The 57671-nt window shown below is 57.0% G+C and carries 48 protein-coding genes (1 of these 48 cut by a window edge); 16 read left to right on the forward strand and 32 right to left on the reverse strand.

The annotated features are described in order from the left end of the window. Positions 1-1187, reverse strand: the 5' portion of a protein-coding gene (locus L2D14_16950) for a 3-hydroxyacyl-CoA dehydrogenase NAD-binding domain-containing protein (GenBank protein ID WNJ99544.1). Its footprint begins 916 nt before the window's first position; only the first 1187 of its 2103 coding nucleotides appear in the window; it begins with the start codon at positions 1185-1187; the stop codon falls past the left edge of the window. A gap of 285 nt (positions 1188-1472) precedes the next feature. Between L2D14_16950 and L2D14_16955 the strand changes: the two genes are divergently transcribed. Beyond that, on the forward strand, positions 1473-2696 hold the full coding sequence (locus tag L2D14_16955) for an acyl-CoA dehydrogenase (protein ID WNJ99545.1): 1224 nt from the start codon (positions 1473-1475) through the stop codon (positions 2694-2696). A 16-nt stretch (positions 2697-2712) separates the two neighbouring features. Here L2D14_16955 and L2D14_16960 read toward each other — a convergent pair whose 3' ends face one another. After that, on the reverse strand, positions 2713-3657 hold the full coding sequence (locus tag L2D14_16960) for a GlxA family transcriptional regulator (protein ID WNJ99546.1): 945 nt from the start codon (positions 3655-3657) through the stop codon (positions 2713-2715). Between the two features lie 119 nt (positions 3658-3776). Here L2D14_16960 and L2D14_16965 point away from each other — a divergent pair, with 119 nt between their 5' ends. The 4 genes from L2D14_16965 to L2D14_16980 are packed head-to-tail and all read left to right on the forward strand — an operon-like array spanning position 3777 to position 8858. Further along, a complete protein-coding gene (locus tag L2D14_16965; protein WNJ99547.1) occupies positions 3777-5027 on the forward strand; it encodes a sarcosine oxidase subunit beta family protein in 1251 nt (416 codons plus the stop codon). A 9-nt stretch (positions 5028-5036) separates the two neighbouring features. Further along, positions 5037-5309, forward strand: coding sequence for a sarcosine oxidase subunit delta (locus L2D14_16970; protein WNJ99548.1), 273 nt, complete (start codon positions 5037-5039; stop codon positions 5307-5309). After that, positions 5306-8284: a sarcosine oxidase subunit alpha family protein gene (locus tag L2D14_16975; protein WNJ99549.1), complete on the forward strand. Its 2979-nt coding sequence runs from the start codon at positions 5306-5308 to the stop codon at positions 8282-8284. The genes L2D14_16970 and L2D14_16975 overlap by 4 nt, the downstream gene beginning before the upstream one ends. After that, positions 8277-8858 carry a sarcosine oxidase subunit gamma family protein gene (locus L2D14_16980; GenBank protein WNJ99550.1) on the forward strand — a complete coding sequence of 194 codons (582 nt, stop codon included), beginning with the start codon at positions 8277-8279 and terminating at the stop codon, positions 8856-8858. Before L2D14_16975 ends, L2D14_16980 begins: the two co-directional genes overlap by 8 nt. A 95-nt stretch (positions 8859-8953) precedes the next feature. Here the strand turns inward: L2D14_16980 and L2D14_16985 are convergent, their stop codons facing one another. After that, positions 8954-9868, reverse strand: a complete 915-nt coding sequence (locus tag L2D14_16985; GenBank protein WNJ99551.1) for an MBL fold metallo-hydrolase — start codon at positions 9866-9868, stop codon at positions 8954-8956. 53 nt (positions 9869-9921) lie between these two features. Beyond that, positions 9922-10821 carry a LysR substrate-binding domain-containing protein gene (locus L2D14_16990; GenBank protein WNJ99552.1) on the reverse strand — a complete coding sequence of 300 codons (900 nt, stop codon included), beginning with the start codon at positions 10819-10821 and terminating at the stop codon, positions 9922-9924. A 177-nt stretch (positions 10822-10998) separates the two neighbouring features. Between L2D14_16990 and L2D14_16995 the strand changes: the two genes are divergently transcribed. Together L2D14_16995 and L2D14_17000 are read left to right on the forward strand one after the other, a co-directional pair. Then, positions 10999-12195, forward strand: a complete 1197-nt coding sequence (locus L2D14_16995) for an aromatic ring-hydroxylating dioxygenase subunit alpha (protein WNJ99553.1) — start codon at positions 10999-11001, stop codon at positions 12193-12195. Positions 12196-12197: 2 nt separating this feature from the next. After that, the gene (locus L2D14_17000; GenBank protein WNJ99554.1) at positions 12198-13535 is read left to right on the forward strand and encodes an FAD-binding oxidoreductase; all 1338 of its coding nucleotides are present in this window, start codon (positions 12198-12200) and stop codon (positions 13533-13535) included. Positions 13536-13579: 44 nt separating this feature from the next. Here the strand turns inward: L2D14_17000 and L2D14_17005 are convergent, their stop codons facing one another. Further along, complete coding sequence (locus L2D14_17005; GenBank protein ID WNJ99555.1) at positions 13580-14737, reverse strand: putative sulfate/molybdate transporter; 1158 nt, start codon at positions 14735-14737, stop codon at positions 13580-13582. 281 nt (positions 14738-15018) lie between these two features. Here L2D14_17005 and L2D14_17010 point away from each other — a divergent pair, with 281 nt between their 5' ends. After that, entirely contained in the window at positions 15019-16038 is a 1020-nt protein-coding gene (locus tag L2D14_17010; GenBank protein WNJ99556.1) for a glycosyl transferase family protein, read from the forward strand. On the opposite strand, the gene L2D14_17015 is transcribed toward L2D14_17010, so the two are convergent. The 9 genes from L2D14_17015 to L2D14_17055 all read right to left on the reverse strand — a co-directional run bounded on the left by L2D14_17015 (position 16010) and on the right by L2D14_17055 (position 24814). After that, entirely contained in the window at positions 16010-17581 is a 1572-nt protein-coding gene (locus tag L2D14_17015; GenBank protein ID WNJ99557.1) for a cytochrome D1 domain-containing protein, read from the reverse strand. The two genes, L2D14_17010 and L2D14_17015, sit on opposite strands and share 29 nt — an antisense overlap. Beyond that, positions 17568-18773, reverse strand: coding sequence for a heme d1 biosynthesis radical SAM protein NirJ (gene nirJ / locus L2D14_17020; protein ID WNJ99558.1), 1206 nt, complete (start codon positions 18771-18773; stop codon positions 17568-17570). The genes L2D14_17015 and nirJ overlap by 14 nt, the downstream gene beginning before the upstream one ends. Positions 18774-18782: 9 nt before the next feature. Then, on the reverse strand, positions 18783-19283 hold the full coding sequence (locus L2D14_17025; GenBank protein ID WNJ99559.1) for an AsnC family transcriptional regulator: 501 nt from the start codon (positions 19281-19283) through the stop codon (positions 18783-18785). Continuing rightward, positions 19280-20230 carry an AsnC family transcriptional regulator gene (locus L2D14_17030; protein ID WNJ99560.1) on the reverse strand — a complete coding sequence of 317 codons (951 nt, stop codon included), beginning with the start codon at positions 20228-20230 and terminating at the stop codon, positions 19280-19282. Before L2D14_17030 ends, L2D14_17025 begins: the two co-directional genes overlap by 4 nt. Further along, positions 20227-20574: an Lrp/AsnC family transcriptional regulator gene (locus tag L2D14_17035; protein WNJ99561.1), complete on the reverse strand. Its 348-nt coding sequence runs from the start codon at positions 20572-20574 to the stop codon at positions 20227-20229. The genes L2D14_17030 and L2D14_17035 overlap by 4 nt, the downstream gene beginning before the upstream one ends. A 100-nt stretch (positions 20575-20674) precedes the next feature. Then, on the reverse strand, positions 20675-21871 hold the full coding sequence (locus tag L2D14_17040) for a cytochrome D1 domain-containing protein (GenBank protein WNJ99562.1): 1197 nt from the start codon (positions 21869-21871) through the stop codon (positions 20675-20677). Next, positions 21871-22212, reverse strand: coding sequence for a cytochrome c (locus tag L2D14_17045; protein ID WNJ99563.1), 342 nt, complete (start codon positions 22210-22212; stop codon positions 21871-21873). The genes L2D14_17040 and L2D14_17045 overlap by 1 nt, the downstream gene beginning before the upstream one ends. Next, on the reverse strand, positions 22193-23005 hold the full coding sequence (gene cobA / locus L2D14_17050) for a uroporphyrinogen-III C-methyltransferase (protein ID WNJ99564.1): 813 nt from the start codon (positions 23003-23005) through the stop codon (positions 22193-22195). The genes L2D14_17045 and cobA overlap by 20 nt, the downstream gene beginning before the upstream one ends. A gap of 78 nt (positions 23006-23083) precedes the next feature. After that, positions 23084-24814 (reverse strand): cytochrome D1 domain-containing protein, encoded by a 1731-nt coding sequence (locus L2D14_17055; protein WNJ99565.1) that lies wholly within the window; start codon positions 24812-24814, stop codon positions 23084-23086. A 245-nt stretch (positions 24815-25059) separates the two neighbouring features. Here L2D14_17055 and L2D14_17060 point away from each other — a divergent pair, with 245 nt between their 5' ends. From L2D14_17060 to L2D14_17070, 3 genes are read left to right on the forward strand one after another with little or no spacing between them, the layout of a single operon-like run. Further along, positions 25060-27063, forward strand: coding sequence for a 4Fe-4S binding protein (locus L2D14_17060; GenBank protein ID WNJ99566.1), 2004 nt, complete (start codon positions 25060-25062; stop codon positions 27061-27063). After that, positions 27056-28000, forward strand: coding sequence for an FAD:protein FMN transferase (locus L2D14_17065; protein WNJ99567.1), 945 nt, complete (start codon positions 27056-27058; stop codon positions 27998-28000). The genes L2D14_17060 and L2D14_17065 overlap by 8 nt, the downstream gene beginning before the upstream one ends. Before the next feature lies 1 nt (position 28001). Further along, positions 28002-29201 carry an NnrS family protein gene (locus L2D14_17070; protein ID WNJ99568.1) on the forward strand — a complete coding sequence of 400 codons (1200 nt, stop codon included), beginning with the start codon at positions 28002-28004 and terminating at the stop codon, positions 29199-29201. Between the two features lie 6 nt (positions 29202-29207). Here the strand turns inward: L2D14_17070 and L2D14_17075 are convergent, their stop codons facing one another. From L2D14_17075 to L2D14_17115, 9 genes are all read right to left on the reverse strand, one after another. Next, on the reverse strand, positions 29208-29912 hold the full coding sequence (locus tag L2D14_17075; GenBank protein ID WNJ99569.1) for a Crp/Fnr family transcriptional regulator: 705 nt from the start codon (positions 29910-29912) through the stop codon (positions 29208-29210). Positions 29913-30004: 92 nt separating this feature from the next. Continuing rightward, positions 30005-30400 (reverse strand): bacteriohemerythrin, encoded by a 396-nt coding sequence (locus L2D14_17080; protein ID WNJ99570.1) that lies wholly within the window; start codon positions 30398-30400, stop codon positions 30005-30007. Between the two features lie 4 nt (positions 30401-30404). Continuing rightward, complete coding sequence (locus L2D14_17085; protein WNJ99571.1) at positions 30405-30932, reverse strand: hypothetical protein; 528 nt, start codon at positions 30930-30932, stop codon at positions 30405-30407. Beyond that, positions 30929-32524: a cytochrome b N-terminal domain-containing protein gene (locus L2D14_17090; GenBank protein ID WNJ99572.1), complete on the reverse strand. Its 1596-nt coding sequence runs from the start codon at positions 32522-32524 to the stop codon at positions 30929-30931. The genes L2D14_17085 and L2D14_17090 overlap by 4 nt, the downstream gene beginning before the upstream one ends. Before the next feature lie 23 nt (positions 32525-32547). Continuing rightward, positions 32548-33366 carry an SCO family protein gene (locus L2D14_17095; GenBank protein WNJ99573.1) on the reverse strand — a complete coding sequence of 273 codons (819 nt, stop codon included), beginning with the start codon at positions 33364-33366 and terminating at the stop codon, positions 32548-32550. After that, a complete protein-coding gene (gene cyoE / locus L2D14_17100) occupies positions 33353-34225 on the reverse strand; it encodes a heme o synthase (protein ID WNJ99574.1) in 873 nt (290 codons plus the stop codon). The genes L2D14_17095 and cyoE overlap by 14 nt, the downstream gene beginning before the upstream one ends. A 27-nt stretch (positions 34226-34252) precedes the next feature. Next, positions 34253-35950, reverse strand: a complete 1698-nt coding sequence (locus tag L2D14_17105) for a cbb3-type cytochrome c oxidase subunit I (protein ID WNJ99575.1) — start codon at positions 35948-35950, stop codon at positions 34253-34255. A 12-nt stretch (positions 35951-35962) separates the two neighbouring features. Next, positions 35963-36502 (reverse strand): cytochrome C oxidase subunit II, encoded by a 540-nt coding sequence (locus L2D14_17110; GenBank protein WNJ99576.1) that lies wholly within the window; start codon positions 36500-36502, stop codon positions 35963-35965. Positions 36503-36516: 14 nt separating this feature from the next. Next, complete coding sequence (locus L2D14_17115) at positions 36517-36702, reverse strand: hypothetical protein (GenBank protein ID WNJ99577.1); 186 nt, start codon at positions 36700-36702, stop codon at positions 36517-36519. Positions 36703-36882: 180 nt separating this feature from the next. Between L2D14_17115 and L2D14_17120 the strand changes: the two genes are divergently transcribed. Together L2D14_17120 and L2D14_17125 are read left to right on the forward strand one after the other, a co-directional pair. Next, entirely contained in the window at positions 36883-37266 is a 384-nt protein-coding gene (locus tag L2D14_17120; protein WNJ99578.1) for a c-type cytochrome, read from the forward strand. Between the two features lie 446 nt (positions 37267-37712). Then, positions 37713-40649: a transporter substrate-binding domain-containing protein gene (locus tag L2D14_17125; protein ID WNJ99579.1), complete on the forward strand. Its 2937-nt coding sequence runs from the start codon at positions 37713-37715 to the stop codon at positions 40647-40649. A 242-nt stretch (positions 40650-40891) separates the two neighbouring features. On the opposite strand, the gene accC is transcribed toward L2D14_17125, so the two are convergent. Further along, a complete protein-coding gene (gene accC, locus L2D14_17130; protein WNJ99580.1) occupies positions 40892-42883 on the reverse strand; it encodes an acetyl-CoA carboxylase biotin carboxylase subunit in 1992 nt (663 codons plus the stop codon). A gap of 12 nt (positions 42884-42895) precedes the next feature. Then, entirely contained in the window at positions 42896-44428 is a 1533-nt protein-coding gene (locus L2D14_17135; GenBank protein ID WNJ99581.1) for an acyl-CoA carboxylase subunit beta, read from the reverse strand. Positions 44429-44580: 152 nt separating this feature from the next. Between L2D14_17135 and L2D14_17140 the strand changes: the two genes are divergently transcribed. Next, positions 44581-45501: a bifunctional enoyl-CoA hydratase/phosphate acetyltransferase gene (locus L2D14_17140; protein WNJ99582.1), complete on the forward strand. Its 921-nt coding sequence runs from the start codon at positions 44581-44583 to the stop codon at positions 45499-45501. A 216-nt stretch (positions 45502-45717) separates the two neighbouring features. On the opposite strand, the gene xsc is transcribed toward L2D14_17140, so the two are convergent. Continuing rightward, positions 45718-47427, reverse strand: a complete 1710-nt coding sequence (gene xsc, locus L2D14_17145) for a sulfoacetaldehyde acetyltransferase (GenBank protein ID WNJ99583.1) — start codon at positions 47425-47427, stop codon at positions 45718-45720. A gap of 101 nt (positions 47428-47528) precedes the next feature. Between xsc and L2D14_17150 the strand changes: the two genes are divergently transcribed. After that, positions 47529-49148, forward strand: coding sequence for a GMC family oxidoreductase N-terminal domain-containing protein (locus L2D14_17150; protein WNJ99584.1), 1620 nt, complete (start codon positions 47529-47531; stop codon positions 49146-49148). Between the two features lie 10 nt (positions 49149-49158). On the opposite strand, the gene L2D14_17155 is transcribed toward L2D14_17150, so the two are convergent. Together L2D14_17155 and L2D14_17160 are read right to left on the reverse strand one after the other, a co-directional pair. After that, positions 49159-50154 carry a PDR/VanB family oxidoreductase gene (locus L2D14_17155; protein WNJ99585.1) on the reverse strand — a complete coding sequence of 332 codons (996 nt, stop codon included), beginning with the start codon at positions 50152-50154 and terminating at the stop codon, positions 49159-49161. 65 nt (positions 50155-50219) lie between these two features. Then, positions 50220-51647, reverse strand: coding sequence for a Rieske 2Fe-2S domain-containing protein (locus tag L2D14_17160; GenBank protein ID WNJ99586.1), 1428 nt, complete (start codon positions 51645-51647; stop codon positions 50220-50222). 262 nt (positions 51648-51909) lie between these two features. Between L2D14_17160 and L2D14_17165 the strand changes: the two genes are divergently transcribed. Then, positions 51910-52767, forward strand: coding sequence for an IclR family transcriptional regulator (locus tag L2D14_17165; protein ID WNJ99587.1), 858 nt, complete (start codon positions 51910-51912; stop codon positions 52765-52767). A 4-nt stretch (positions 52768-52771) separates the two neighbouring features. Here the strand turns inward: L2D14_17165 and L2D14_17170 are convergent, their stop codons facing one another. From L2D14_17170 to L2D14_17185, 4 genes are all read right to left on the reverse strand, one after another. Continuing rightward, positions 52772-53497: a sulfite exporter TauE/SafE family protein gene (locus L2D14_17170; GenBank protein ID WNJ99588.1), complete on the reverse strand. Its 726-nt coding sequence runs from the start codon at positions 53495-53497 to the stop codon at positions 52772-52774. A 56-nt stretch (positions 53498-53553) separates the two neighbouring features. Next, a complete protein-coding gene (locus L2D14_17175) occupies positions 53554-54837 on the reverse strand; it encodes a TRAP transporter large permease (protein ID WNJ99589.1) in 1284 nt (427 codons plus the stop codon). Positions 54838-54857: 20 nt separating this feature from the next. Beyond that, on the reverse strand, positions 54858-55388 hold the full coding sequence (locus L2D14_17180; protein ID WNJ99590.1) for a TRAP transporter small permease: 531 nt from the start codon (positions 55386-55388) through the stop codon (positions 54858-54860). 134 nt (positions 55389-55522) lie between these two features. Continuing rightward, positions 55523-56782 (reverse strand): TRAP transporter substrate-binding protein, encoded by a 1260-nt coding sequence (locus L2D14_17185; protein ID WNJ99591.1) that lies wholly within the window; start codon positions 56780-56782, stop codon positions 55523-55525. Positions 56783-57671 lie beyond the last annotated feature (889 nt).

The following is a 57671-nucleotide window of genomic DNA, read 5'->3' on the forward strand; positions in this document are numbered from 1 at the left end:
AGTTTTCTAAAGACCTTTTTCTTCAGGTCCATGTCTTCGAACACCGCTTCGATGACGATATCCGCATCGGCGATGTCGGCATGATCGACGGTCCCCGACAGGCGCCCGAACGCCGCGTCCATTTCGTCCTCGGTGATACGCCCGCGCGCGACGCTGCCGGTATAGGTCTTCTTTGCCGCACTCATCCCGGCATCGAGTGCGTCCTGGCTCTGCTCAAGGATGGTGACGGGAATCCCCGCGTTGGCAAAGCTCATCGCGATACCCCGGCCCATGGTGCCGCAGCCGATGACGGCAGCCTTCTTGACCGGACGCAGCGGCGTATCCCTGGGGACGTCGGGAATCTTGTGCGCCTGGCGCTCGGCAAAGAACAGGTGCCGCGCCGCCTTTGACTGATCGGACAGCACCAGTTCGTCGAAGTGCTTGCGTTCCAGCTTCATGCCTTCGGCAACGCTGACGTACATGGCCGCCTCGACCGCATCGATGCAGCGTTGCGGCGCGATCAGGCCGCGCGCGCGTTTGGCGATCCTGTCGCGATACGCGGCAATCGTTTCAGCGGCGCCTTCGTCGGCGACGGTCATATCGCTGATGCGCCGGGGGCCTTTGCCCGATGCAATCAATTCATCGGCGAACGCGACGGCACCGCCGATCAAATCCCCTTCAGCCGGAACGATCGCGTCGAGATACCCCATAGCCAGCGCTTTTTCGGCATCGACATATTCGCCGCCGAGGATGATATCCAGCGCCGGCGCGATACCGATCAGACGCGGCAGGCGCTGCGTCCCCCCGGCGCCCGGTAACAGGCCCAGATTGATCTCCGGCAGTCCGAAGCGCGCCGATGCGTCGCCGACCCGGTAATGGCAGCCCAGCGAGATTTCGCAGCCGCCGCCGACGGCGGTGCCGTGAATGGCGGCGACGACCGGCTTTTCGCTGGCTTCGATATTATTGATGAGCACCGAAAGTGACGGTTCCTGGCGCGGCTTGCCGAATTCCGTAATATCGGCGCCGCCGCAAAAACAGCGATTGCGCCCGGCAAGCACAATGGCCTGAACCGTATCGTCCGCCGCTGCCTTGGCAAACGCGGCGTCAATTCCCTGGCGTACAGCAACGCCGAGTGCATTGACGGGCGGATTATCGAGGACGATAACGGCAACATGGCCACGCTTTTCATAGTCGACAGGGGACGTCATCGGATGATCCTTTTTTGAAACTTGCTTTTGCAGTGCGAAACTGCAGTATGGGATGGAGCCTCGGAGTTGTCCAGCCCATGCGCCTTGCCGAAACAAAGTTTTGCCCATTTATGCGATGATCGCCAGCCTCGGAAATTCTGCTGGATATTCTCTTCGGTTTTCTGGCGGTTTCTGGGGGATTCTGGCTGCGGCGGATGCGAAACTCCGGCAAACTACCGGCAAACGAACAGGCAGACCGGGCAATCCGGTTTCACCGCCGCGTCGTCAAACAAAGGCAGAAAGAGCATGAATTTCGATTTTTCAGAACGCACCGAAGAACTCCGCGCACGGCTGATGGCGTTCATGGACGAACATGTCTATCCGAACGAAAAAGTCTACCACGAGCAGTTGGAGGCCGGTGAGCACTGGGCAACGCCGCCTGTCATGGAAGAGCTGAAGAGCAAAGCCAAAAAGGCCGGACTGTGGAACCTGTTCCTGCCCGAAGCCGAATATGGCGCCGGGCTGAGCAACCTCGAATATGCACCGTTGTGCGAGATCATGGGCCGCTCGCCGATCGGTCCCGAGGTCTTCAATTGCGCGGCCCCCGATACCGGCAACATGGAAGTGCTGGTGCGCTACGGCTCGGATGAACAGAAGGAACGCTGGCTGAAACCGTTGCTGGACGGTGAAATCCGTTCCGCGTTTGCGATGACCGAACCCGACGTCGCGTCTTCCGATGCCACCAACATCCAATCCAGCATTGTCCGTGACGGCGACGACTATATCCTGAACGGCCGCAAGTGGTGGACGTCGGGCGCCGGCGATGCACGCTGCGAGATTCTCATCTTTATGGGCAAGTCCGACCCGAGTGCGGAAAAATACCGCCAGCAGTCGATGGTCCTGGTGCCCAGGGACACGCCCGGCGTGACCCTGATCCGCCCGCTGACGGTGTTCGGTTACGACCACGCGCCGCACGGTCACTTCGAGATCGATTTCAAGGACGTACGCGTGCCGGTATCGAACATGATCCTCGGTGAAGGGCGCGGGTTCGAGATCGCGCAGGGGCGTCTCGGCCCCGGCCGCATTCATCATTGCATGCGCCTGATCGGTGTCGCCGAACGCTCCCTCGAAGCGATGTGCGCGCGCGCCAAGAAACGGGTCGCCTTCGGCAAGCCGCTCGCCGAACAGGGCGTCGTCATGGATGTCATTTCACGTTCGCGCATCGAAATCGAACAGGCCCGGCTGCTGACGCTCAAAGCCGCCTATATGATGGATACCGTCGGCAACAAGATCGCCCGCTCGGAAATCGCCATGATCAAGGTCATCGCCCCGCAGATGGCCTGCGACGTCATCGACCGCGCGATACAGGTTCATGGCGGCGGCGGCGTGTCCGAGGATTTCGGCCTCGCCTATGCCTGGGCCAAGACGCGCAGCCTCAGGCTCGCCGACGGCCCCGACGAAGTCCACCGCACATCGCTGGCGAAGATGGAATTGAAAAAGCAGAGCCCACGCTGGATTTACAGCGACTGACCGGGCGCGGTTCCCCTCAACGCGGCTGGCGTGTGCGCTCGGCGCTCGGCGGATAGCCCTTCAGCGCGCGATAGGCCTTGGTGAAATGACTGGGGCTGTAAAATCCGGTGGCCATCGCCACTTCGCTGATGGTCAGCGCGCTCTGGCGCAGCAAGCGCCCGGCGTATTCGATCCGAACCGTCAGATACACATGCTGAAACGTCGCCCCGAGGTGGGCCTTGAACAGCCGGCTCAGGTGACGTTCGCTGACACCGGCGAAGCGCGCCATCGTCGCGCGGTCGAGCGGCGTTTCCGGTGTGCTTTCCATCTTTTCCAGCACCGAAAGCAGCACCGGGTGATGGATACCGTAGGTTTCGATCAGGGACGCTTTCTGAGACTCCGTCCCGGCACCGACATGCGTGTGCAGAAACCAGTCGCTGACCCGGCGCGCGAAATCCTCGCCCATCTGCTCGGCAATCAGCGCATGCATCATGTCCAGCGGCGCGACGCCGCCGCCACAGGTGATCCGGTTGCCGTCGATCACGTAGCGTGATTTTTCGGGAACCAGGTCCGGAAACGCTTCCATGAAGGCCGGGGCATGCTCCCAGTGTATCGTGAAGCGGCGGTTTTCGAGCAAGCCCGCGGCAGCGACCAGATAAGGCCCGCCGGAAATGCCGCCGATCCGCACCCCGCCCCGGGCCAGCGTCCTGAGACGGTCGAGAACGCCGGGATGATTCCAGTGCGACGGGTCGCCACCGGCACACACCAGCACGATATCCAGATCGGTGCCGGCCGCTGCAAGCGGCTGCACGGGGATTTGTGCGCCCGATGAGGTGCGCGCGACATCGGGGTGCAGGGCGTATGCGCTGAGCCGGTAGTGTTCCTGTCCGGCCAGCAGGTTTGCAGCCCTGAGCGGCTCGCTCGCCGAGGCGAAGGACATCAGGGCAAATCCGGGGATCAGGATAAAACCGACCTTTTGCACAGACGCCCCCGGATCAATCGAAAATACGTCCTTTATTTACATGTATATGTCCCTTTACGGCAAGCGGAGCGCTGACGTCCGTGCAATTATGATGGCTGTGATCATCCGTGGGGTTCTTCATGCGTTATTCCGCACTGTCGATTATTCGCAACGCGCTCGGCGGCAACCGCGGCTGGAAGCCTGTCTGGCGGACCCCCGAGCCGAAGCCGCATTACGATGTCATCATTGCCGGCGGTGGCGGTCACGGGCTGGCGACGGCGTATTATCTGGCGCGTGAATTCGGCATCCGCAATATCGGCGTGCTGGAAAAGAGCTACATCGGCTCCGGCAACGTCGGCCGGAACACGACGATCATCCGGTCCAATTACCTGCTCGAAGGCAACAATCCGTTTTACGAGCTTTCGCTGAAGCTCTGGGAAGGGCTGGAACAGCAGTTCAATTTCAACGCCATGGTTTCACAGCGCGGCGTCATCAATCTGTTCCACAGCGATGCCCAGCGCGACGCCGCGGCACGGCGCGGCAACGCCATGCGCCTGCACGGTGTCGATGCGGAACTTGTCGAGCGCGAAGGCGTCCGCGACATGCTGCCGTTCCTGGATTACAACAACGCCCGCTTTCCCATCATGGGCGGCCTTTTGCAGCGGCGCGGCGGCACGGTGCGCCACGATGCCGTTGCCTGGGGCTTTGCCCGCGGTGCCGACAGTTATGGCGTCGACATCATACAGGACTGCGAAATGACCGGCGTGCGCCGCGACGGCAACCGCGTCGTCGGCGTCGAGACATCGAAAGGCTATATCGCCTGTGACAAGCTGGCGCTTTCGGCCGCCGGGCATTCCAGTGTCGTCGCCGAGATGGCGGGCCTGAAACTGCCGATCGAAAGCCATGTGCTGCAGGCTTTCGTCAGCGAAGGGCTGAAGCCGTTTATCGACATGGTCGTGACCTTCGGCGTCGGGCATTTCTATGTCTCGCAATCGGACAAAGGCGGCCTTGTCTTCGGCGGCGATATCGACGGCTACAATTCCTATGCCCGGCGCGGCAACCTGGCGACGGTCGAGCATGTGATCGAGGCCGGCGTTTCCATGATCCCGGCACTGTCGCGCGTCAAGGTGCTCAGAAGCTGGGGCGGCATCATGGACATGAGCATGGACGGCTCGCCGATCATCGACAAGGCGCCGCTCGACAACCTGTATATCAACGCCGGGTGGTGTTACGGCGGCTTCAAGGCGACGCCAGCGTCGGGGTGGTGCTATGCCCACCTGATCGCCACCGACACGCCGCATCCCGTGGCCACGCAGATGCGGCTCGACCGCTTCGAGCGCGGCTATCTGATCGACGAGCGCGGCGCCGGCGCGCAGCCGAACCTGCATTAGGATGATGTCATGGCGAGCCTGATCGATTGTCCGCACTGTGGCGCCCGGCCCAAGGAAGAATTCACCATCAAGGGCAGCGCCGAGGCCGAACGCCCGCAAGCCGAGGCCGGAAACGAGGCGTGGTTCGGCTATGTCTATCTGCGCGACAACCCCATCGGCCGTGTCCGCGAATACTGGCACCACACATCGGGCTGCCGCCGCTGGCTGATCGTCGAACGCGACAATACCGATCATACCGTCCACCAGGTGCTGGACGCCGCAGCCGAAAAGCGCACGCCATGACCTCGTATCGCCTGAAAAGCGGTGGCCGCATCGATCGCGGCAAGACGGTCGGCTTCTCCTTCGACGGGACGCCGATGCAGGGCTTCGACGGCGACACCCTTGCCTCGGCGCTTCTCGCCAACGGCCGCCGGCTGATGGGCCGGAGCTTCAAGTATCACCGGCCGCGCGGCGTCCTGACGGCCGGCTCGTCGGAGCCGAATGCCCTGGTGACGCTCGGTGAAGACGGCCGCACCGAGCCCAACTGCCGCGCCACGACGGTTGAGCTTTACGAGGGATTAAGCGCACGCAGCCAGAACCGCTGGCCGTCGCTCTCGTTCGATATCGGCGAGATCAATTCGCTGCTGTCGCCGTTCCTGAGCGCCGGGTTCTACTACAAAACCTTCATGTGGCCGGCCGCGCTGTGGGAAAAACTCTATGAGCCCGTGATCCGCCGCGCCGCCGGTCTCGGGCGCGCGACCTATGACGCCGATCCCGACGTATACGAAAAACGTTGGGCGCACTGCGACCTGCTGATCGTCGGCACCGGACCGACGGGGCTCGCGGCGGCGCTGACGGCGGCACGGGCCGGCGCGCGGGTGATCGTCGCCGACGAGCAGGCGGCACCGGGCGGCTCCCTGCTTTCGGAAACGCGCGAGATCGACGCCATCCCGGCGGCGGATTACGCGCAGCGGCTGATCGGCGAACTGGCAACCATGACGAACGTCACGATGCTGCCCCGGACCACGGTCTTCGGCTGTTACGACGACCGGGTCTACGGCGCCGTTGAGCGGGTGCAGAAGCATGTCCTTGTCCCCGATCCCGACAAGCCGGTCGAGCGGCTCTGGCGGATTGCCGCCCGGCGCTGCATTCTCGCCGCAGGGGCCGAGGAACGCCCGCTGGTTTTCGGCGGCAACGACCGGCCCGGCGTCATGACCGCTGAGGCGGTTCGCACCTATGCCAACCAATACGGTGTGGCTGCCGGAAAAAGCGTCGCGCTGTTCACCAACAATGCCTCGGCCTATCGCACCGCCCGCGATCTGGAAGCGCACGGCATCGAGGTTGCGGCGATCATCGATTCACGCCCCGATGCCCCGGACGATCATGACTATCACGGCCATGCCCGGGTCTTTCGCGGCGCCGTCGTCACCGCAACGCGCGGCTGGCGCGGCCTCACTGCCGTCACGGTCACGCGCGGCGGCGTGGCAGAGGAAATCAAGGCCGATGCGCTGGGCATGTCCGGCGGCTGGAATCCGGTCGTCAGCCTGGCCTGTCAGCGCGGCGACAAACCGGTTTGGTCGGATGCCCACGCGGCATTCCTGCCGCCGCCGCCCAGAGACGGCCTGAGCACCGGTGGCAGCGCGGCCGGGATCGGCACCTTGTCCGGGTGTCTGAGAAACGGTGCCGAACTGGCGGCCGACGCCGTCTCGGCGCTCGGCTTCAAGGCCCCGGCGTTCGATGCGCTCACGATCGAGGACGACCCGGACATCGCCGTCACGCCGCTGTGGTATGTCGGCGAAAGCAAAGGCCAGAGCAAGGGCAAGGCCTTCGTCGATTTCCAGAACGATGTGCACGCGGCCGATCTGGGCCTTGCGGTGCGCGAAGGCTACGGCCATGTCGAGCACACAAAACGCTACACCACCACCGGCATGGCGACCGATCAGGGCAAGCTGTCGAACGTCAATGCGATCGGCATCCTTGCCGAGGCGCGCGGCCTCACGCCCCCCGAAGTCGGCACCACGACCTACCGTCCGTTCTATACGCCGGTCTCGTTCGGCGCCCTGGCCGGGACGCATCGTGGCCGCCATTTCCAGCCGGTGCGGCTGTCGCCACTGCATGACTGGGCAGCGAAGCGGGGCGCAGAGTTCGTCGAGGTCGGTCAGTGGTACCGGTCGTCCTGGTTCCTGAAAAAAGGCGAAACCCATTGGCGCGAAAGCGTCGACCGCGAGGTCCTCGCCGTTCGCCGCAGTGTCGGCATCTGCGATGTGTCTACGCTCGGCAAGATCGAGGTCACCGGCAGCGACGCCGCCGAATTCCTCAACCGTGTCTACTGCAACGGCTTTGCCAAACTGCCGCTCGGCAAGGCCCGCTATGGCCTGATGTTGCGCGAGGACGGCTTCATCTATGACGACGGCACGACCAGCCGTCTCGGTGAAAATCATTTCTTCATGACCACGACGACGGCGTTGGCGGCCGGCGTGCTGGCACACCTTGAATTCTGCGCGCAGGCGCACTGGCCCGAACTCGATGTCCGCTTCATTACCGCCACCGACCAGTGGGCGCAGATCGCCGTCGCCGGCCCGAATGCCCGCAACGTGCTGCAGAAAATCGTCGACGAGGATATTTCCGACGCGGCGTTCCCGTTCCTCGCGGCCCGGACCGTGGGGCTGCTGGGCGGGCAGCTACAGGCGCGGCTGTTCAGGATTTCGTTTTCCGGAGAGCTTGCCTATGAGCTTGCCGTGCCGGCGGCGTATGGCGAGGCCGTCGCCGATCTGATCATGCAGCGCGGCGAGGAATTCGCCATCACGCCCTACGGCACCGAAGCCATGGGCGTCATGCGCATCGAAAAGGGCCACGTCACGCACGCCGAGATCAACGGCACCGTGGTGCCCGACGATATCGGCATGGGACGCATGGTGTCACAGAAGAAAGCGGACTTCATCGGCTGCGCCATGCTGCAGCGGGAAGGCCTTGGCGCCCCCGACCGGCTCAAGCTCGTCGGCCTCATACCCGTCGACAGGGCCGACAGCTTCAAAACCGGTGCGCATATCGCGAATGCGACCGGTGCGCCCTCGCTCGCCACCGATCAGGGCTATGTCACGTCGAGCTGCTTCTCGCCGAACCTGGGACATCACATCGGCCTGGCGCTGGTCAAGCGCGGCCACGAGCGGCATGGCGAGGATATCATCGTCTGGGATGCGCTGCGCGAACAGAACATCGTCGCCACCATCTGCGCGCCGGTATTCGTCGATCCTGAAAACGAGAAGCTGCATGTCTGAGATCAAACTGACCCCCGTGCGCGCCCTTGCCGACGCCCCGGTCGGCCATTTCGGCAGCTATGACAACGCTCCGCCGCTTGTCATGACCGCATGTGCGGAAGGCGCGTTGCTGCACATCCTCGCGTCCGGCGCATCGTCGATCGCGCAGGCGGACCTGCAAGCCGCCATCGGCGCATTTGCGGATTTGGATATTCGCCCCGCCGGTCCCGGCCAGTGGTTCGCCGCCGGCGACGCCCCGCTCGGCGCCGGGGACATCGGCAAGATAAGCAGCGCCCTTGCCGGAAAGGGCGACGTCCACGATCAGAGCGCCGGGCGCGTCCGCATCGAGATCGCGGGGACACATGTCCGCGATGCCCTCGCCAAGGGGATCGCGATTGACCTGCACTCCGATGTCTTTGTGCCGGGGGCCGGCACGATCACGCTTTGCGGGCAACTGGGCGTGCATATCAGCCGCACCGGCACTGAGCGTTATGAGATGATCATCCTGCGCTCATACGCCCGTTCGCTGTGGGACAGCCTGATCGAGATGGGCATGGAATTCGGGATCGATTGCCGTCAGGCCGCCAATACCTGACAGCGATGCCCGGCAATCTGACGCTTGAATTCACCCCGGAAAAAACGACGTTCTTCCGGCTCAGCTTTTAAGCCCGTGACGACTGAAGCCGTCGTTTATTCCCATTCCATCTGCTGAAATGCCGCCTGCGCATTGCGCCGGGCAAGGCTGTCGAACTGATCGAGATAGGCAAAAGCCGACTGGTCGACCTCGACCGAACCGATAATGTCGCCGCCGGCGTCGATATGCGCCGCCATCCGTGTGCGCAGATTGACGAGGTAGTCATACGTATCGGCCCGGGCTTTGCTTATCGTGGTGGCATGACCATGCCCGGGTACGACATGCACCGGTTCCAGCGCCGCCACGGCCTCAAAGGCCTTTGGCCAGCCGGCGATGGAACTGTAATCGAGAACGCCGAGCAGTCTTTCCGTATAGACGATATCGCCGGTGAAGACGGTCTTTCTGTCGGCGAGCCAGACGTAGCTGTCGCCCGGCGTATGCGCGGGTCCTGGGTGTGCGATCCGGAAATGTACGCCACCGAGATCAAAACCGTAGGTGTCCTTGAACGTGACATCGGCATAGCGCGCTTCGGTGCCGTCGAGCGCATCGCCCAGCAATATCTTCAGACCCGCCATCTGCATATCGACACGGTCATGGTGATCCGCAACCGCCTTTTCCGACGCGATTACCGTCGCGCCCAGTGCCTGCCAGTAAGCGTTTCCCAGCCATCGGTGATCCTGACCGCCGGTATTGATCACGTACTTCACCGGCTGGTCGGTGATTTTGCGGATCGCGTCATGGATCTGCTCGGCACCCTTACGGCTGCCGCCGGAATCGACAAGTACGGTCCCCGCTGCGGTGACGACGACGCCGAACGTCGCATTGTTGGCCAGGTTTTCGGGGCTGCGCTGCTGCATTTCCCCGACCAGGGCCCAGACGCCGTCCGTCACCGGCTGTATTTCCAGCGCCGAAGCCGGCGCGGACAGAAGCAGAAACGACAAGACGGCGAGCATTCGGCGGGACGGGCTCATGTGAAGCGGCTTTCCTGTTGCGGTCGGGGACTCATATGCATGATCGCTCAAGCCTAGACAACAGCCGCCGCCTCGGCAATCAGCCAGTCCGCGAACAATTGTATGTCTGCCGACATCGGCCTGCCGGCAGGCGTCGTCAGATAAAAAGCACCGGGCGAGCGGATTTCCACATCCAGCGGCCTGACCAGCCGTCCTTCGCGGACCAGATCGCCGACGAATTGATGCCACCCCAGAACATAGCCCCGGCCTTCCAGCGCCATCTGCACACTGATCAGGTAATTCAGAAACTTGCCGCGCGCACCGCCGATCGAATGACCGGCTTCGCGAAACCAGGTTGCCCAGTCCAGCCACTGATCCCCTTCGATGCCGCGGGAATCGAACAACGGATGGCCGGCCAGTTCCTCAAGTGATTTCGGCGCACCGACCCGTTCCAGAAAATCCGGACTGCAAACCGGGTAAACCACATCATCGAACAGGAAACGGCTATCCAGATGCGGCCAGCGGCCGGCCCCGTAACGCACCGCGCAATCGGCTTCGCCGTGCTGCATGTCGATCGGCTCGTCCGCGACAACCTGGTTTATGGTGATCTCCGGCCACGCCGCCGAGAACGCGCCGAGCTTCGGCATCAGCCAGTAAAAAGCGAAACCGCCCGTGGTCCCGACCGTCACCTGACGTTCCTGATCGTCGGCACGAAGCATGGCCAGCATCGCCGCCATTTCACTGAAGCCGCGGTTCACCGGCTGAAACAAACGTTCGCCCGCGTTGCTCAGTTCGACGCGCCGGTGCAGCCGGTGAAACAGACGTTGCCCGGTATAAGCCTCGAGATTCTGAATTTGCCGGCTGACGGCGGCGGGTGACACGCCCAGTTCCTCGGCGGCGCGCGTAAAGCTCAACAACCGGGCGCAGGCCTCGAACGTCAGCAAAGCCGTCAGAGAGGGCAGATATCGGCGCATTTTTCAGATAACCTGAAGTTAATCGTTAAGTGAATTATAGTGCCGTTGACCGGATTTTCAATCAACTCTAATCATGGTCGTACTCTCTGCGATACAGAGAGGTGTTGGTTTTCCTGCACTTTTGAGCAAGGCCATACCATGAGCATCTTTGCCCTTAATCCAGATCAACCCGGATACATGTTCGAGTCATTTCAGCGGGTCCTCAATCCAATCGAGACGGCGCGCGGCCTGCCCAACCGGATTTACACGGACAACGGTGCGCATGACTACGAATGCGCCCATGTCCTGACGCGGAGCTGGGCCTGCATCGGTTTTCAAAAGGATATCCCCAATCCGGGCGATGCCTTCCCGGTCGATTTTGCCGGCCACCCGCTGTTGATGGTTCACGGGCGCGATGGGGAAATCCGGGTTTTTCACAATGTCTGCCGGCACCGCGGCCGCATCCTCGTCGATGAGCCTGCGCATCTGAAATCGGCGATCGTCTGCGGCTATCACTGCTGGACCTATGCCCTAGACGGTCAACTGATCGGCGCGCCGCATGTCGGCGGCGTCGGCAAGCATGATTGCGCCGGCTTCGACAAGGCGAACATTCGCCTGCAGACCGTCCCGAACGCCATATGGATGGGCATGGTGTTTGCCGATCTTTCCGGCCGCGCACCGCCGTTCCACGACTTCATTGCGCCGCTTCGCGAACGCTGGCGCGACTTCGACGGCGTGCCCCTGATCCACACCGGCGACGACAGCACGATCACCTTCGATCTGGCGTGCAACTGGAAGCTGGCGGTGGAAAATTACTGCGAGGCCTATCACCTGCCCTGGGTGCACCCGGAACTGAACCGTTACTCGCCGCTCGACAAGCACACACCAATCGTCGAGCCGATGTATTCAGGCCAGATCAGCGAATGCTACAACCCTGAATTTCCCGAAGGCGCCCCGGCATTCCCGAGCCTGCCCGGGTTACCCGCCTACTGGGATAGCGGGGCGGAATACGTGGCGCTTTTCCCGAACGTCTTGCTGGGCGCTCACCGCGATCATTTTTTCGCCGGGCTGATCCTGCCCGACGGACCTGCGGGCACGCATGAACGCTTCGAGCTGTTTTATTTCGACGACGCGGTGCGTGGTAATGAATACGCACCGTCGCGTGCCGCCAACCGGACGCTCTGGGAATCGGTGTTCGCCGAGGACCGGGACGCCGTCGAAGCGATGCAACGCGGCCGCCGCTCATCGGGTTTCGACGGCGGCGTGTTCTCCCCGGTCATGGATCCGCCGACCCATGTCTTCAACATGTGGATCGCCCGGGCATGGATGGATGCGGGGCGAAACGCCGCATCGGCAACCGACACAACCCTCCGGATGGAAAGAGATCGAGCGTAACCATGGCATTTCCGACACACAGCAAGTACGTCATCATCGGCGCCGGCATTCACGGCCTGAGCACCGCCTATCATCTGGCCCTGGAACTGAAAGCCAAGGGGCTGGGATCGGGCGAAGATATTCTGTTGATCGACAAGACCGCGATCGCCGCCGGGGCATCCGGCATTGCCTGCGGTGTCGTGCGCAACAACTATTTCCAGCCCGCCATGCGCGAGTTGATGGCGCACTCGGTCTCGGTCTGGGAAAGCGACATGGCGGCCTTCAGCTATCACCCGGTCGGGTATATGCAGATCAGTCATGATGGCATGCTCGAAGATGTCGGGTCGATCTATGAACAGCAGAAAGCCATCGGCTATCCCTCCACGTTCGTCACCGGCAGCGAAAATTGCAGCACCTACATGCAGGGCATTTTTTCCGACTGGCAGGCGCAGGGTATCACCTCGGTACTGCACGAACAGAAAGGCGGTTACGCCAACAACACCAAGGCCATGTACGGCCTGGCCGGAAAAGCGGAAGCGGCGGGCGTCAGAATCCTGACCGGCGCCGCCGTGCAGGAACTGCGCATGGACGCAGGCGCGGTGACGGCCGTCGTCACCGACCGGGGCGTTGTCGAAACGGACTATGTCGTCGTCGCCGTCGGCCCGTGGGTGAAGTCCATCTGGGACATGCTCGAACTGCCGAAAACCGTCAGCATCAAGGGCGCCGACGGCGTCATGCACGACGGCGTTGAGATGTGGACCTACTGGTCGCTGCAGGAAGGCACGCTCGGCGTCGCCCCCGATTATCAGAAAACCAATGACGGCGCGATGCCGCCGGTGATCCATGTCGACACCGATGCGCCCTTGCTGTCGGATGTCGACGGCTCTCTGATCACCGACCGGCCGTGGGGCATCTATTACAAACCGGATACGCACTTTGACGGCGTACAGGGCGGCGCCATGCCGTACATCGTTAAAACGCCGGCCGAGCAGGTCGCCGTCGATCCGTACGGCGTCGATTCACCGGATTTCATCGTCGGTGACGACTTCGCACACATGTGGTGTTCGGCACTCGCGCATTGCCAGAAACGCTTCGAAGGTCAGATCGGCAAGTACCGTAAAACCCCCTCGGGCGGCATCGGCTGCTTCACGCCGGACAGCTTTCCGGTTTGCGATGTGTTCCGGGAAAACTGCTACATCATCGCCGATTCAAATCACGGCTTCAAAATGCTTGGCGTCGGCAAACTCGTCGCCGGGGAAATAACCGGCACCGAGTCGAAACTGCTGGCGCCGTTCCGCCATGCCCGTTACGCCGCCGGGGAACTGCATCCGGTATCGAACAGCCCGTATCCCTGGAGCTAGGGACCGCTTTAAATCCGGGCGCGCGCCGCCGACAGCGCAGCCGCTCAGCCGTTCGCGCCGTTTTGATTTCGGGACCGGATATACGCCGCGCGGGCGGCTTCGAGGACGAAGCCGATGAGCAGACCGGCGGCGACATTGAGCACGACGCAGGCCACCCCGGTGGCGACGATGACGGCGCGGCAACTGGGCATGGCGTCGAACACGCGTCTGCCCAGGGCCATCTCGGTCCCGGCAATGCACAGCATGGCGCCCAGCGCGCCCAGCGGCAGCACGCCCAGTATCGCCGCGGCGCCCGGCCCGAAAGCAAGCCCCAGTGTCAGGCACAGCGTGCCGAAGATCGCCGGCGCGATCCATGTCCGCGCGCCGAACCCGTATTGCGCCACCAGCCCGCCCGAGCCGTGACACATCGGTATCGCACCCAGCGGCGCCAGCACGATGTTGAGGATGCCGGTACTCGCCGCGAGCCGGTTCGGCGTCAGGCGAGCGCGGTCTTCGGGAAAGTAATCGCCGGCAATCGCCGACGTCGCGATGACCGCGTTCGAGAACGTCAGTGCCAGTTGCGGCAGCACGGCGATCAGCAGCGCGCCTTCGAAATCGCCGGGCGACGGCAAGGCGACCGCGGGCAGCGACCATGAAATCCCGACGCCCGCCAGTTGCCCCGGCTCGGCGATCAACGACAGTCCGGCGGCGGCAATGAAAACGCCGATACATGAAAATGCCCGGTAGCGGGTAAAGATCAGTGCCGCCAGCACGACCAGCGCGCCGACGCCGAACACCGGCTCGCTCAGCAGATGTTTGAACCCCATGATGGCGAGTTGCGCACCGACGCCCAGTTGCACCCCGGCGATGACGGTGCCCGGCAGCATCCGCGCAATCCTGTCGACGACACCGCCGGCGGCGAGGATCGCCAGCACGGCACCGATGATGACCCCGCTCGCCATCATCTCCGCCGGCGTCAGCGCCCCGACGATCGCCAGCGCGGTGATCGCCTTCATCGGCTGCACGGGGATCGGGCGGCGGTAGAACGCGGCGACGGCCAGGGCAAATATGCCGAAGCCGGTAAGCACGCCGGACGCATCGAAGCTGCCGAGCGCCAGCACACCGAGCACGAGCGGCAGGAAGGTGCCGAAGTCGGCAACCGAGCCGGAAATCTCACCGGCGAGGCCGGGTGGCGGGGGGGTCTGCTTGTGCGGCGAAATCATATCCGGTTATTCATCCCTGAAATCGTGCGGCATACGGCTAAAACAGGCCAAAAAGTGTTAACAATCCGGCCGCCCGGAGAGTCTCGCCGGAATTTATGCAGTTTAAAACAGGAAATTGCAGATGCGGGTCATGATCTGCCTGTGAACAGGGTCGGGCCTCAACGATGGATCACAGAAACCGGACCGGCGGTTCTCCGACATGGTTTCGCTTGACCTATGTTAAGGCGGGCTTCCCTCCATCTCCACATGATGTCCTGAGATAATTTATCAGGGCACATATTATGGATTTTTCAGGCTTCACCAGAATTATCGGCCGTGGCCCGACACTGTCGCGCCCGCTGACCCGTGAAGAAGCACGCGAAGCAATGGCTATGGTGTTGTCGGATAATGTCGATCCGGTTCAGCTCGGCGGCTTTCTGCTGGTCCTGCGTCAACGTGGCGAAACCGCCGAGGAACTGGCCGGTTTCGTCGATGCCGTCCACGCAAGGATCGGCCTGCCAGCCAACGGCAAGACGCCCGATATCGATTGGCCCAGCTACGCCGACCACCATCGCCAGCAGCCATGGTTCGTGCTGTCGGCAATGCTGCTCGCGTCATTCGGTATCAAGGTCCTGATGCACGGCATTGAGGGCACGGTCGAGGGCTGCGCACCGACACGGCTGGCACTTGAAGCACTGGGGATTTCACCGAGCCGCTCGCTTGCCGAGGCTTCGTCACAGTTGATTAACGGTAGCTTCGCCTACATCGACCTTGCCGACATGTCCCCCGAAACAGAAACGCTGTTTCATTATAAACCACTGCTGGGCGTGCGCTCGGTCGCAAATACGTTCGTGCGTGACCTGAACCCGCTTCGCAGTAACTTTACCCTCGTCGGCATCGTCCACTCGCCATATCGTCAGGTTCACCAGAACGCGCTTGGGCTCCTCGGCCAGCCGAATGCTGCCGTGTTCAAGGGCATTGGCGGCGAGGCCCAGCGTAATCCTTTTAAAAGTGTGCAGATCGCGACACTGAACGATGGCCACCACGGAATTGAAGACTGGCCCGCGACATTAACTGGCGAACCTTTCCTGTGGCGCGAGGAAGACCTGAGCCCGCAGAGGATCGCCGCACTCTGGGAAGGCCGCATCTCCCATCCCTCGGCCGAAGCCTCTATCATCGCGACGGCTGCTGTCGTGTTGAAACTGTCCGGGCGTGCAGAAACCCGCACAGAGGCGCAAATGCGCGCGCAGTCAATGTGGCAGGACCGCCACGATGCCCAAGGGCATTCAGCCTTTAGTGACTTGTCCCGGACGACAGCGTGATCTTGTTGTAGACGTTGTACTTCCCTGACGGCTTGACCATCGGTATCCGTTTCACTTCCTCAAGCGTCGCGGCATCGTAGACCACCAGCGCACCATCCATTTCCCAGATACTGGCGAGCGCAAAATCACCGTTCCTGGTAAATTCGATATGCGCCGCGGTTTTGCCGGGTGCCGGGCGCAGCGTCTTGACGATTTCAAGTGTCCGCTTGTCGATCACGTGGATGGCGTCCTTGTTGGGGCCGAAGAAAACATCGACCCAGGCATAGGGCGTTTTTTCGTGTGAGCGCATGAAGAAGCCGGGCCCCAGCGTTTTGATCTGCTTGACGGTTTGCCATGACTGCATATCGATGACACTGACCAGACCGCCCTTCAGGTGCGGCGTTGCGAATACTTGGCGACCCTTGTAATCGAAGGTTATGCCGGAGCCCAGGTGCGGCAACCCCTCAAGATCAAGATCGGCGACTTTGCGCCCGACATTCAGGTTCACAACCTGCCCTTTCTTGGCGTTGCGGGCGGCCCCCATGAGATTGCGATAATCCTGGTCGAACAGGAAATCATCGACAAAGTCATTCAGGACGATATGGCGTACCGGGAACGGGCCCGTGTCGAATGCGCCTTCCAGCATGCCCGGTTCGTAATTATGGATCAGCCCCGTCGGCACCGGTTTCGGATTGTCCGAATAGGAAATTTCCCATACTTCCGGGATGTCCTTCAGGGCGATGATGAAGCTTTCGCGGGGCGCCGCCGTATAGACTGCGCTGACCCGTGACGATGCCCCTTTCTTGCCCCGCACGTCGATCAACTTTATCGGTTTCAGCTCGCGTGCATCCAACAGCACCAGCGTATGCGGCAGGAAATTCCCGGCCATCACATATCGGCCGTCCGCCGATACGGCGATATTGCGGGTATTGATCCCAACACGCACCTCGGCTACCGGCTTGAAAGTAAAGAGGTCATACTTGCTGACCCAGCCGTCACGCGATGCCAGATAGACAAACCGGCCGTCCGGCGAATACTTGGCGCCGCCGTGCAGCGCGAAACGGGATTTGAAGCGCCACAGCGGGTCGAACGTATCGCCATCGAGGATCGTCACATGGTGATCGCCAGTTTCCACCACCGTGAACAGGTTCAACGGATCTGCCTTGTGAACCGGTGTATCGCCGAGACCATCCAGCGCATTGTGGAGAATATGACTGGCTTCGATGTCGGCCATGTCCCATCCCGGCACACTGGGCAGCGGTTGATAGATAAAGTCTGCTAGCGACTGGATATCCGCTTCCGAAAGTTGCTGTGCGAAACCGGGCATCTGTGTCGCCAGGCGTCCATTGGCTATCGTAGTGACGGCGTTCTTTTTCCTGAGTCGGCTGAGATTCTCGGGCAACAGTGCCGGGCCGATGCCGCCCAGCCGGTCGGCGCCATGACAGGCCGCACAATGCTGCTGATAAACCGCCAGGGTTTTCGCATCGAAGGCAGTTTCGCCGGCAAGCCCCGGCGACCCGCCGGTAACGAATGCCGCAACCAACAACAGCTTAACGAACCGCATGCACGTAATCCCCTTTTCTGTATGGCCGGTTGAGCACGCGCACGCCGCCGTCTTCGATGCCGATCTCGCCGTCCGTCAGATAACAGCCGGGATCTTCCGCCCACGGATCGCCCGTCAGCTGCATGGCCCGCACCCGCGTATTGCCGCCGCATATGGCAAAGTGCCGGCACTGGCCGCAACGCCCGCCAACCTGACGCGGCTGCGCCTTCAGTCCGGCCATGACCGGGTCGCTGGTATCTTTCCATATATCTGAGAAGGCGCGTGTCTTGACGTTCCCAAGCGAGTAGTTCCACCACATAGTATCCGGATGCACCTCGCCCAGATTATCGATGTTGGCGATATTCACACCTGACGAATTACCACCCCACTGTTCGAGCTTGGCCTGCAGATGATCTGCCTGGTCCGGAAAATGACGGCGTGCCCAATGCAGCATGTAGACCCCGTCCGCATCGTTATTGCCGGTGACGAATTCCTTCTCGTTGCCTTCACGCAAAAGCCGCAGGCAGGTTTCGAACATCAGGTCCATGGCGCCACGGGTTGCATCCCAATGCGCATCGTCGCCGCGGTTCTTGTTCCCGCGTCCGGCGTAGTTCAGGTGCGACAGGTAAAATTTGTCGATGTCTTCATCCTCAATGAGGTGAAGCAGATCGGGCAACTGATGTGCATTGTCCAGCGTCATGGTGAACCGCAAGCCGACCTTCAAGTCATGCTTTGCGCACAGCTTCGCCGCCAACAACGACTTGTCGAAAGCCCCCGTCTGGCCGCGAAACGCATCATGCGTGGCGCCGATGCCGTCGAGGCTGATCCCGACGTAATCATATTCCGCTGCGGCGATATCCTTGATATTGGCCTCGTCGATCAGCGTGCCGTTGGTCGACAGACCTGCATAAAATCCCATCTCCTTGGCGCGGCGGGAAATCTCGAAGATATCCGGGCGCAATAACGGCTCACCGCCCGACAGGATCAGCACACGAACACCGAACGACCACAGATCGTCCATGACACTGAAAACTTCTTTCGTGGAAAGCTCGCCCGGAAAGTTATGATCGGACGAAATCGAATAGCAGTGCTTGCACTTCAGATTGCAGCGCCGGATCAGGTTCCAGATGACCACCGGTCCGGGCGGATTGCGCTTTGGCCCGATGGGCGTCGGCTCGAGCAGTTCCTTCATATATTGCGTGATCCGAAACATTCTATCCCCCTATGCCCCAAGCCTGAGGCCGGTCTTTTTGAGTATACGTGTGCTGTAAAGGATTTCGTGGCGGCGTGCGCGCGCACCCAGCAGGCGGGCGATTTCGGCGACCTGGACTTCAACCTCGTCACGGCGGCGACCGTGCACCATTGCAAACAGATTGTAGGGCCAGTCCGGCAAGTGGCGCGGGCGGCGATAGCAATGCGAGACAAAATCCAGCGCGCCGATTTCGGCCCCGGCATCGCGGACGAACGCATCGTCCACATCCCAGACCGACATGCCGTTGGCACGGACGCCAAGCCGGTAGTGATTGGGGACAACGCCGATCCGGCGAATGACGCCGCTGTCGCGCATCCGGCGAATGCGTTCAATGACGTCGGCGGCGGAAAGGCCAAGCGCTTCAGCCACCGCATCATATGGGCGCGGGACAAGGGGCAACCCGTCCTGGGTCTCCTGAATGATGCGTCGGTCGATCTCATCGAACGCCAGCATGCTTTTGACCTCGTTCATACTTCGACCCTGAGGCCGACATAAAATTCTTCCTGCTTCGGCATGTCGTAAACAGGCAGCCCGGTTTCGGCTTCAATCTCGGCGATCACTTCGGCGATGCGTTCCGGTTGCTCGACGGACAGGACAAACCACATATTCAGCCGATGATCGCGGGCGTAATTATGCGCCACCTCGGGATGTGCATTAACGAGGCCGGCAACTTTCTCGAAACAATCGTCCGGCACTGCCATCGCCGCCAGTGTAACATCCCCCCCCAGTTTCTCGGCGTTGAACATCGGACCGAAACGGGACAACACACCGACATCGCAAAGATGTGCCAGCCTGCGAATAAGCTCTTCTTCTTCCATGCCGAGATTTGCCGCAGCGACCGCATACGGGGTTTCCGTAACCGGGAACCCGCCCTGCAAGCCGTTGACAATGCGGCGGTCGACAGGATCGAGCGGGATAACGTCCGCTGAGGGAGGCTCGGCATTGTAGCGCGCACCGCATTGCTTGAAGCATTGCTTGCTGAACAGCACCGCATTCGGAAAAGAGCCGATATCCGTGTCGTTGTTGAGCCTGGTGATTTGCTGGCGCACCGTTTCACGGTCCTTGCCATGCACCATGCAAAACAGGTTAAACGGCCATAGCGGCAAACGGCGCGGGCGTTGGTAACACAAAGTCACAAAATCGAAGCTCGCCAATTTTTCGCCAAGATCATCTATCTTTTCGTCAGGCACATCCCAGACAACCATCGCATTTGCCTTGTATCCAAGCGCGCGGTGACGGACGACCAGACCCAGACGCTTGATGACACCGTCTTTGGTCAGGCGCTCGAGGCGACGAATGACGTCTTCCTCGGCGATCCCCAGCCGGCTGGCAATTTCCTCATAGGGTGCCGCCACCAAAGGCATGCCATGAGCGACGTCGGCAAGGATACTCCGGTCAATGGGATCGAGATCTCTCATACCGCAAATCCGAGATCAATATGATAAGCCTTGATCAGCGGTAGCTCGACCGGCTCAATTCCCGTTTCTTCGGCAATGCGCCGTAGCGTCATCAACACCGCATCGCGGTCCTTGGCGGCTACGACGAACCACAAATTCAATCTGTGTTCACGTTCATAATTGTGGTTCACCTCAGGGCAGGCAGAAACACACCGGGCCACCTCTTCCAGCCGCTCGTCCGGCACGCACATCGCCGCAAGCGTGCTTGCACCGGCACGGTTCGGTGCAACCACCGCACCGACACGTGACAACAAGCCCTTTTCACGTAAATCGCCGACGATCCTGAGCACTTCATTTTCAGGCATCCCGACCTTCTTGCCGATTTCCGCAAACGGTCGTGGATGCAATGGAAAATCATGCTGATAGGCGTTAATGATTCGACGCTCGGATTCATTCAACGGCATATCACAGTCCAGTCCGGCCTGCCCGGGACGTCAGGAAAATGCCGCTCGGTTTATCCGCTTTGATGCTTTTCACGACGTTCATCGTCCGGGTGTCATAAACATCGACCCGGTCTTCGTCGCGGACCGATACCCACACCTGTTCACCGCGCGGCGTAAATTCCATGTGCAACACAGCCTTGCCCGGCTTGTATGTCTGCACGATTTTCAGACTGGGCACATCGATCACCTGCAAGGTGTCATTCAGGGGATGCGCATAATTCACCCAGATCTGACGCCCATCGGGCCGCGCCACGGCAAAGATCGGCTGACCATACACCGGGATATGCGCGACTTCCTTCCAGGTATTCGCATCCACGACAAGAATTTCATGATGACCCACAGCCGGCAGGAAAAGGTAGTTCCCGGCACGCGCCCAGCCTTCTAGGTGCGGCATTTTATAAACCGGTAATTTCTGCTCGCCACGGCCATAGCCGTCGAGTATCCGCTCAACACCCTTTTCCGGCGCCCACAGATCTAGCTTGGCAAGACCGTCCTCGCCGAACAGGCCGGCGACATAATAGCGTCCATCCGGCGTAATCAGCGCATCATAAGGATTGATGCCGACGTTTTTATATTTTGTGATTTTCGGCTGGCCGCGGCCCATGAAGTCCGCCACCCATATCTCGCCGGCGTCCCAAAGGCTGAAAATAAACTGCTGGCCCGGCGCATCGACAAGACCGACCACCTTGGAAAGCGACCCATCGCCCATTTCGGCCGGGATATCAGCAACGAGTTCGAGGGTTTGTGAATCGAAAACCCGCACACCGCCCGGTTTATAGTTGGACACGGCAATCAGCGTACCGTCCTGTGAGATCGCACCGCCAATGCTGTTGCCGGACTGCACGATGCGCTTCGTTATTCTAGCCCGCAACAAATCGACCTTGGTCAGTCCCCCGTCACGGCCGAAAACATAAGCGTAGCGACCGTCCCGCGAGAAAACCGCCGACGCGTGGCTAAGATCGCCCAACCCTTCGACACGGCTCCTGGCCGTGACATCCGTGGTATCGATGATGGTGACGCTGCCCGCCGCACGTTCGATGACAATGCCGAGATCCCCGGTGCCGTATAATGCAACATCGGCATCGGACGTTGTGACGGCGCCAAACATCAGCATTACGCCAGCCGTCATAACCCGCAACAGTTCCTTGTATCCTGACATCAGTTCGGTCCTTCGTTCTTGATCTGCCGGGCGAGATAGCGTGCGTCCGAAAAACTCAGCAGGCCCTCCCACGGCGGCATGGCTTTTTCCGGATTACCAACCAAAATCATGGTGGCAATGCTGTCGATATCCTGATCGGTGAACTGCTCGGGCAGCAGCGCCGGCCCCAGCCCGCCTTGCAGCGTCATGCCATGGCACGAACCGCAGTCATGTCGCAGCAGATGATCGAGAGAGGCCTTGCGGTCTGCAGATATGGGTTCGGCATGAAGCGCGGCGGGCGTGGAAACACCAATCCACCCCAGCAGCATCAGGGCACTCAATTTAGCCCAGTTGTGCAACATTGCGCTCAGCCACGGGAGCCGCATTGCATTTATCTCCCACAAGCAGGTCGGCGACATCGACGACGCGGCCGACAACAAACATTAGTGGTGACGGCAGGTTTGCTTCGCTCACACTACTGGCGATTTCGCCAAGCGTCGATACCAGAGAGCGCTGGCGCGGTGTCGTACCGTGGCTGATCGCCGCTACCGGGGTCGATGCCGGCAATCCTTGCGTCATCAGACGTACTGAAATCTGGGCCATGTTCGCTGCCCCCATGTAGATCACCAGTGTGGTATCGGGGTCCGCCAGGCCATGCCAGTCGAGATCCAGCTCCATGTCCTCACGGCAATGACCGGTGACGAATCTGACACCTGTCGATAGGCCCCGATGGGTCAACGGTATTCCAGCGGCGGTGGCACACCCCGATGCTGACGTCACGCCGGGAACAACTGCATATGTAACGCCACATTTATATAAATGGATCGCTTCTTCACTGCCGCGTCCGAACAAAAACGGGTCGCCGCCTTTCAGACGCACGACAAGCCGGTTGCTGCGCGACAGGGAAACCAGCAATTCATTGATTTCATTTTGCGGAATGGGATGGCATTGCGGCTGCTTGCCGACGTTTATGCGTGCAACACCGGCGGGAATCAGCTCGAGAATTTCCGGCGACACCAACCTGTCGTAAACGACGACATCTGCTTTTCTGATAAGGTCATACGCTTTGCGGGTTAAGAGATCGGGATCACCCGGCCCCGCGCCGACGAGATAAACTTTTGCATCTTTTTCCTGATCATGATCCGCGCGTAACATCTTGAATTCCTTTCAGTGACGGGCGGACGGGACCGGTGAGGGGTTGAGAACTCACCAGTCCCGCCGACCAGAACAGGCTTAGTAAACGTCGTTTCGTGTATTGAAGACGTTGAACTTGCCTGTCGGCGTCACCAGTCGCTTGTCACGAATGACCGCTTTCTTCTTCAGGGTCTTGTCGTCAACAACGACGATTGCCGATTCCTGGTTCTTGGCATTCCACACGGAGAACCAGATCTCGTCGCCATCCTTGTTGTATTCACCCTGAACGACACGGCGCACACCCTCGGTAATTCCCGACCATTCACCGATCGGCAGCACCGTGTACTTCGGTTCGTCGTTGGTCATGTCGGCGATTTTAAACACGGCCACTGACGATGCGAGTTCCGCCTCCGGGTTCAGCGGCGTATCGACGTAAAGGTGCTTGGATTTCGGGTGCGTTTTTACGAACAGCGCGCCCCCGCCTTGCCCTTCAAGGACCTGCACGACTTTCCATGCCTGATCGGGATGACCTTTGGGGTCGGTGCCGATCAAGGCAATGGTTTCGTCGCCAAGGTGGCTCGTCGCCCAAACCGGACCGAACTTGGGATGAAGGAAATTGGCGCCACGGCCCGGGTGGGGCTTGGTGCCGGTTTCAATCAAGGCAATAAGCTTGTTTTCCTTGGTATCGACCACCGCGACCTTGTTGCGCGCGTTCGCCGCAACGATGAAGTAACGGCCGGTCGAGTCGAAACCACCGTCATGCAGGAAGCGTTCGGCTTCGATGTCCGTCACCTTGAGGTTCTTCAGGTCGGAGTAGTTGACCATCAAAATGTGGCCGGTCTCCTTGACGTTGACCACAAACTCGGGGTGATAGTGCGATGCGACAATTGCGGCAACGCGCGGTTCCGGGTGAAACTCCTGCGTGTCGTAAGTCATGCCGCGCGTTGAGACGATTTTCTTCGGCTCCAGGGTGATGCCATCCATGATGACGTATTGCGGCGGCCAGTAGGCCCCGGCAATTGCATACTTGTCTTCCCAGCCCTTCATTTTCGAGGTTTCGACGGAGCGCGCTTCGGCACCGATCTTGATTTCCGCAACCGTCGAAGGCTCCGGCATCCAAAGATCGATGAGCGTGATCTTGGCGTCACGGCCAATCGTGAAGACATAACGCCCGGATGCCGACGTCCGCGAGATATGCACGGCATACCCGGTCTTGATGATCTTGACGATTTTCTTGGTCCCGCCGTCGATCAGGGCAATTTCACCCGAGTCACGCAACGTGACCGAGAACAGATTGTCCAGATCCAGATTGTTCATCTGTTTCGTTGGGCGCTTGTCGACCGGAACCATTAGTTTCCACGTCGCCTTGATTTCGGGCATCCCAAATTCCGGCGGCTGCGGTGGCTCGATCAACAGATAACGTGCCATCAGATCGATCTGATCCGCGGTCAAATCACCGGACGTTCCCCAGTTGGGCATGCCGCCCGGCGATCCGTAGGTGATAAAATCACGCAACGCTTCGAAACCGCGCTCGTGCGTCACCTTTGTCGTCAGGTTCGGCCCCGTTGCACCGTTGCGCAGCACACCGTGACACCCGGCGCACCGTTCGAAGTATATCTGTTTGGCTTGCTGGAATTGCTCTGCCGACAACGGTTCTTCACCCGGCTTGACGCCCGGTTGTTCGAGTTTGTCCTTTCCGAGGATGTTCAGGCTCGGCTCATACCGATCACCTGGAGTCGTCCCGTGTTTCTTGGACTCTGCCGCCATCGCGGTAGAGAGACCTAAAGTTAAAGCGGCGACAGCCGCCACAGAGAATATAGTTCGCTTCATCAATCCTGCTCCTGCCCTTTTATTGGCGAATAGGCCCACACCGTATGGGGTCATTTCACGTGCCGCCTTGACCTTGGTTAGGTAGGCGCAAAAGCATTCGCGAAACCGGAAATTTTCTGTGCATGGAACGGCTTAACCGTGATCAATGACGGCCCGCAGAAATCGCCGATACTTACGCTATGGCAATATGGAAGAAGCTTAAAACGTTTGCTGCGGCAGCCCTGGTCACGGGGTGTATCGCGCCTATGGCAAACGCGGACAATCTGGCGGACGTATTTCCGAACGCCGATAAAATCAGTGCTTTCACGGGGCAACCTCCGGCGGCAACGGCTTTTATCAACGACAAGGCCGCAGGATATATTCTCTCCACAGCGGACGTCATCGGTTCAACCGGATACGGCGGAGAAATCATCGATGTCCGCGTCGGCGTCAGCACCGATGGCAATATCACCGGCGCCATCCTGCGCCGTCACAATGAACCGATCCTTGTTATCGGCATTTCCGATCAGGATCTGCAGAGGTTTGTCAGCGGTCTCAAGGGATTCAATGTACTTGCACCTGCATTGACGGGCATTGCAGGCGGCAACACCATGCCCGACGCCATTGCCGGGGCAACGATCTCCAGCGCCGTAATTCAGGATGCCGTCGTTCGCGCCGCAAGATCCGTCTTGCGTGCACGTGCACCAGCGGCCAGCGGCTCGATCCTCAAGCGCGAACCGTACACCAAGGCCAGTTGGCAGAGTCTTCTTGCCGATGATTCCGTGCAACACCTTGAACTGGATTTCACGGATATTGCCAAAAAGGTTCCGGACCAGACCGGTCGCCAAGGTCTTTTTATCGATCTATATGCCGCGCTTCTGACCCCGCCCCGCATCGGTGGGAATTTACTGGGAACCCGCGACCATCAGCAGTTGTTTTCATCGCTCGGCGCTGGCGACAACGCAATCCTGATTGCCGCCAACGGCGTTTATTCATTTAAAGGACGGCAGTATCGGAAAACCGGCACGTTCGATCGGATACAGATCGTTCAAGGCGTCCGCACCTTACAATTGCACCGTGACGCTTATACCAACATCGAAGCCCTGAAGGCCGCGGGCGCGCCGGAACTACGTGAAATCGCGCTGTTCGTATTACCCGCAGATACCGGGTTTGATCCGCTACAACCCTGGCGGCTTGAGTTGTTCATCAATCCGGATAAGGCAATGCCGAACGGGGAAATGCCGCCCTTCGCCCTTGAATACACCCTCCCGGACAGATACGTCATGCCGGCACCGGCATCGGCCGCCATGGAGCCGGCGGACCGTGACGCAAAGCCACTCTGGCAACGCACCTGGGAACAGCGGCGTTTTCGCATTGCCGGCGTCCTTGCTTTACTTGCCGTTCTGACCGGCGTTCTTGTCTTTCAGGATCAACTGGTTCGCTATCGACGCTTTCGCGATACCGGGCGTCTGGCTTTCCTTGCGGTCGTTCTGGTGTGGCTGGGATGGTATGCCGGCGGGCAATTGTCGGTGCTTCAGGTTCTGACATTTGCACACGCACTATTGGGCGAATTCCGCTGGGAACACTTCCTTGTCGACCCCATGATCTTCGTTCTTTGGGGATATGTCGCTGTAACGTTGCTGTTTTGGGGGCGGGGCGTTTACTGCGGCTGGCTCTGTCCTTTCGGTGCCTTGCAGGAACTGATGAATGCGGCAGCCAGGCGCATGGGCGTGCCGCAATTGAAAATCCCCTTCGCGGTTCACGAAAGATTGTGGGCGATTAAATACATCATTTTTCTGGGTCTGTTTGCCGCCTCGCTGCACACGATCCGCGAAGCGACATTGCTGGCGGAAGTCGAACCCTTCAAGACGGCGATAACGATGACATTCGTCAGAAGCTGGCCTTTCGTCGTTTACGTCGCGGCATTGTTGGCGGCCGGTTTGTTTATCGAACGGTTTTTCTGCCGCTATCTCTGTCCGCTCGGCGCGGCGCTTGCGATCCCGGCCAGGCTGCGCATGTTCAACTGGCTCAGGCGGCGCCATCAGTGCGGCAGCGAGTGCCAAATTTGCAGCGAACGCTGCACTGTGCAGGCCATTCACCCAACCGGCGAGATCAACCCCAACGAATGCATCTACTGCCTCGAATGCCAGACCTATTACGTCGATGACCATATCTGTCCGCCGCTGGTGGCCAGCCGCAAAAAACGCGAACGGCGTCAGGCACTGACGGCCGGACAGGACATCAGCGCGGAAAGGCCGGACCATGGCTGAACAGATATCCATATCGCGAAGGCGTGCCCTCACCATCCTCGCGGGCAGCGTTTACGCACTGCTTGGCGGATCATCGCGACGTGAAGACTTGTATGAATGGCGCGGAACGGCACTGGGCGCTGATGCACGGATTGTTCTCGCGCATGCCGACCGGCAGTTTGCAGACCAGACGCTTGGCGATGTCTTCCGGGAAATAGAACGGCTGGAGAATATTTTCAGTCTGTTCCGTTCCCGCTCCGCGCTCAGCAAACTGAATCAAACCGGCATGCTCCGTTCGGCACCGTTGGAACTGATCCACCTGGTGCGTCGCGCTCAGGCGATGGCTGCCATCACGGACGGCGCTTTCGACATTACCGTGCAACCCCTTTGGGAACTCTATGCCGCACATTTTCGTGCATACCCAGATGACACCGCAGGCCCGTCCATGCATGAGATCGATGCTGTCCGAAGAAGGGTCGGTTCGCACCTTGTCCGCATCGAAGGAGGCGACATCCACCTCGCGCCCGGAACGCGGCTGACGTTCAACGGTATTGCGCAGGGCTACATCACCGATCGGATCACGGCGTTATTGAAATCACGCGGCTGGAACAACGTTCTGATCGACGCCGGAGAGATCAGAGGGCTAGGTATGCATCCCGACGGACGACCCTGGCGCATTGCCATGGCGAACGGCATCGAGACCCTGCTCGCGGATTGCGCCATGTCCACTTCGGAGAGCGCCGGCACACGCTTCACGGCATTGGCACCGCAGCATCATTTATTTGATCCCCGCTCCGGTCTTTGCGCACCCGCCGACACGGCAATCAGCATTACCGCACGTTACGCAACCGATGCAGACGCTTTGTCGACGGCCCTTTTCGTCGCTCCGTCCGAGATGCATCGAAGAATACTTGCCCGGGTTCCGGGCGCACGCATTGTCACCGCCCGAAAGGTCTGAAATGAAAGCAAAGTTCGACGTCTTCTTCTCATATGGTTTCAGGCCGTTCTTTCTGGGCTGCGCAATTTACGGCGCGTTCGTAATGGCAGCCTTCATGATCTGGATCGGCGTGCATCATGCCGGCGGACTCTTCGTTCGTCTGCCGATGTCCATCTCGCCCTTTCTTTGGCATGCCCATGAAATGCTGTTCGGTTTCGCCATGGCCGCGGTCGCCGGATTTCTGCTCACTGCGGTGCCAAGCTGGACCGGCACGCATGCCGTTCACGGCAAGCCGCTTTTTATACTGTTCCTGTTTTGGCTGTGCGGACGGATCGGCGTCGGATTTTCCGCTTCCTTGCCGGTATGGCTTGCGGCAACGATGGATCTCATCTTCATTCCTGCGCTGGGGATTCTTGTCATCGGCGCACTCAGCAAAGGCTGGTCGAAACGGAATCTGATCTTCGTCCCGCTGCTGGCCGGTTTTTTCATCTCCAACCTGCTCTTTCATCTTGAACTGTTGGACGTCGTCGACAACGGCATCGATATGGGGCTCCGCTTGAGTGTGGGCCTGTTGGCTTTACTGATCAGCATTATCGGCGGACGAGTAACCCCCGCTTTCACGACGAACGCGCTACGCCGCATGGGAGAGCAGAAGCTGCCGGTCAACCATGTGCCGTTGAATGTGCTCGGCATTCTTCTCGTTGCAAGTTTTGCGATTACCGATACCGTCGCACCGGAAGCACAGATAACCGGGTGGCTGGCCGCAGCAGCGGCAGTTGTGAATGCCGCACGCCTTGCCGGATGGCGCGGCCTGAAGACTTTTTCAGATCCGCTGGTCGCAGTGCTGCATATTGGTTTTGCCTGGCTTTCCATCGGTCTTGGCCTGAAAGCCTGGGCCATCCTTGGAGACGGCCTTTCCCCCGAAACAGCCTTGCATGCCCTTACCGCAGGTGCCGCGGGCACGATGATCCTGGCGGTGATGAGCCGTGCGTCGCTCGGGCACACAGGCCGGCCACTTGTCGCTTCACGGGTAACAGTCGCCGTATATACTCTGATCACGATGACGACCGTTATCCGCGTCGTCATCCCGCCCGTCTTTCCCGAATTTTATAATGAAGGCATGATCGTTGCCGGTATCGGTTGGATCGCTGCGTTTACGCTGTTCGCCATCCATTACTGGACGGTCCTGACCGGCCCGCGTCTCGGCGGCAGGGATGCATGAAACCCCTCAGGCGACGGTGCGCTCGAATTCCTGCTCGTCGACCGGGCAATATTCGCGAAGGCATTGCACATCTTCGACAAACACCTGGTTTGCATCTGTCGTGACGCCATACTCACGGAGCTTGTTCAAAAGCCGGGACAGACTCTCCGGTTGCACGCCAAGGCGGGCGGCAATCAGGTTTTTGTCATAAGGCAGTGTGATCACGCACGGCCCTTCGGTGGCATGGCAGCGGCGCAACAGAAATTCCACCAGACGCTGGCTGGCGGAACGAGTCTTCAGCCGCTCGACTTCGTAAACCAAACGATGAAGATGACGAGACATCGACGCCAGCATATTCATCGCCGTATGCGGATGTTTTTCGACGAGTGCCGCAAATTTTTTCGATTCAATCCCGACAAGGCGTGCGTCTTCGACAACTTCTGCACTTGCCGGAAAACCGACGCCGATAAACGCGGCCGCTTCAGCAAACATATCGCCCCTGCTGAAGATCCCGAGGATCGCCTGATCGCCGTTCGCTGTGTCGCGATAAATTTTCACCCACCCATCAAGAATGACAAAAAAGCATTCCGCAGGATCACCGCGTTGGAACAACACCCGCCCCTTCGGAAAGGTGCGAACATACGCACCCTGAATAATCATATTGAAAAGTTCATCGTCCAGCCCCGAGAACAGTGGCTGCGCGCGTACAATCCTGATGCTTTCTTCGTCCATGCGACACTCTTGCTGCCAGGCACCTTGCACCTAGAGCAACCCCCGATAATTAGATGCCTTCCCTCGCGCGAAATAGTATTCCAAAAGTCTGATTAACCCAACAGGCGATGCAGGCGGGCATCTTTTGTCTTGAAATGTTCCACGAACCAGTTCTCCAGACGGGGTCCCAACTCATTCGTGATGCCGTCATACCCGCCGGTCGTGTACTGATCCATGATATCGCGGATGTCGTCGAGCAGTCTTTCATGATCGTCCTTGTGGATCTGATACTGGTCGTAACCCTGGGACTTCATGATACGTTCTTCCAGCGCGAAATGGCTGGAAATCCGGGCATAGATTTCGCCAAGGAAAGCCTCAAAGTCGGTGCGGGAGGAATCCCGCTGTAATGCCGCATGGGCGTCATTGATCAGCTTCACAAGTTCCCTGTGCTCATAATCGACAGCTTCGATTCCCGTGCAGAATTCTTCGCGCCATTCAACCAATGCCATGACGTTACCCTCCGCCGTCGGACATGACGAAACCGCCGTTTCCGGGATCAAAATCAATCGCCAGGATCTGTCCGGCCTGCAGTGCAATGGTGCGGTGCGCCTGATAATCCCATCCGTCGCTACGGGTTGTGTTGCGCAGTTTCAGCAGCACCTCGTGCCGCCCCGCCGGGACGTCGAACTTCTCGTACATATGCGATGGCCCGTCGCCCCGCAGCCCCGACGGCGGCAGGGACTGCTGAAAAACGGTCTTGCCGTCCAGTTCAAAGTAGACCACCACGTCGACCCGTTCGCGCGAACACAACTGTGCCTTTCTCATGTTCGCCGCCAACGCGCCCAGTTCCGCCGCAGTCCGGTCCCGGCAACCGCCCTTGGGCTTGCCGCCGTGCGCGAAACTGAATTTGATCTGCGCTTCTCCTTCGGCGATCGGCAGATATGCAGGCGCCTGGGAAAAATAACCGAGTATCAAGGCAAACCCCGCATAGACACAGGCTTGCAGTAAATATCTGATGGGCGCGGCGAATACCTTATTCATGGCCTCACCTCATCTGTGCCGGATACACGGACATTCGAGGCGGCCTCGTCTGCCAGTTCCTGCAGGCCGGAAGAAGCCATTGCTTTGTTCAAGCCCGCCTGAAATCCGTCAAGGCCGTGCAGCGCGTCTTTCCACTCGGTTGGTGCCATCCACAACCTCAACAATCGTTCCCGCGGCACCCTTTTACGCAAATGCGGATCACGTCGCCCCTCGAAGCGGTCTTCGCTCCAGTCCGGTCCAAGACGGTATTGGCACTCGCCGAAACGGCAACCGGCAATCGCCACACCATCGGCCAGCCCTTTAGAGAGAATGTAATCGATATATGACGGCGGCAGCATACCGACACACGGCAAATCAATCGCCGCGCGGTTCTCTCCTGCCAGTTTCTTGGTCTTGATGCCGTGTTCGCAACCGATCACCAGCACCCGGTTATCGCCATTCATCTTGGCCGAGGCGGCATGAATTTTGTCACGCAGCGCGGCTGCAGTCAGTTCGGGAAGATCGATACCCGGCACCAGATCGCTACGGCGGCGAAACGGCATGGCCGTTGGACAGGCCCCAACGCAAATACCGCAACTCACACAGACATCTGCATCGACAACGGCCTGCCTGTCGAACGGCAGACCATCGGTACGCGGCATCATCATAATCGCACCGAATGGGCAGTCGCTGGCGCAACGCGTACAACCGTTGCAATTCCCAAGATCGACAACAGCCGCTGCCAGCTTGCGGCGCGGCGGCAGCCACGGCATCGCCATCAAGGCAAACGTCACACCAAAGGAAATCACCCAAAGCGTTGCCGCACCCCATTCATCGATCAGCGGAAAGGCAAAGAGATAATACCAGTCGAGGTTCAATACCTGCGGCACACGGTCCAGATCCGCAGGCGCATGACTGACCGCCGGGAAGACGAAGGACAAGCCGACCAGCATGGCGAAGGTGCCGACGGACAGACCTCGGGCCGGTTTCCAGCGTGCGTAGGCGACCCTTTGCAGATGGATCCACATGACCAGAAGCAGAATCAAGGGCAATGCGATATGCAGAAAAATCAGCAGCGTGAAGAACCTGTCATCAAGACTTTCGTGCTGCATGAAATTCCTGGCTATCGGCTCGCCGAAGATCGGCAGCCAGTCGAGCCATTCTGCGGATCCGATGGCGATGTATTGTGCCAATTGGTCCCACACCAGCCAGTAGCCGGTGATGCCTGCCGCGATGACAAGCCATGTCATCGGGACACCGCTGATCCACGAAAAGAAACGCGGGCCGCGGTAGTGATCGAATGCGAATTCGCGGATCATGTGCAGAACCATCATGATCACAAGGGCATCGGACGCGTATCGGTGTAGCGAGCGCATCACGCCGCCGAGATACCATTGTTCATGCGTCAGTTGCTCCACCGAATCATAGGCTTCGGTCAGTCCAGTATCGAAAAAGGCATAGACATAAAATCCGGATACGGCGACGATCCAGAAATAGAAAAAGCCCAGACCGCCAAGGGCATACATGGGATTCCATTTGACGCCGAAGACCTTGTCGAACCAGCCCTCAAGCCACATGAAGCCCCATCGCAATAATGCCTGGATCTGTTTCAATTCTACTCTTCCGTATTATCAGGTTATGCGTGGCGGGTTGATCTTCGATGCGCCAACCAGGAACGCACCAGAACAACAGCTACGCCGCCCAGACTGAGCGCACCCAATGCCGTTGCTATGAAAATCGAGTAATCGAACTTGTACTTGCCGCTTGCCGGGTCATAGAGGGTACAGAATAGCCGGACCCGGTTGATCAGCCCTTCAATGCTGGTCATTTCAATCCGTCCGCCATATGTCAGCTGCTTCAGCGGCTCGACCAGTAAAGGGGGCTTGAAATCGGCACCGTAAATATGCCGGTACACTTTCCCGTCCGTATCGATCACTGTTGTTTGCGACAAGTGATCGAAACCCTGAGGGGACGGATTAAAGGAAAACCCCAGATCGCGCGAGAGCGCGTCTATGCTGGCGGCATCGGCACTCAGAAAATGCCAACCTTTGACATTGATGCCATGTGATGCGGCGTAAGAGCGCATGCGGTTCGGGGAATCGTTACGGGCATCGAAACCGATGGTGACGATTTGGAAGCTATCCGCGCCCAATGCGTCGCGGGCAACGCTTACAGCGTCAGCAAGTGCTTCCGATACCATCGGGCATATATCGGCACACCCCGTATAGACCAGACTGATCACCAGTGGCTTGTCCATGTATTCTTCTAGGGTCACGGGCTGATTACGCGTGTCGGTGAATCGATAGCTGCCGATTATATTGCCGAGTGATGCTTGCGACGCCTCAAGAGCCTTGGCGCGGTCGAATGAAACGCCCGCATCGGCATGCGTCAGCGAAATCAGGGCTGAACCGAAAGCAACCGCCAGCCCTGTCAGCAAGGACCTAAAGCGAGGCAATTAGCCCACCCTCCAGCATAGCGCCCACAAGCACGAGAATGAGCTGCGCCAGCGACGCAAAGAAAGTCTGCATTGCCGTCGCCGGCCGCGGATCGCATACAAAGAGCCAGTTCCTGTACAAGAAGAAACCGCCGCCAAGCATCGCCGGCAGCATATAGACCGGGCCGTACCCGAAAAGCCCCGGCAACAAGGAGATTGCCACCAGAACAATGGTATGTGCGAAAATCACACGCGCGCCACGGCGCATGCCGAGGACTACGGGCAACATCGGAACCCCGGCGGAGGCATAGTCTTTTTCCAGCGCCGCCGCCAAAGACCAGAAATGCGGCGGAGTCCACAGGAACAGGACCATGGCCAGGATCATCGGCACCGGCCCCGGGATAGGTGCGACGGCAGCCGAACCTGCCAAGACGGCAAAAGTCCCGGACAGCCCGCCGATGACGATGTTCCACGGCGTTCTGCGTTTCAGCCAGACTGTATAAACGACCCCGTAAAATATGGCCCCCAGGAACAGGTAGAACCCGACAAGCGGATTTAACACCAGACCCGCCACGGTCACCGAGCCGGCCAGTAGAAGGAGGATACCGAGATACCAGCCCGGGCCGGATTTATAGCGTCCGGTCACAAACGGACGGCGCCGGGTCCGTACCATCTGCGCATCAAGATCGGCTTCAATCAGCTGATTGAATGCACCCGCAGCGGCACTGGCGCCGAGCGCCGTCAGGCCGAGGACCGTGATCTGCCAGATCGGCAGACTGATCCCCGGGGTCACGGCGACACCAGCCATGGCACTCAGCGCAATCGCGAAGCCGATCCTGATCTTGAACAGGCCATACAACTCTTTAACCGTTGCGTGCATCGCTATGCCCTCCTTGCCCAACCGCCGTTAACTGAGCGGCCACACTTCGGACAGGAACTTCCAGTTGATGTAGTAGTAGAGAACGAAGCTGACGAAGAAGACCGACACCAGCGTGATCGTTCCGGGCAGCTTCAATGTCGCCGCGCTGCCATGTGACGCGACAACAGCACCGCCGCCCTGGAACACGACCGGCGACGCCTTGCAGGCTGCCTCATCGCGCTCTTTGCCGAACAGCACCGAGCCGACGACGATGACAATGTACATGACCCCGCCGACTGTCGCGATGACACCGAAAATCCCGTTCAGCCCCATCATCAGGAACGCTGATGGCGGATAATCAAAGCTGAGTGCGGCATCAGAGAATGTCATGTCCCAGTGGCGACGCGCCACCCCGAGCGTCCCCGCCCCCATCATGAACATCGACAGACCAAACGCGCCGATCCCGAACAGGTACGGCTGCCATTTGCACCAACCCTTAAGGATCAACTCGCGACGGAAGATCAGCGGCACGACCAGATAAGTCACTGCCATGAAGGCAAGGGTCGTACCTGCCGCAACCGTACCATGGAAGTGCCCGGTCACATAGAGCGTGTTGTGCATCAGCAGGTTCAGCTGCTCGGTCCCCAGCACGACACCGGAAATACCACCGATGAACCCGAACATCACCAACGACAGGAACATCCCGGAAAACGCCGGGTTGCCCCAGGGTGCATTCCGCAACCACCCGAAGACGCCCTGGGTAAAGCCGTTACGGCGCTGTGCCGCCTCAATCGCGCCCGGCACGCTCATGCCGTGGATCATGCTCGCCAGTACGGCGAGATAGATCGCATAGGACGTATTGAAGACCTTGAATTCGGAACTGATCCCGGGATCCGTCAACAGATGGTGCGCCGAGGCGATCGGCAGGAACGCGATATAGAGCAAAAATGCGCCCCGGCTGACCTTTTCACTCAGCGGCTTGGAGCCGATGGTCAGCGCCGCAATGGCGTACCAGATGGAGACGTGTGCCGCGACATTCATTTGTTGCGACGAATGGCCTAACCCCCACCAGACGAGCCTGTAGGTGAGAGAGTCGATATCCCCGATCAGCCCCAGCGACCACAGGAACGTCGGCACCAGAATGATGGCCCCGGATGCGATCGTATAGACCGCGATGATCGCCGCCGCGACGGCGCCGAAGGTAACCAGCGGGATCGATCCCTCATAGGTCTTTTCCTGCTGGGCAACGACCAATGTGCCGAAGAACACGAACACCGCGATCAGCGCACCGACCGCAAACAGGATCAGCCCTAGATAAAAATGCGGTGCCGCTTTCATAGGCACGTACGAAGTGAACATAACGCTGGACTCGCCTTGCAGCACGGCGACATTGGCCATCAATGCGCCGACCAGCATGAGAACGAATGCCGCCCAGGCAAATCTAGGCGTTGCCAGGCGGCAATTCAGAAGGATCGCCGAGGCAAAATATAGAATCGCAACCTCGAAGAAAATGACCCAGAACACCAGAATGTCGGCGCCGTGCCCGGTCAATGCCAGATAGAAAAGATCGGCCGGCAGAATGTGTATCGCCGGCCAGCGCGTCAGCGCCACCAGCAAACCGAACAGCCCGCCGATCGCCAAAAACACGATTGCCACAACGGCGTTCGCCTTGATCAGCAGTTCCGCATCCCGGCAAACCTTAAGACCGGTCTCCGGACAAACCCTGTGCGCGAATGTCATAGCCATGTCCGCCCCCTCCTACTCGGTCACGTAGATGCGGCCGACCATCTGATGATGGCCGATCCCGCAAAATTCATTGCATACGACGCTGTAGACACCTGCTTCGTTCGGCGTCACCGTCAGCACCATTTCGTAATTCGGATGAACCTGAATGTTGATGTTGGCGGGCTGCAGCGAGAACCCGTGCAGCCAGTCCAGCGAACTGAGATGCAGGCGGTAACTTTCGCCCTTTTTCAGTTCAAGCACCGGCCACCATTCCCAAAGCCGTGCCAGCATGTAGACATCACTTCCGGCGGGCGGTCGAACCACCGGAATGCCGGTGTCGCCTTCCTCGCGGACCGTATATTCGTCGGCGAACGCCTCGACCTTGGCCGCATATACTTCGGGTTTGATGCGGTAAGCTTCGTTTGAAAGGTTCTGCTGTCCCTCGATGTGCCAGAATACCATCGTGAAGAACATCACCAGCCCCCAAACGAAGGCGACGGAAATCCATGTGATCTCCATCTTCGCCAGAGGTTCTTTCCACCAGAGTTTATCCTCGGGAGGTGTAATTGCCATGTCCCTGTCCCCCTTTAATTCGCAACGGGGATTGCGGCAATTTCCATAATCCCCCAGATCGTATAAAAGACGGCGGGCACCGCGACGCCGATGAATAAAAGAAGAAACGGATTGTCCAGAATGCTCTGCATTGCCGGTATGCGCTGGCCTTCAGTATCCTCGCCATCCGGTCCGGGCGTTTGGTTCTCGGATTCGTTCATTGGCTCATCTCCCCTGCGACTGCCACTCGGGCAATAGGATCACGAAGAGCGAAGCACATCCTTAACCTAAGTTAAGGACGCCAAACCTGATCCACGGTCTATTGAGATCAGAGGCGTAGCCACTGTCGTTGCGCCAGGCATGCAAATCGGTTTTTTGATTCAGGGGTTGGAGACGCTGTCATGAATAGGATACTTCGCAACACCACGGCGCTTAGTCTGCTGGGACTGGCATTTACCGTCGTGCCTTCGCAGGGCATGGCGGCTGATGGCGCCAAGGTCTTTAACAAGTGCAAGGCATGCCACACGCTCGAAGCTGGCAAACACAAGGTCGGCCCGTCACTGGCCGGTGTCGTCGGGCGCAAGGCCGGAACCGCCGAAGGATTCACGAAGTACAAGGGGTTGAAGGGTGCGGATTGGGTCTGGACCGAAGAAGAACTGATGGCATACCTCGAGAACCCGACGTCATACACCAAAGCCAAGAGCGGCGAGCGGTCTTCTATGTCTCTTAAATTGAAAAAGGAAGATCAACGCAAAGCGGTCATCGAGTTTCTGAAAGGCCATTGACCGTCCTCATGGACTGATCCTGCTTGTCTATTTTTGTATCATCTGCTTTCCCGCATGGCGTGATGCGCTTTTGCGCAGTCTGTCTGCACCCGATCTCTGAATGTCACGACCAAGTATTGGAATGCCACCGCCATGCCCAATCAATACCGGGTTATTTTCAGATTGTAGAATTTCGTGCAGCTTAAGAGTTCGCCACGGAACCTGGCATTGAAGCTTTCCTGCCCGCACGAACCGAAGTGCGAGAAAGATGGTCGCTCACTGTATAGTGCCGTTCCATGGCGACCAAAGGAACGGGTGTAAATTCTAGCCCCCCATAACCAACAAATAAATTATGTATAAAACAATTTATGAAAGGCTCTACTGTATTCATACAGGTCCGGTTCAATAAAATGGCTAAACTGTCCATACTGCTTTACCGGGATTAGCTGAATGGGCAAAAATGTGTTTTGATATATTACAGCCAGCGTGTTTCGCTGAAACATATCGAGGGTATTTTAATCAAAAAGACGCTTCTGCACTTTCTTTTGGTCGTGATTTCCGCCCTGTCGCTGACGACGATAGAAGCAACGGCTTCTGAAACACTTCCCGAAACAAAAAAAATCATCGCGGTATTTCCCAGAGATTTCCACCCTTATTTCCAGATGAACGAAGACGGCCAGCCATCCGGCTTCGCAATTGATGTCCTGAATGCAGTCGCGGCGCGTGCAGGCCTGGAAGTAAGCTATAATGCCAAGAGTTCTTGGTCTGAGGCCGTTGCAGACTTACAAGACAAGCGGGCTCACGTCATTCCAAACATGGGCATCAGCCAAGAGCGAAAGGCTATCATGTCTTTCACTTCGCCCGTCGACACATTAATTGTTTCCGGGTTTGTTCTGAAAAATTCCAATGCCATTGTGAGAATCGACGATATTTCCGGACATACGGTTGGTGTGGTCGAAACCAATATCGCGGCGACCCTGATGAAGGATCGGAATGATATCAATTTAATAGTATACAAAGACTTTTCCGACGCTTTGCTTGGACTTCTTGTTCGGAATATCGATGTCTTCTTTTATCCAGAAACACCTGTTTGGGCCACGGCTACGCAGGGTAAATTTGATCACCAAATTCGGGATATTGGACCGCCACTAAAACGTATTGAACGGGCAATCGCCGTCCGCAGCGACCTCCCAGGCGTGCGCGGCATTCTCGACCGGGAACTGCGCGCTTTTCAGGCAACCGATGAATTTGAGGAACTGTACAGGAAATGGCACGGCCTAAAACCGGGTTCCGGTATTTTCCATTTTGCCCCTTGGTGGGCTGCAGTATCTGTCGCGACAGCTCTATTGCTCGGCAGCTACATGTTTGCCCGCTTGAGACGCCCCGGAACATTTAGAATATCTGAACGAACGGTCGAAGATATTCGTTCAGAGAATTCCTTACGAGAAAGGATTATCTGGCTGATCACTGTTATCACTGTCGTTACGCTGGTCATCACCGGCACAGCGATCTGGGCTCTTTACACGACAGCATTTGACGAAGAAAAAGGTCGGTTGCTGGAAACAGCAAGGAGCCAGGCCGAACTTATCGAGAGCGTCGCCATATTTAACGATCAGTTCAACTCTGACTATCCGGGCGGAAGTGACGCAGCAACAATCGCAGCAATTCGTGAAGGCTTCAGTCCTGCCTCAGGGACAACAGAAACAACTCTCGCCCGAAGAAATGGTGACCAAATTGTCTTCCTCTTTAGGCAACTGGCTTCGCGGAGTTTTGATCTGGCACAGGTTCCTCTCAACTCAAAGCGCGCAGAACCCATGCAAAGGGCGCTTTCCGGAATGACCGGGACAGTTGTCGGCCGGGATTACCGCAACGAACTTGTGCTTGCCGCGTATACACCGGTTCCTTATCTCGATCTCGGCATCGTCGTAAAAAGGGGTCTCAGTGAAATTCGAGAACCTTTCTTTCAGGCCATCTCATTTGCCGCTTTGGTCGCGGTGTTTGTTATTGCGGCAGGCGTGTTTCTGTTTGTCCGGTTATCCAATCCAATCCTTTCCCGAGCCTTGGAGAACGAGGCAAAACTCAGAAAAGTCCTCGATACGTCACCGATTCCTTTGACGATCAGTGACTATTCGACGGGTGAATTCCTGTATACCAATCCGGCAGCGGAAGAGTTGTTCGGGGCAACATCCGACGGCCTCATCGGCCATACGACAAAAGATTACTATGCCAAAATTTCTGACAGGGAACGTGTTTTCAAAACAATGGATAGGGATGGCGCAGTCAGAAATATGGAAGCCATCGCAGCCAGGAACGATGGGGTGAATTTCTGGGTTAACATTGATGCCCGCCAGATCATGTTCGAGGGTCGGAAAGCCGTTGTTGCTGGCATTGCCAATATCGATGAACGCAAGAAAGCCGAACATGCATTAAGGGAGAGCGAATCTCGTTTCAGGGATTTTGCGAAATCAGCTGCCGACAGTTTTTGGGAGACGGATGAAGAAAACAGGTTCACATATGTATCCTCGTCGATTGAAGGCATGAAGATCGACCCGGAGCGCGACATGTACGGACGCCGTCGCGAAGAAATCAAAGGGCTTCAATATTCGCAAGAATCTTTGCAACGTTTGTATAAGATTTTATCCAGTCACAAACCCTACAGGGATTTTGAATGCCAGTTAATCTTCGAGACCGATGGCATCGAGCACTATATCCGCGATAGCGGCACCCCCATTTTCGATACGGATAAAAAGTTCAAAGGTTACCGCGGCACCCTCACAGACATAACCGAGCACAAGACCTTTGTGGCAAAGTTACAGGAAGCCTCACTTGGTCTTATCAATGCTATAGCAGTTACGATCGAAAAGCGCGATCCATACACCACCGGGCATCAAAACAGAGTCGCTCATCTCGCCGTGGGCATCGCCAAGGAATTAAACTGGAACGAATCCCAAATATTGGGCCTTCGTCTCGGAGCGTTGGTACACGATATTGGAAAAATTTCCATACCGGCAGAAATACTGAGTCGTCCCGGGAAGTTGAACGATGCAGAGTACCAACTAATCAAAACCCACCCTCAAACGGGATACGATATTCTCAAAAATCATCAGTTTCCCTGGCCGATTGCCGAAATGGTTATTCAACATCATGAGCGAATAGATGGATCCGGCTATCCAAGAGGGCTAACCGCTGATCAGATTCTCCCCGAAGCAAAAGTCATAGGCGTCGCCGACGTCGTCGAAGCTATTTCTTCGCATCGACCCTACCGTGCGGCACTCGGCATCGAGGCAGGCATAGAAGAAATTACACGAGGCAAAGGTACAGCTTATGACCCCGATATTGTTGATGCGTGTATCAAATTGATTGTAAAAGGCGAATTCGATTGGAATAAAACGGACGATACATAGTTTGATTCATCTCAATTTTTGCACCCATACAAATCTACCCTGACAAGAAAATGTGTATGGTCGTCCCATGGCAAAGCGATACGGCCCAGATGTTAAAAAAGCCCTTAACCTTTTGAATTGGGGACTTTTTATATCGTTGCGGAAGCACGCAACCACTTATACCGAACACCGTCCAGCCGCGATACCAAACGCCCTGTACCCGTCCTTCGATATAGACGTGGACGGCACGCGCGGGCAACGCCTTACTCGAATTCGAGAATGATCTGGTCGACGGCGAGGTTCGAGCCGGCCTCGGCCTTGACCGCGGCGACGATACAGTCCTTTTCGGCCCGGAGCACGTTTTCCATCTTCATCGCCTCGACCACACACAGTTCTTCGCCGGACTTCACTTCTTGTCCGACCTCGACGGCGACGGAGACCAGCAGCCCCGGCATCGGCGACAGCAGAAGCTTCGACGTGTCGGGCGGCTCCTTGACCGGCATCAGCGCATTCAGCTCGGCGACGTGCGGTGACAGCACCCAGGCTTCGGCACGAATCCCCCCCTGCGAGATAATGTAGGCAACCGTCGAACGCTGGACCTGGAAGCAAACCATCTCACCGTTGACGTCGGCGCGGAACAGCGGCTCGCCCAGTTGCCAGTCGGTCTTGACGGTCATGTCTTCGCCGTCGACGGTCAGGCTGACCGTACTGTCCGACGCATCGCCGACACGGGCGCGGTGCTCCCCTTCGGCGAAAATAACGATCCAGTCGGACGACACGCGGCGCGAATGAGCGGCGATCTGTCCGGAAATCCGTGCCGCACGGGCCTGGTAAGCCGCATGCATGACGGCGGCGACGGCGGCGAAGATCTTCGGGTCCTTCGGCGCCGTGTCGGCCGGGTTAAAGCCGTCGGGATATTCCTCGGCGATCAGGTTGGTGGTCAGCCGTCCCTCGATAAAGCGCGGATGCGTCATCAGTGCGTTCAGGAACGGGATGTTGTGCTGCACGCCTTCAATGAGGAACTCGTCCAAGGCGCGCTGCATACGTTCCGTCGCCGCTTCACGGTCCGGCCCGTAGGTGATCAGCTTGGCGATCATCGGGTCATAGTACATGGAAATCTCGCCGCCTTCGTAGACCCCCGTGTCGACACGTACGGCGTCGGGTTCCTCGACCGGCGGGCGGTAGTTCACCAGACGCCCGATCGACGGCAGGAAGTTGCGGAACGGGTCTTCGGCGTAAATCCGGCTTTCGATGGCCCAGCCGGTGAGCTTTACATCCTTTTGCGTGAACGGCAGCTTTTCACCGTCGGCGACACGGATCATCAGTTCGACGAGGTCGAGACCGGTGATGTATTCCGTCACCGGGTGTTCGACCTGCAGGCGTGTGTTCATTTCCAGGAAGAAGAAGTTCTTGTCCTTGTCGACGATAAACTCGACCGTCCCCGCCGAATGGTAATCGACGGCGGCAGCCAGCGCCACGGCCTGCTCGCCCATGGCTTTGCGGGTTTTCTCGTCGAGGAACGGCGACGGTGCTTCTTCGATGACCTTCTGGTGGCGGCGCTGGATCGAGCATTCGCGCTCGCCCAAATAGACCGTATTGCCGTGTTTGTCGGCGATGATCTGGATTTCGATGTGGCGCGGGTCTTCGATGAACTTTTCGACGAACACACGGTCGTCGCCGAACGACGACTTGGCTTCGTTGGTGGCGCGGATGAACCCGTCCTCGGCCTCCGCCGCGTTCCAGGCGATACGCATGCCCTTGCCGCCGCCACCCGCCGATGCCTTCAGCATCACCGGGTAACCGATCTCGTTGGCGACCTTGACCGCTTCCTTGGCGTCGGCGATGGCATCCGGGTGGCCCGGCACGCACGACACCTTGGCAGCGTTGGCGAGCTTCTTGGATTCAATCTTGTCGCCCATCGCCGTGATCGCCTTGGGGCCCGGACCGATAAAGGCGACGCCGGCTTTTTCCAGTGCCTGGGCGAATTTGGTGTTCTCCGACAAAAAGCCGTAGCCCGGATGCACGGCATCGGCGCCGGTCTGCTCGATCGCGGCGAGGATATTGTCGATGACCAGATAGCTTTCCGCCGTCGGCGCCGGGCCGATGTTGACGGCCTCGTCGGCCATCTGCACATGCAGCGCGTCCTTATCGGCGTCGGAATAGACGGCAACCGTGGCAATGCCCATGGCACGCGCCGACTTGATGACCCGGCAGGCAATCTCTCCCCGGTTGGCGATCAGAATTTTTTTGAACATGGTGTTACTGCCTTAAAGCGGAATGTTGTCGTGCTTCTTCCAGGGGTTCTGCAAATCCTTGTTCTTCAGCATGCGTAATGACTTGCAAAGCCGTTTGCGGGTCGAATGCGGCATGATCACATCGTCAATGAAGCCGCGGTGCCCGGCAATGAACGGATTGGCGAAACGGGTGCGGTATTCCTCGGTCCGCTTGGCGATCTTCTCAGAGTCACCGATGTCGGAGCGGAAGATAATCTCGACCGCGCCCTTCGGTCCCATGACGGCGATTTCCGCCGTCGGCCAGGCAAAGTTCACATCGCCGCGCAGGTGCTTGGAACTCATCACGTCATAAGCCCCGCCGTAGGCCTTGCGGGTAATCACCGTGACTTTCGGCACCGTTGCTTCGGCATAGGCGAACAACAGTTTGGCACCGTGCTTGATGATACCGCCGAATTCCTGGCTGGTCCCCGGCAGGAAGCCCGGCACGTCGACGAATGTCATGATCGGGATGTTGAAGCAGTCGCAGAAGCGCACGAAACGTGCCGCCTTGATCGATGAATTGATATCCAGGCATCCGGCCAGCACCATCGGCTGGTTGGCGACGATGCCCACCGTCGCGCCTTCCATGCGCGCAAAACCGATAATGATGTTGCCGGCATAGTTCGGCTGCAGTTCGAAGAAATCCCCCTCGTCCACCACTTTGGTGATCAGTTCCTTCATGTCATAGGGCTTGTTCGGGTTATCGGGGATCAGCGTATCCAGCGACATTTCGATACGGTCGTGTGTATCCGGGGTCGGACGAACCGGCGGTTTTTCCTTGTTGTTGAGCGGCAGGAAATCGACGAACCGGCGCATATACAAAAGCGCTTCCATGTCGTTGGTGAAGGCGCGGTCTGCAACACCGGATTTCGTGGTGTGTGTGATCGCACCGCCCAGTTCTTCGGCCGTCACCGTTTCATGCGTCACGGTTTTGACGACGTCCGGGCCGGTCACGAACATGTAACTGGTGTCTTCGACCATGAAGATGAAATCCGTCATCGACGGCGAGTACACGGCGCCGCCCGCGCACGGCCCCATGATCAGCGACACCTGAGGCACCACGCCCGATGCCAGCACGTTACGCTGAAACACCTCGGCATAACCGGCAAGGCTGTCGACGCCTTCCTGAATACGCGCGCCGCCGGAATCGTTAAGGCCGATCACCGGTGCGCCGACCTTCATCGCCTGATCCATGATCTTGCAGATCTTGCCGGCGTGGCTTTCCGACAGCGAGCCGCCGAATACGGTGAAATCCTGCGAAAATACAAACACCGGACGGCCGTTGACGGTGCCGTAACCGGTCACGACGCCGTCGCCCGGCGTCGAGGTTTCCTGCATGTCGAAATCGACGCAGCGGTGCTCGACGAACATGTCCCATTCCTCGAACGAGCCTTCATCAAGAAATACGTCGATACGTTCGCGGGCCGTCAGCTTTCCCTTGGCGTGCTGCGACTCGATCCGCTTCTCGCCGCCGCCAAGCCGCGCACGTTTGCGCCGTTCTTCAAGCTCCGCGATGATTTCCTGCAAGTTGACTCTCCCGTTTGCGCCACCCCCGATACATGCAATTGATCGAAGTCGAGACTGGCAGATGGTTCGGGATCATATAGCAACACACCTGCATAATCTCAATTAATAATAAATTTATTGCATATAAAGATTATTTTTTCATATATAGTGATATGCTAAGTCAGATACCTTATGAAGTACCCTCTGGTCTCCTCAAGACCGCGCGCAAGCTCGATCCTGTTCGCATAGCGATAGCCGGCGCCGATCATCCGCTCCCTATGGAAACCGCGAGATCAGCCGCAATTCAGGGTCTCATCGATCCAGTGCTTATTGGTGACAAGGCGCGGATTTTGAGGTTCTCCAATCAGCTGTCATGGGAGCTGGGCGGACATTCTATTTTACATGCAAGCTCAGAAGTCGAAGCCGCCGAAGCGGCCGTACGCATCGCTTCGGAGGGTGGCGTGGATGCCATAATGAAGGGCCAAGTACATACGGACGTGCTGTTACGCGCCGTATTATCCCCTTCTTTTGGCCTGCGGGCGGGCCGGCGCATGACACATGTGTTCCATCTCAGCCTTCCCGGTTCGCCGGCCCCCCTGCTGGTCTCCGACTGCGCAATAAATGTCCGTCCGGATGAACGAACGTTGAAAGATATAGTCCTGAATACGCTGGATCTTGCCAGGTCGCTCTCGATTGAGAAACCACGAGTTGCTCTTCTTTCGGGCACAGAGAGCATCATCGAGAGCGTTCCATCCAGCGTGCTTGCCCACAACGTGAAATCCTGGGTCAGGACCCAAATGAGGGATGGAGAGTACGTCGATGGTCCGATGGGCTTGGATGTAGCCATTTCCCAATCGGCGGCAAACATCAAAGGCGTGAAAGGTGATGTTGCGGGTAACGCCAACATCCTAATCGTCCCCAACCTCGAAGCCGGCAACGTACTTTTCAAATCCCTTGTTTATTTCAGGTCCGCACTGCCGGCCGGACTTTTGCTAGGGGCCAAAGTTCCGATTATCCTCACCAGCCGCGCCGACCCGCCGGAAGCAAGACTCGCCGCAACCATCATTGCGCAAATTCATGCCGCAATAAAATAGACCGCGCCCTCCAACTCGCCAAATAATCGGCTGATAAAGTCGGTTTCTGTCATCATGGCCAACGCAATGGCGACCGACTATTTTTTCCAGGTCCTTTTGCATCCAAATCCAGTTCCTCCAAATAAAACGGGCCGCAGCATAATACTGCGGCCCGTTCAAGTATGCTCCACAACTAACCGGTGAAGACTTAGGGAGCCGGAGAAGACTCTTGGGTAATCAGTTCTGATAAAGCGGCAGCAACCGTTTCGGTTTCAGCAAAGCATCACGTCTGTAGGGTTCCGAAAGGTCCCGCGTCGTCACGATGTTAATCACTGAAGGCCCGTCGATCGTCAACGCTTCGGCTATTGCTGGGCCTATTTCTTCCGGCTTTTCAACACGCACCGCATGGGCCCCCATATCGCGCGCAATTTGCGCGAAATCCGGGTTTTCCAAATCGGTCCAGAAGTAACGCTCGTCGAAGAAATCGAATTGGTTCCGTTTCTCCGCACCGTACTGCGAGTTATCAAACAAAATGGCGATCACATTAATCTTCTCGGTTACGGCGGTCATGACCTCCTGCATCGTCATTCCCCAAGCGCCATCGCCCATGAACGCAAAGACTGGCGTGTCCGGTTTTGCAAGCTTGACGCCGAGAGCGGTCGGGTAAGCAACACCAATGCCACCCAAACTTCCCGCAGCAATCCACTGTCGATGGGAATTAAAGGTGAAGTATGCATTCGCAGACCCGGAAATGTTACCGACATCGGCGACGACAGTCGCATCTTCGGGGATGGCCTGGGACACCTCCCAAAGAGCCCGACGCGGATGTGAGGGGCCGCCCTCCTGTGAGGATATTTCTTTCAGTTCGCGCGCCCACGTTTCCTTTTCCTCGTTGATCCGCAGCTTGCGACCCGCATGATCGACATTCTTACCGCCGCCTTCCGTCGCGGTAAGAAGCTGTTGAACAACCTCTGCGCAGTCGCCAACGAGCCCCAGTGCAACCGGGCGAGTAACGCCGATTTCAAGCGGGTTGATCGTATTGTGGATCAGCTTCGCATCCTCAGGGAAATAATCCATGTCGTACTGAGGCACGGTCCCGAATTTGTTGAGGCGCGTTCCGAGTGCGAGCACAACGTCCGCGTCCTTGATCAGGCGCATGGCGGCTTTGGAGCCCTGATATCCGATCGGGCCGACATACATCGGATGGTTGCCGTAAAAGGCGTCATTGTGATTGAAAACACATGCAACCGGCGCGGTATAACGTTCGGCAAGTTGGGCGATGAGATCGCCGGCATTGGAATCAATGGCCCCCAAACCAGCCAGAATCACTGGATTCTTCGCATCCTCGAGGAGCTTGACCGCCTTATCGATTTCGCTCTGCGCCGCACCACCGTACCGGCCGTCAGTGCGGTAATTCTCGGGAAGCCATTCATCCTCGTCAAACTCGCCGTAATAATAGTCACGCGGAATATCGACCTGAGCCGGACCGCGCATTGAAATCGCTGCACGAAATGCGCCGCGAATACCCTCTGCCATACGATCAGGGCGATTAACCCTGAACTGATGCTTCATCAACTTATCGAACAGATAAATTTGCTCGATCTCTTGAAATGCATCGGTTCCCATTGTGGTGCTCGTTACTGACGGCGTCAGGACAACGGCAGGCGTATGGTTGACGTACGCGCTGGCTACACCCGTAACGAGATTGGTCACGCCAGGCCCATTCTGGCCGATGCATACCCCTGGTTTGCCTGAGGCACGACCGTACCCATCTGCCATGAACGCGGCCGTTTGCTCGTGACGCACCTGAATGAAACGGATGCCTGCTTTCGGGAAAATGTCTAGCGGGTCCATGAATGCAGATCCAACAATCCCGAACATGACCTCAACATTTTCCACGCGGAGCGCCTCAACAAGGGCCTCGCTACCGGTGATTTTTCGAGCCATAAAAAGATACCCTTCATAAATATTGCAATACTTTTCTCAATATATAAAATTATGTTAGCATATCAACATAAAAATATTCCTATTAATGAGATCTGGCACCCATGAACGAAAACAAACTGTCTGCTACACCTATAAAAGAAGAATTCGACTTCATCATCATCGGCGCTGGATCAGCGGGAGCTGTAATCGCCAACAGACTGACCAAAAACGCACAAAATCGAGTTCTCCTCCTCGAAGCAGGCGGGGAGATGAAATCACCTTGGCTGCACATACCGCTCGGGATTGGTAAGATTATCAACGACGAACGGTTTATCTGGCCGCTGCTAACAGAACCCGAACTCAATGGGCGCGCACTGCACTGGCACCATGGAAAAGTTTTAGGTGGGTCGAGTTCCATCAACGCTATGCTTTTTGTCCGAGGACAGCCCGAACGTTATAATATGTGGTCAGAAATGGACTGCCCCGGATGGGATTTCCAAAGCCTTCTGCCATACTTCAAGCGTCTGGAAACCGCTGCCTATGGCGATGAGAGCTTGCGGGGGCACGACGGCCCTATTCACCTGACGCGTTTGGAGCCGGAAGACAAGATTTCGCAGGCATTTATAGATAGCTGTGTTCACAACCAGATTCCGTTCAACGAAGACTATAATGGCAAGCAAACCGGGGGTGTATCCCGATTGCAGATCGCCGCATCGAACGGAATTCGTTGTGGTACTTACCACGGTTATCTGAAGCCCATTCGAAAACGGGCTAACCTCGAAATAAAAAAGCATGCCTTAGCAACCCGAATTATTTTAGAGAGCCATACGGCTAAAGGCGTCCAATACTGGCATCAGGGAAAACTTTTCGAAGCCAGCGCAAATCGTGAAGTGATCCTTTCTGCCGGCGCACTCAACAGTCCAAAGCTTCTGGAGCTATCCGGGATTGGTGATTCTGAAATCCTGAAAGCTAATGGCGTCGATGTCATTCATCACTTGCCTGGAGTTGGATACAATTTACGAGACCATTTGCATTGTCGTGTCAGTTTCGAGACCAACTGCCATGCAACTGCCAATGACTTAATCAATAGTCGGATGTTTGCAGCATGGGAGTTGCTTAAGTACGCAACCACAAGGCGAGGCTTGTTTGCGACGCCCAGCTTCAGGGCTCACGCCTTCGTGAAAAGCATACTCAGTGATTATTCTGATACCCGCATCCAATGTGCACTCTCAAGCAGTCAAAGCCGTTACGTCAAATCTGGAGTAGACCCGTTTTCCGGTTTCCATATCGGCTCGTATTTTTTGTTCCCGAAATCACATGGTGAAATACATATCCGCTCGCCCCACGCCGAAGACGCACCCAACATTAGAGCAAACTATCTGGAACACCCGGATGATATAAATGCGACCCTTTGGGGGGTGCGCCGCGCTCGTGAGATCGCAAGAATACCGCCTTTGAGCGATCTGGTCGTGCGCGAAGTCAGGCCTGGGCTTGATACTGAGAACGATATTGAACTACTCGATTATATCAAATCGAGCGCCGAAACATCGTGGCACCCTATTGGCAGTTGTTCGATGGGCCGTGACAGGAATAGTGTTGTTGCCCCTGACCTTCGCGTTCATGGGGTCGGTCGGCTGCGTGTTGCAGACGCTTCCGTTATGCCCATTCACACCACCAGCAATACAAACGCCCCCAGCATCATGATCGGTGAACGGGCCTCCGATCTAATCCTCAATCCTTGATGGCCGAATATTACAGGTCCAGAACGAGCCGAGGCGACTTTGAGCGTGAGCAGCAAATCAGCATATATTCCCTTTGCTCTTCCTCATCCAGCACATAGTCCATATGCTCGGGCTCACCCTCCAAAACACGCGTTATACATGTTCTGCAGAGACCTGCTTCACAAGAGGTTTCAACTTCTACTCCATTTTCGCGCAGGACCTCGATAATCGACTTGTCAGCAGGAACAACATACTCTCCGCCACTTTTCGCAAGCTTCAGCTTGAATCCTACACCAATAACGCCATCCCCACCGTCTCCCATCAAGGCATCGGGAACCGGCGAATCTCCTTCTGGAACCTTGAAGAGCTCAAAATGGACGGTGCCCTTTGGCCAGCGTGCAGACGCCGCCTTCACTGCGTTCATGAAACCGGTCGGTCCGCAGTAGTACAAATGGGTGCCTTCCGCATAGTTTTTGAGCAACGCGGCAATATTGAGCCCGCGCGAGGGTACACCGCCGTCATGATGAACATTCACCTTACCTGATGCTCCCAACTCCCGAAGCTCATCACGAAAAGCCGTCTGCTCCGGAGACTTGGTACAGTAATGAAGCTCGTAATCCGCACCTGCACCCTCTAAGTGACGGACCATCGACATGATGGGTGTGATACCGATACCGCCCGCCAAGAGCAGATGTTTATTCGCCCCCTCCGCCAATCGAAAGTTGCTGCGTGGCGCCGAAATACTCAAAATCCTTCCGACATGGACCAGATCAAAGATCGCCTTCGACCCACCTCGTCCATTTTCGTCGCGCAGTACGGCAAAAACGTAACGACTGCGCTCTTTCGGATCATTGCAAAGTGAATACTGACGTACCCGGCCATCCCTGAAATAAAGGTCGATGTGGTCCCCGGCATTGAAGGGCGGCAGATCATCTCCGTCCGGATGAACGACTTCATACTGATTGATATAATCGCCTTGGTACACGATCGAGCGAACGCGTACCGATAACGACGCGGAACCCGTCATTGCTTTTACCTCGTCTAGTTGTTGTTGCCGTCAATCAGATAATGGGACGGCCAGAGTGCAAAGAGTTACCCGTAATCTCGCTCGATTTCGGTCAATTTGTCGCACATGAACTGTTTTCTCTCCTCGCCGATATATGCATCGGCTGCGGCTGTCAAAGCGACGATCTTTCGACCAATTTCTCGGATAACTTTCTTGTCTTCCTCGTCATCCGGGCGACGGCTTACTGAGATGATTGTGTTCTGCGTGTAGCAGTGGGTTGGCAGCCCTTCAGTCGCCCTGGCGTGCAGGGCTTCTGGGTTTGCACCCTGATTCTTCCCGCGTACCGCCTGTCGCAATAACTTTCGAAACATATATACGCCGGCATCTGCCGCCATCGGATTCTCTAACGCATGAATTGCGATCGGGCGTTGCCCCACGATCACTTCCCAATCTCCGGGCAAACGCACACTCTCTTCATAGGGTCGATCCCCGACCTGACCGCCCAGGAAGTCCATATCGTCCCAACCAACTTTGTCCTCACAACCAAGCTCATACGGATCTATCGTTTTCCCAAACATACGATAACCGTAGACGATAGAGTTCTCATCATCGACGGGCACATACCAGCGCATCATGTGGACTCTGTGGAACTTCCGAACCTCAGCGCCATTTTCAAACAAATACGCATGGAAAGTATGATTTGGTAGGGAACATTCGTTGATACGCCACCACACGCGATCATCACTCATTCTTCGTCCCGCGATAAATGCCATACTTGTGCTGTTTCGCACTTCAGTGAAGTCCAGCACCGGAACCCCGCTGAATGCTTTCAATGTGAATCTATCTATATCGATATCCGCAGGCGGGTCTCCATCGAACAAGATGGCGGGATTGTGAAGCAGGCTCGTGTGAACCTGGTCGGCGATATTATCTAGGACCTGCAACCAATTGCACGGAAACACATTCGAGAATGGCACCAGGCGCGTGTCATCATATTTGTCCATCGCATCCCATTCCGGGAACGGCGGCTTTTTATCCGGAGGACCCATATAGGCAAAAACCAACCCGTCACGTTCGAACGCGGGATATGCCCCCTGGCAAACAGTCTGGCTCAATTTTGCTCCATTGTCCGGCTCGCCGGGCGCATCAAGCAAGGTGCCGTCAACATCATAATGAAACGCATGATATGGGCAGCGAATACCTCGCTCGCCGATAATGCCAAACTCCAAAGAAGCCCCTCTGTGCGCACAGTGCCGTTGCATAACACCGACTTCCCCACGCTTATCACGGAACGCAATTAGATCCTCACCCATGATTCGAATCTTATGCGGGACATCCCTTAATTGTTCGGACATACAGACTGGCTGCCAAAAACGTCTCAGATACTCACCAAGAAGCGTGTCCGGACCCGAACGAGTGATCTCCGAGTCCTCTGAAGGCACATTTCTGTGATGGTAAGCAGAATAGCTAAGCTTGTTAGGGGGATTTTCCGCCGGCACCGAAACGTCGTCCATTTTCAACTCCCATTCAAATTTGGAACCCAATTATTATAAAATGTTTTTCTCATTAATTGAATAATTATTTTCGTTAAATGATATAATAAACACCGATTAATCAAGTGTACACCCCCCGTTATATAACCGTATGGTTGGAAGAGGTTGCGCGTTCAGGGTATTCTTAATTCATTCATACCGGGTCAAAGTCTTGTTGGGGCAATCTTTGATAAAGGCGACAAAAAGCTTGCATAGACTGAAATAGGAAAGCACCGTTAAAGCCATGGAAATGAAAGACAACAAAGTTACCGGCGCCTTGGCAAGGGGCATGAAAATTATCGACGTCATCCGCAACATCGGTCGTCCCGTGTCGTCTACAGAGATTTCGCAAATCTGTGAATTCGATGCGAGTACCACCCATCGCTTGCTGCAAACGTTACACGAGCATGGGTATATAATCAGGGATGATGCCGCAAAACGATATTTTGCCAGCCCGAAGTTACTTTTCCCGCTTTCGATATACAGCCCGCTCAACGAATTTCGCCGTGAAGCGGCTAGGGCAGCAGATCAATTCCGCGATGAATACAATCAAACGACGGGATTTGTACTCTTCTGTATGCAAGAACGCATTCTTGTCGAAATAGCGACTGGGCAGAATTCCCTCAGCCCCGCCTATGACACTTGGTTAAATAGTCCCGTTCATGCTTCTGCGTCCGGAAAAATTTTACTTTTAACCATGAGCGCTTCAGAGCGGCAAAAATGGCTAGGCCCTGGACCATTGGAAGCCCATACCAGCCATACAATTACTGATCCGGCGGAACTAGAGCACGACCTAGAAAAATGGCAACAACACGGTTACGTAATTGCACGAGATGACTATTTCGACGGGCTGACGGCCATCGGGGCACCTATCTGGACTGAGGATGGCGCCTGTATTGGTTGCGTGTTCATGAATGGCCGATCAGCCAATATCCCAGAAAGTCAGCTCGAAGGGCTGTGCGATGCTCTCAAATCGATGGCTGACCTGTTTTCCTTGGGAACCCCCGCGATTCAATCTGTTGGCCGCATGTTTGGAGCCAGGCCGTCGCCAAATTTCCCACGCCTGAATTCGTCTGGGAAATTGCGCTCCCATGGTTCGTAACTAATCACCCAAACAAGAGACCCGCAATAGATACGGCGACCAAGAAAAACAGAACCCAGCGGCGAAATACTTCCTCATCCAACTGGCCAAAGCACTTCTTACCCAATACTGCTCCTGCAAGATAGATTGGCGCGAACCCTACGCCGAGAATCATTTCTCGCTGGCCAAAAGCATTCTCGAAAAACAATACACCCAAAAAGAATATACTGACGAAAAATACCCATACAATTAAGTTGGCGCGCGTTGTGCGAGCCGCATCAGACATGGAAAAAAGTACAGGAACGATTAGAATTCCAAGCGCCGTTGCACCCATAACTCCACCTGCCCCAGCCCCACCGGCGACAAGTTCATAAGACTTGAATGGCCTTGAGCTCCGCACGCCTGTAAGCAAAATAAGTGCAGCTACTCCAACAGCCGCATAAATCAAAGTTCGCACGCTCCCCGGGTCAGCCGATATCATCAGATAGCTGCCGAATGGAATGGCGACCATTGCACTCGCGACAGTAAACAAAACTGTCCGTCGTGCGGCAAAACGAAAGGCATCTTTAAGCAATCCGAAGTTCGAGCAGATATCTATGATCAACACAATTGCCGCGGCCGAAGGGGGCGCCAGAAACAGAACCAAAACAGGCATTAAAACCAGCGGCCCGCCGAAGCCTGTAAAGCCCCTGATGAACCCAGCGATTAGCACAACAGGAACTGAAACGAGAAGCACGGTTAAATCAGGCATCTCACTCACGAGAACATAACGCTGGAGCGAAACCCCTATGACCTATGGAATTATACCTAGTATCGAACACGCAGCACTTCGCTGAACCAGGGGACAAGAACGATAATCAACCAAGCACTAATCAGTGCCAGCAGGTATGGCACTACAAATTTCACTAGCTTCAGATATGGGATCCCTGTAACGCCACTGGCGACATATAGATTCAAACCATACGGTGGGGTAATAAAACCGATCGCTGTCCCGACCATGAATATCACGGCAAAATGGATTGGATCTACACCAGCCGATGCGGCAATTGGAGCCAGAATCGGCGCGAAGATGATTGTGTTTGGTATGCTTTCGATGATCATCCCGGAAACTAGGATCATAACCATACAAAGCGCCAAAACTCCGTAGTATCCGCCGCCAACGGCGGCAAAAATGTCATTGACGAATTCCTGAACGCCAAGCACCGCGAATATCTGCTGCATCACGACGGAAATCGCAACCATAGGTGCCAGCATGGCCGTTAATTGGCTGGACCTTACTAAAACCTTCGGCAGGTCCCTGAATTTCATTGACCTCGTTACTACCATCCCTGCGAGCACTGTAAACCCGACGGTGATACCTGCGGCTTCTGTCGGAGAGAATATGCCGCTATAGATACCAAACAGGACGATCACGATTGCCAGTAGTCCGAGGTAAGCACGCGCACCGGCACGGGCAATATTCGATGCACGAAATTCTACGATCTCGCCCCAGCCATTTACTCTACTGATCAAATAAGCAGTTAGTTGCATTGCTATAACCAAGATCACTCCTGGCAGCAGGCCAGCAACGAACAGATCGCCAACTGGTAATTTCAACAGCACACCGTAGACGATGAACACAATACTTGGTGGAATGATAATCCCAACAACACCACCCGAAGCAATCGTCGCTGCGGCAAATCGGCCATCATAACCTTGTTTAAGTAATTCTGGATTCATGATCGAGCCGATCGCGGCCGTTGTCGCCGAGTTTGAACCCGAGACGGCTGCGAACAATCCACATGCCCCAATACTCGTCAGCGCCATGCCTCCACGAATCCAGCCGACTACGCTAAATGCAAAATCAGCAAGGCGTTTGGCAATCCCCGTTTCTTTCATCAAATCGCCAGCGAGGATAAACAACGGTAATGCCAACAGCGCAAAGGAACTGAGCCCCTCGAAAAGGGTAACCCCGAAGTTAGCCAACGTGAAGTCAATGACGAGACTGACACCTATCACCCACGTCGAAATAACCAGGAAAATCGGCACGCCAAGCATGAAGAATACAAACGTGAGCAGCGAAACTAACGAAATAAGCGTACTTTGATCCATGATACAGAGTGTCCCAGCTTTTAATCGGCCGTAAATATTGTAGTGTCGACCTCTAGCGGCTCTTTGCGAAGATAAGCCGTTATGTCTATGACCAGGTTTTGAATGACCCGAAAAATTACGAGGCCCCAACCAATTGGTGTTGCCAAGTAAAACCACCATTGAGGAAGATTGTCGGTACCCTGAACGATAGCAAAATTCATATGCACAAGCTGAATTTGCTCAATCGCGAAATATATGACGACAGCTGAGACCCCTAACCAGAGGGCAGCATCCAGCAACACACACAAAAACTTACCATTGTACGGAAGGTTCGCCCTCACTTCTCCGAAGCGAAGTTGGGTGCGTGTACGTATATTATAAGCAGCTCCAATCCAGGTGACCCAAAGAAACAGGTACACTGGGATCGAACCACTCCATGGGCTTTGATAGTTAAAGACAAAGCGCTGGACCACGGCCAATATTATAATTCCAGCAAGCACAGCAAAACTAATTGAGACGACGAACTTCTCTAGGTTTTCGTCGACCACACGCCATATTGAAGCGGCAGTCATTTGACCCTCCATTCCTCACGGCACCGACATCTGGTGTATAAAACCCAATTGAGCCGCAATACCATCATTCCTGATACCAGTCGCATCAAGCCCGGCGCATAAAATGCGCCGGGCTTGATTAAACTGTCACGGAATTAACCGCGCCACCAGCGACGTGGCTCAACATTGACGGCATGTGTATCTTCAGGAATCTCCCGGGCGATAGCACCGATCTCGGCATAAGTATCATGCCCGCCGGACCAATCGTTTAAGCGTTCGCGCCACTCCGCCCAGGGCTCAGGGTTATGCTCCGGCGTACAACTTTTCTTGATCTTGTCTATTTCTTCTTTCGAGAAGAAACTGACGCGCACACCTTCCTTCTCCCATATACTTCCAGGGGTCGGCGTTGCCGTCCGGCCGGTGATTTGCATCAATGCGGCTTCGTTCATCCCTTGCGTATAGACTTGAGCCGCATACGCCGCTTCGAGCGCCTGCTCCTGGTAAGCAGAGCCGAGTTTTTCGAAGCTCTTAACGTTGAAGGCTGCGTGCTCCGTGTTCGCAAAAAAGCCAATTTCGAGCGCCTGTGAAACGACCGGGCTCATGCCAGCGTAAGCGACTGCCCCGGCACCGGTTTCAGCGCCGTCGATCAAACCGTTCTTAAGGCCTTCGAGGGTTTCTTCCCAAGCAACTGGGACAGGGTTCAGCCCCATCAATCCAAGTGCGGTGCGTCCCATCTTACTCCCGGTTGCCCGAATTTTGGCGCCCTTGATCTGGTCAATGCTCGTGACCAAAGGCTTGTCGTCCCACTTCAGCCCAAGATAGAGCCCGCGCAGTTCGCAATGAGTATACATGAACTCAATGCCATGGCGCTCACGCATCGGTTTGCGGAACAATTCTTCACTTTTCGGGTGATAGAAAAAATGGTGCATCGACGCCCGGGAAGGGAACATGTATGGGTAATCAAGGACATTGTAATAAGGTGCGGATGCGGCTGAATTCTGCGTCGACGCTGAGAAAATATCGACAATCCCTTGTTGAGTTTTCTTAATGCAATCGAGCTGGTTACAAATCTGCCCACCATCGAGGTACTCGATCCGCACAGCGCCGTCCGTACGAGCTTCCAATTCACGCACGAAATGCAGCATGCCAGCCTTCTCGACACTGAGGATCTGGGGGGTATAACCGGCCGCTCCGTACTTTAACGTAATTTTTGGTTCACTCTTGAACCGTCGCTCATATGTTGACTTCGCCGCTTCGGCCAGTCTCGGCGCTGATATCAGCCCAGCCATGCCGGCGCCTGCCATCATTGTCGACATCATCCCGTATCGCTTGGCGATTCGAACGAAGTCACGACGTGTGATTCCCTCATCGGGGCTCTGAACTTCACCGGTCTTCCCGTCTTTATCGATAGTCATACTTGCCTCCCAATTTGGCGTTTATTGAATTCTGCACCGTCATAACAAACCAATGGCATGCCAGCGGGGTTAAAATAGAAACGATAGTCTCATTAAATGCAATCTTTTTTTTATTAATCAAGATATATATTGTTCATTCATCAGGCGCGCCGTCTCTTCTGCGTACAGACAGCCCCATAGACACAATATCTTTGAAGTTTAGGTGCCTACAGTCAGAAAAACTTCGCCGCACAACATCGCGAACAACCTTGCGACCTAGTTCGAATGACAGATCTGGGGCACGATAGGGTCATAAGCAGGGAAGTTTAGCGAATGAAAGCACCGTTCGCTTTAGCGCATACACACCTATTCTGGACAGAAAGGCCGCCTCTAAATAGTTCTTTAAGAGCATTCGCTACAAGAAAGTGATTATATTGACATAGTCTTCTGTATGGACACCGATGTAGTTCTTTCCGGCTGCATACATATTCTGGATGCGGTTCATCCGTCAGACGTCAAACCGTGGCAAGACGTCTCTCGGCAAATTCTTGACCGCATTTCAGCTTGAACGGGGGATTTTTCCGACGAGGAATCGTTCAATCCACGGGCGGCTCCGTCTTCGGTCACTTTTCGCAAACTAACGACGAACTTTGGTTAGGATGATTCCCCGGTGCAAGAGACCGCACAGTTTACTCGGTTACAGGCCGCCGGCGCCACACTCCGTCTTGCCTGCACCCGACTGGTGGAAGTCGGCTATGGCGCTCTCGGGGCGCCCTTGCGGTAGCCATGGTTTCACGAAGGGGACGCTGGCCGATCTGATCGTTCGCCGCCTCCAGTCTCTCGTCGTTGTACATCCCGAAGAGGCTCGGAAGATGCTTGATTTCGCCGTGGAGGTCGTAGCGCTGGACGG

The organism is Thalassospiraceae bacterium LMO-JJ14 (assembly GCA_021555105.2).
Lineage (GTDB): Bacteria > Pseudomonadota > Alphaproteobacteria > Rhodospirillales > Casp-alpha2 > UBA4479.

Bases quoted from the DNA above. Each gene is read 5' to 3' on its own strand.
- L2D14_16955 (WNJ99545.1), top strand. From the start codon at position 1,473: ATGAATTTCGATTTTTCAGAACGCACCGAAGAACTCCGCGCACGGCTG.
- L2D14_16965 (WNJ99547.1), top strand. From the start codon at position 3,777: ATGCGTTATTCCGCACTGTCGATTATTCGCAACGCGCTCGGCGGCAAC.
- L2D14_16970 (WNJ99548.1), top strand. From the start codon at position 5,037: ATGGCGAGCCTGATCGATTGTCCGCACTGTGGCGCCCGGCCCAAGGAA.
- L2D14_16975 (WNJ99549.1), top strand. From the start codon at position 5,306: ATGACCTCGTATCGCCTGAAAAGCGGTGGCCGCATCGATCGCGGCAAG.
- L2D14_16980 (WNJ99550.1), top strand. From the start codon at position 8,277: ATGTCTGAGATCAAACTGACCCCCGTGCGCGCCCTTGCCGACGCCCCG.
- L2D14_16985 (WNJ99551.1), bottom strand. From the start codon at position 9,868: ATGAGCCCGTCCCGCCGAATGCTCGCCGTCTTGTCGTTTCTGCTTCTG.
- L2D14_16990 (WNJ99552.1), bottom strand. From the start codon at position 10,821: ATGCGCCGATATCTGCCCTCTCTGACGGCTTTGCTGACGTTCGAGGCC.
- L2D14_16995 (WNJ99553.1), top strand. From the start codon at position 10,999: ATGTTCGAGTCATTTCAGCGGGTCCTCAATCCAATCGAGACGGCGCGC.
- L2D14_17000 (WNJ99554.1), top strand. From the start codon at position 12,198: ATGGCATTTCCGACACACAGCAAGTACGTCATCATCGGCGCCGGCATT.
- L2D14_17005 (WNJ99555.1), bottom strand. From the start codon at position 14,737: ATGATTTCGCCGCACAAGCAGACCCCCCCGCCACCCGGCCTCGCCGGT.
- L2D14_17010 (WNJ99556.1), top strand. From the start codon at position 15,019: ATGGATTTTTCAGGCTTCACCAGAATTATCGGCCGTGGCCCGACACTG.
- L2D14_17015 (WNJ99557.1), bottom strand. From the start codon at position 17,581: ATGCGGTTCGTTAAGCTGTTGTTGGTTGCGGCATTCGTTACCGGCGGG.
- nirJ (WNJ99558.1), bottom strand. From the start codon at position 18,773: ATGTTTCGGATCACGCAATATATGAAGGAACTGCTCGAGCCGACGCCC.
- L2D14_17025 (WNJ99559.1), bottom strand. From the start codon at position 19,283: ATGAACGAGGTCAAAAGCATGCTGGCGTTCGATGAGATCGACCGACGC.
- L2D14_17030 (WNJ99560.1), bottom strand. From the start codon at position 20,230: ATGAGAGATCTCGATCCCATTGACCGGAGTATCCTTGCCGACGTCGCT.
- L2D14_17035 (WNJ99561.1), bottom strand. From the start codon at position 20,574: ATGCCTGAAAATGAAGTGCTCAGGATCGTCGGCGATTTACGTGAAAAG.
- L2D14_17040 (WNJ99562.1), bottom strand. From the start codon at position 21,871: ATGTCAGGATACAAGGAACTGTTGCGGGTTATGACGGCTGGCGTAATG.
- L2D14_17045 (WNJ99563.1), bottom strand. From the start codon at position 22,212: ATGTTGCACAACTGGGCTAAATTGAGTGCCCTGATGCTGCTGGGGTGG.
- cobA (WNJ99564.1), bottom strand. From the start codon at position 23,005: ATGTTACGCGCGGATCATGATCAGGAAAAAGATGCAAAAGTTTATCTC.
- L2D14_17055 (WNJ99565.1), bottom strand. From the start codon at position 24,814: ATGAAGCGAACTATATTCTCTGTGGCGGCTGTCGCCGCTTTAACTTTA.
- L2D14_17060 (WNJ99566.1), top strand. From the start codon at position 25,060: ATGGCAAACGCGGACAATCTGGCGGACGTATTTCCGAACGCCGATAAA.
- L2D14_17065 (WNJ99567.1), top strand. From the start codon at position 27,056: ATGGCTGAACAGATATCCATATCGCGAAGGCGTGCCCTCACCATCCTC.
- L2D14_17070 (WNJ99568.1), top strand. From the start codon at position 28,002: ATGAAAGCAAAGTTCGACGTCTTCTTCTCATATGGTTTCAGGCCGTTC.
- L2D14_17075 (WNJ99569.1), bottom strand. From the start codon at position 29,912: ATGGACGAAGAAAGCATCAGGATTGTACGCGCGCAGCCACTGTTCTCG.
- L2D14_17080 (WNJ99570.1), bottom strand. From the start codon at position 30,400: ATGGCATTGGTTGAATGGCGCGAAGAATTCTGCACGGGAATCGAAGCT.
- L2D14_17085 (WNJ99571.1), bottom strand. From the start codon at position 30,932: ATGAATAAGGTATTCGCCGCGCCCATCAGATATTTACTGCAAGCCTGT.
- cyoE (WNJ99574.1), bottom strand. From the start codon at position 34,225: ATGCACGCAACGGTTAAAGAGTTGTATGGCCTGTTCAAGATCAGGATC.
- L2D14_17105 (WNJ99575.1), bottom strand. From the start codon at position 35,950: ATGGCTATGACATTCGCGCACAGGGTTTGTCCGGAGACCGGTCTTAAG.
- L2D14_17110 (WNJ99576.1), bottom strand. From the start codon at position 36,502: ATGGCAATTACACCTCCCGAGGATAAACTCTGGTGGAAAGAACCTCTG.
- L2D14_17115 (WNJ99577.1), bottom strand. From the start codon at position 36,702: ATGAACGAATCCGAGAACCAAACGCCCGGACCGGATGGCGAGGATACT.
- L2D14_17120 (WNJ99578.1), top strand. From the start codon at position 36,883: ATGAATAGGATACTTCGCAACACCACGGCGCTTAGTCTGCTGGGACTG.
- accC (WNJ99580.1), bottom strand. From the start codon at position 42,883: ATGTTCAAAAAAATTCTGATCGCCAACCGGGGAGAGATTGCCTGCCGG.
- L2D14_17140 (WNJ99582.1), top strand. From the start codon at position 44,581: ATGCTAAGTCAGATACCTTATGAAGTACCCTCTGGTCTCCTCAAGACC.
- xsc (WNJ99583.1), bottom strand. From the start codon at position 47,427: ATGGCTCGAAAAATCACCGGTAGCGAGGCCCTTGTTGAGGCGCTCCGC.
- L2D14_17150 (WNJ99584.1), top strand. From the start codon at position 47,529: ATGAACGAAAACAAACTGTCTGCTACACCTATAAAAGAAGAATTCGAC.
- L2D14_17155 (WNJ99585.1), bottom strand. From the start codon at position 50,154: ATGACGGGTTCCGCGTCGTTATCGGTACGCGTTCGCTCGATCGTGTAC.
- L2D14_17160 (WNJ99586.1), bottom strand. From the start codon at position 51,647: ATGGACGACGTTTCGGTGCCGGCGGAAAATCCCCCTAACAAGCTTAGC.
- L2D14_17165 (WNJ99587.1), top strand. From the start codon at position 51,910: ATGGAAATGAAAGACAACAAAGTTACCGGCGCCTTGGCAAGGGGCATG.
- L2D14_17170 (WNJ99588.1), bottom strand. From the start codon at position 53,497: ATGCCTGATTTAACCGTGCTTCTCGTTTCAGTTCCTGTTGTGCTAATC.
- L2D14_17175 (WNJ99589.1), bottom strand. From the start codon at position 54,837: ATGGATCAAAGTACGCTTATTTCGTTAGTTTCGCTGCTCACGTTTGTA.
- L2D14_17180 (WNJ99590.1), bottom strand. From the start codon at position 55,388: ATGACTGCCGCTTCAATATGGCGTGTGGTCGACGAAAACCTAGAGAAG.
- L2D14_17185 (WNJ99591.1), bottom strand. From the start codon at position 56,782: ATGACTATCGATAAAGACGGGAAGACCGGTGAAGTTCAGAGCCCCGAT.